Raw genomic sequence first — 57,671 nt, forward strand, 5'->3', positions numbered from 1 at the left:
AACACTTCAACACTTCAACATCGGGATAAAAGTTTTTATCAAAGTGGGATAATAAACTAAAGGATCAGGTAATTATCAGATATGGAAGTCAAAGAAAGTAGAGATTCGTTTTCTTCACAGCTACAGAAAAATTGATGAGTTACCTTTTAGCTGTGTTAGTTGGAAGTTATCAATTTTTGTGTAGAAACCACAGAAAAACTACCAATTGATTCTCAAAGGTATAGCAAAAAGGATGTGATCTGTTTGCTGCCATGTGTAGAAAAAAGGAGTAGCTATTCCTTTCACTGAAGAAAGTCGTAACAATATCATGTAATTGATTAGCTGTTATAACGAACAAGGTTTCAGGGTGTTAATCTTAGCAATACATGAATTAAATCTTGATGACGTGAAATATTTACTTTCTGTTACTAACTAAAAAGAGTGAATATTTCGGTTACGGTGTTTGCCGAAGATAATTCTGTCATTACCGTTAAAATTTTTCATGATATGGAGTTAGATATTGAGAATATTCTTAGTTGCCTTGATATTGAATGTATGAGTGATGAAAACCTTTCAAAAGAAGTGGAATTAAGATCTCTTAATTCTTCGGAAAAAATCATGCATTTTAAAGACACTACAAAATAATAAGCATGCAATAGATCTTTCTGATGATGGAATAAATGATATACCGATATTGCAGTATGTCGGAGTATTTGTGTGGAGATTGGGATGGATATCGCAAAGGAATTTGCAGGTATCATTTTGCTTGATAAAAATCAGATGGTATTAGGAGAAGGCGTAAAAAGAGAAGGAAAACGTTTGGTAATATTATGTGGTATTTAAATATGACGGTCAGATCGAATTTGGGAATGTATTTTCTGTATTGGTAGCCAGTGCATTTATTCTATTTTTACCTATGTTAACCATTTATTAACTTGTACAAAACCTAATGTACGATATTTCACATTAAGTCTTTGTCATGGGATAAAATGGATAAAAGTTTCTTGAGAAAACCTCTCAAATAGGATGTGAAAAATATTGGGTATTTTATGCTCTGACACTTTCTATTTTCTATATTACAACATATTTTATGTGGTATTTATCTGAACTAATAGTGTATAACATTAAGCCGTATTTCAATCTGGAGAGTAGTGTAACAGGTGTTATCATGAAAATCAGGTGTACATATGTTGCGCAAAAAACTGATTGTATAAAGTACCGTCGTTTTACCTGTATTATTGATGGCATTAATAACAATGGCATTAGGTAGTTACATATCATGATCATCATTTACTACTTTCATAAGGGTTAAAACTGTTACCTTGGGAATATTTTCCTTGATTAATTGAGGAAACTTATAAGCTACTGTATTGTCATTCATGTGATAAAATGATTTTATATTCATAGTATTGGTGAATGATTGTGAGTAATTCCCATTAATTAATGTCTTCTTCTATCTTGATTAAGAAAATAGCCATCACAATTTTCGTATCAATAACTCTGTCTATTGATGATTTTTGGCAGATATTTTGAATAGGTATTGATGTTATTCTTTAACTACGAACCTGCTATCATAATAATTATAAACTTAACGGAGTAATAGAATTATCTTTGTATGCTATTTTTTTTATTTGAATTGTATTATTACATTACTTGTTATTATTTATATTTCAAATTAAGAAAAATAAGACACTATCTGTTTTTATTCCAACTATTGTTTTTTCTCATTCTACTTAAACTGTAAATTACTTTTTAAATTTAGTTTTGTTTTATATAATAATTTATTGGGTAATTTACCTTTTGGAATTATTTTGTTTCTGGATTTATCCTATTTAAGGAAATTAATATTAGGGAAATAGGTTATTTTGTACTTTATATGTTAGTTTATAAACTGGTCAGATGAGTGTCATAAACATCGATTATTCTTAACATTTGTGAGGGCGTGGAGGATGTGTGTTATAATTTTTTCTTATGTTTTTGGCTTGTGGAGTGCTCCGTGGCTGTAAACAACTGACAATGAGGTTTTCGTTAAAATAATGTCAAAAGCTATCCTTCTGTGGGCTATTTTTGATAAGTAAAATTTATAAATTGTGATGATTTGGTAAAGTGGTACTGGCATTGTTATGTGGTGGGATTTGTTGGGGGATTGGAGACTCGTTGATTGCTATTGCTCTGGGGTAAAGATGCAGATGTTTTTTTATTTCAACATCATACTGTATTTTATCTTATTTTTGTGATCTGTGCGATACTTGTACTCTAAGTGATGTCGATGTCGCCTCGGTCATTGTGTGAAAATAGTACAATCGTAAATTAAAAATGATCAGAGTGGTATCTTTTTAATAACTAGTATTCACATATGATTAATAAATTTGGCATAACTATGATCTAAATCAACTAATAGTGGAAGATGAGTGCTTACCCACATTATCAGGAAACAATTTTTAATAATATTTTGATAATTTAGCTAAAGAAAGGATTTTTTATCGTTATTTTAAATTTATAAGTTTAATAGATCGTATAAAACAAAAAATGGTCTCTAATATTTTTATTTAAATAATTTAACTTATTAATTATAGACTATTTTTTGTTTTCTTTTGCTTGAATAGTTAATGAGCTAGAATCATAATAAAAAAAGGTAGTTTTGTGATGTATGTCACATAGTATTTAAAATGACATATATTCTCCGTTGTATAAATTGATGATTCAGGAGTAAAGTTAATTAGTATTAAGAATATTCTTAATCAATTGTGGCAAGTTCATTATCCAGATGACGCAATAATACTTTTACAATCCATTACCGAAATATTTTAGAAATTGGGCGATCCCAAGAGTAATACAAAGGACAGTTACTGCTCTGGCTAAAGATGTATATTTCAGTTATGTCGGAGATTATTGAATCTCATGCTACTGGTAATTTTGTCGTGAGTGATTCTTTGATCACTTAATTGATTTTTTCATGTAATCGGACGGGATATATAGAAATGAGTACGGTTGAATTGCTCAAACATATTTATGACATAAATTTATCGTATTTGCTTTTAGCACAACGGCTAATTAACCATGAGAAAGCGTCTGCGATGTTCCGTTTAGGTATTAGTGAATCTATGGCTGATACGTTGGCCGAGCTGACATTGCCTCAGTTAGTAAAATTAGCTGAAACAAACCAACTGATTTGCCATTTTCGGTTTGAAGATCACGAAACTGTACAGCAGTTGACGAAGGAATCACGGGTAGATGATTTGCAACAAATCCATACAGGGATCTTGCTATCTACCCATCTTTTTCAACAGTTATCCACTCAGGATGACGCTTCAATCAAGAAAAGAGCATAAAGATGGTTGAGAAAAGTATTGTCCAGGAAGCTAAAGATATTCAGTTGGCAATGGAGCTCATCACTTTAGGCGCACGGCTGCAGATGCTTGAGAGTGAAACGCAATTAAGCCGGGGAAGGTTGATCAAACTGTATAAAGAATTGCGGGGAAGCCCTCCGCCTAAAGGGATGCTCCCCTTTTCGACGGATTGGTTTATGACTTGGGAACAGAATATTCATTCTTCCATGTTCTACAATGCTTACCGTTTCCTGTTGAAAAGTGGACATTGTGCTGGTGTTGAAGCTGTAGTAAAGGCTTATAGATTATATCTTGAGCAATGCCCTCCGGCGAGTGAAGATGGGCCAGTTTTGGCTCTAACCAGAGCCTGGACTCTCATTCGTTTTGTCGACAGTGGGATGTTGCAGCCAACCGAGTGTCGCTGTTGTGGTGGAACTTTTATCACACATGCTCACCAACCGGTAAATAGCTTTGTTTGTAGTCTTTGCCAGCCGCCTTCAAGAGCAGTAAAAAAACGTAAACTTTCCACGCAACCTGCCGATACTAATTCACAACTGCTGGATGGATTTGCTCAGCAAGCTATGTGAATTTAAATGGGAAAGTGAAAACTAGGTTACAGGTTTTGGTTACTCTGGCCTGTAATCTACAGCCATCCTCTTCCTCATTGACTAATTTGCCCTGTTCAAATCCCATCTGCTCACCAACTTAGCTAAAGGATATCGCGTGTTAGTACTTTTAGGATATATCATGGTTTTTGGTGCGGTAATTGGTGGCTATCTGCTTGTCGGTGGCCACATGGGCGCACTTTATCAGCCAGCGGAATTTTTGATTATTACAGGTGCGGGCATTGGTGCTTTTATCGTGGGCAACAATGGCAAGGCGATAAAGGCTACATTGCGTGTTTTACCAAAAGTATTGCGTAGATCAAAATACAATAAAGCGATGTACATGGATCTGATGGCTTTACAGTTTCGTCTGCTATCCAAATCCCGCCAGCATGGGCTTTTGGCTCTGGAGCGTGATATTGAGAATCCGCAACAGAGTGATATCTTCACACAGTATCCCCGCTTACTAAAAGATCCTTATCTGATGAACTTCATCACGGATTATATGCGCTTGATCATTAGCGGTAATATGAATCCACATGAAATCGAAGCCCTCATGGATGAAGAAATCGAGACTTATGAGCAGGAAAGTGAAGTTCCTGCAACCAGTCTGACAATGGTGGGAGATTCATTGCCAGCATTTGGGATTGTTGCGGCTGTAATGGGGGTAGTTCATGCGTTAGGTTCGGCAGATCGGCCAGCAGGAGAACTCGGAGTATTGATTGCTCACGCAATGGTAGGAACATTTCTGGGAATTTTACTGGCTTACGGTTTTGTTTCGCCTTTAGCGACTTTGTTGCGTCAGCGCAGTAGTGAGCAGGTAAAAATGATGCAATGTATTAAAGTTACTCTGCTTTCCAGCATGAATGGTTATGCCCCACAAATTGCGGTTGAATTTGGTCGTAAAACATTATTTCTCACAGATCGTCCTTCATTTACAGAACTTGAAGAGCATGTTCGTAGGGTTAAGGCTCCTGTACAACAAGAAGCTGAAGACTAATTATGAGAGCGAATAATGTTTCTGTTATCAGAATAAAAAAGCGCAAAAAACATGGTCATAGTCATAGTGGCGGCTCATGGAAAATTGCGTATGCCGACTTCATGACTGCAATGATGGCTTTCTTTCTGGTTATGTGGCTAGTATCTATCGCCAGCCCACAAGAATTGACTAGCATTGCAGAGTATTTTCGTACCCCTTTGCAGGTTGCAATCAATAAGGGGAAACAGAGTAGTGATAGTACAAACCCAATCCCTGGGGGAGGGGATGATGTTTTCCAGCAGGATGGCGAAGTTTTCCGTCAGAACAAGCAAGTTGAGGCTAGTGAGGAGACCCGTCGTTTGGATCGGTTGCGTCAACAACTGGATCAACTGATTATCACTGATCCTCGTCTCAAAGAACTGCGTCCGCACTTATTGATTGACATGATGGATGAAGGTTTACGCATTCAAATCATCGACAGGGAAAATCGTCCAATGTTCATGATTGGTAGTGCGAAAGTTGAAAACTATATGAGCGATATTTTGCGGGCAATTGCTCCAATTCTGAATAGCATTCCAAATAAGATCAGCCTGTCTGGGCACACTGATAATTTGCAATATATCAATGGACAACGTGGTTACAGTAACTGGGAACTCTCTTCAGATCGTGCAAATGCATCAAGACGAGAGTTGTTAATTGGTGGCTTGGATGAATCCAAAGTCCTGCGGGTTGTTGGCATGGCATCCACCGTCAGTATGCAGAAAGATATTGCTCCCGATGCTCCTGTTAATCGCCGTATCAGCATTATTGTTTTGAATAAGGAAGCAGAAAAACGGATTGAGCAGGAAAACAGTGGCGGTAACGCCATGACTGCTAGCAGTAGTATGGACATGCAAGACGTCATCAGAATGGATTCGAATGAGGGAACGCCTTCTCAGCAACCCACCAGACAATCCAATGAAATCACAACGCCCGGACAGCCAAAAGTAGAATCGGCAAGTGATACTAATAAGGTGACAGAGTAAGTAACGATGGATATTACCGCGTTTTATCAGACTTTTTTTGATGAAGCAGATGAACTATTGGCGGATATGGAGCAACATTTATTGCTGCTTAATGCCGATGAACCTGATCATGAACAGCTAAATGCCATCTTTCGCAGCGCCCACTCCATTAAGGGGGGCGCTGCGACATTTGGTTTTACCAAGCTACAACAAACTACACATGTATTGGAGAATCTGCTGGATAGTGCCAGACGTGACGAAATACGCCTGACAACTGACATTATCAACCTGTTTTTAGAAGCGAAAGATATTATGCAGCAACAATTGGATGCCTATAAAAGTTCTCAGGAGCCAGATGAAGATACATTCAATTATATCTGCGAGACATTGCGTCAGCTTGCATTAGAGTTACAGGAAGATCAGCAGCGGGAAAAACGGCAAAATATGGAAGTTCTTACTGCAATATCTGAAGCTGAACCTGTAATGGAAGAGACTATCCAACATGCGACAGAAAGTCAGGAAGAGAAGGAAGTACAAGCAGTAACAACAGATCAACCTGGGCAATCTGAAGAAAAAAGCGCTCCGGCTGTGGCAATAGATCAAGGCAGGATCCGTGTTCATCTGTCTGGTTTGAAAGAACGTGAAGTTGCTTTGATGAAAGATGAACTCGGACATCTTGGAGAGGTTTATGACGTTGAACAAACCACAGATAGTCTTGAAGCTTCACTAATTACATCTGCAACAGAAGATGATATTACTGCGGTATTGTGTTTTGTGGTTGAACCTGAGCAGATAACTTTTTTGTCTGTATCGGATCTCCAACCGACAGAATCAAAGACTGAAGAAAGTACGACATCATCCGATACTACAACACCAAATACTGACATAAATAATGTGGCATCTGACAATATAGATATACCACAGTCTGTTAATGCGAATAATGTAAATAGTACAAATAACGCAAAGAAAAAAGCAGATGTACATGAAGTTGGCCGTCCGGCACCGCGTCCGGTAGCAGGATCACCGCGTCAACGTGTGGAATCTTCCAGTATTCGTGTGGCTGTTGAGAAAGTGGATCAACTCATCAATCTGGTAGGTGAGCTGGTGATCACTCAATCTATGCTGGCGCAGCATTGTGATGCATTAGAGCCGACAAAACACAGTGAATTGTTGAGTTGTATGGCTCAATTGCAGCGCAATTCTCGTGATTTACAAGAGTCTGTCATGTCGATCCGCATGATGCCGATGGAATATGTTTTCAGCCGTTATCCGCGTTTAGTGCGGGATTTGGCAGGAAAATTGAATAAAAAAGTAGAATTGACATTGATCGGCAGCTCAACAGAGTTGGATAAGAGTTTGATTGAGCGAATTATCGATCCGCTCACGCACTTGGTTCGCAATAGTCTTGACCACGGTATCGAAATCCCGGAAAAACGTCTTGCAGCAGGTAAACCGGAAACGGGTAATTTAACTCTTGCTGCGGAGCATCAGGGCGGCAATATCTGTATTGAAGTGATTGATGATGGTGCAGGGCTGAATCGAGAGAAGATCTTAGCCAAAGCTCAGTCTCAGGGGCTGATGGTGAGTGAAAACATGAGTAATGAAGAAGTGGCTATGTTGATTTTTGCTCCCGGATTTTCTACCGCAGAAGTGGTCACAGATGTTTCCGGCCGTGGAGTGGGGATGGATGTGGTTAAACGTAACATTCAGGATATGGGAGGACAGATCCAGATCAACTTCCAGGAAGGGAAGGGGACAGTCATTCGTATTTTGTTGCCGCTGACATTGGCAATATTGGATGGTATGTCTGTCAAAGTTAACGATGAAGTCTTCATTTTACCGCTGAGTGCTGTTGTCAGTTCTTTACAGCCACAAGAAGCAGATATTTATCCATTGGCGGGAGATGAAAAACTGTTGCAGGTACGTGGTGAATATCTGCCATTACTTGAACTGTACCGGATATTTGACATTCCAAATACAGAAACAGCTCCAACGAAAGGTATTGCCGTGATCGTACAAAGTGCGGGGCGTCGTTACGCACTGTTGGTAGATAAACTGGTAGGGCAGCATCAGGTTGTTGTTAAAAATATTGAAAGCAACTACCGCAAAGTACCGGGCATTTCGGCTGCCACTATTATGGGGGATGGCAGTGTTGCCTTAATTATTGATATTCCTGCTTTGCAGAAACTGAATCATGAGCAGTTGGCCGTGCGTAAGGCTGAACTTGCGAACAAAAATAATCATTTAAGTTAAGCCCAATTTTAAGTCACAGTAAAAGGTAACATCATGCCAGCCATAGATGAATTTAGTAAATTATCGGGGGAAACAGCCGGAAAGGAATATCTGGTTTTCACCTTAGGTGACGAAGAGTATGGAATTGAAATCCTGAAGGTACAAGAAATACGTGGTTATGATCAGGTTACCCGGATTGCCAACACTCCAGCTTTTATAAAAGGTATAACTAACCTGCGTGGAGTGATTGTTCCCATTATTGACCTGCGGATCAAATTTTCACAAGAAGATGTTACTTACAACGATAACACCGTGGTCATCATTTTGAATCTGCTTAATCGCATCGTGGGGATTGTGGTTGATGGTGTATCTGATGTGTTGTCTCTGAAAGAAGAGCAGATTTGTCCTGCGCCAGAATTCGCTGTCACTTTGTCAACTGAATATCTGACCGGGCTTGGCTCCATTGAAGAGCGTATGCTGATCCTAGTAGACATTGAAAAATTGCTCAACAGTGAGGAAATGGCATTGGTGGATTCTGTCGCCAGAGATTGATATTTCAGGGCTGTCATAATTCTCGCTCTTTTTGCCAAGAGTCTGGTGCAAAGTAGAAGTATGCAAAAGGCAGCCCGGTTTGTTGTAGATCAAAAAAACACAGCAAAAACTCAATTTTTTGTATTACGCGTAAAGTTCCCTTTAAGGATGCCGATAACACAGGCATAGCAATTTATTACACAAGGGAAGTCATGTTTAACCGAATGAAAATAGTGACGGGACTTATCTCGGTCATCATATTATTTGGTGCTCTGCAATTTATCTCAGGGGGATTGTTCTTTAAGGCATTAAAGAATGATACCAAAGCCTTTGATACACTGGATGAAATGCGGCAGCGTCAGAAATTATTGGATGAGAGTTGGATCAACCTGCTACAAGCGCGTAATAACCTGAATCGTATTGGCATCATCTATATCCTGAAAGAGCATGGTGGAGAGAGCGAATACAAAATTGAGGATGTTTTAGCAGAAGCTAAGGTTAACTTAGCGCGTGCAGAGCGTCGTTTCCAGCAATTTGAACAATTGCCAAGCCTAGTTATACGCGAGCCAGAGCGTATGCAGAGCTTAAAACAAACCCACCAAGACTATCTCAATGCACTGAAAGAACTAGATGTGTTGCTGGTAAAAAAACAGTTTAAAGAATTTTTTGCCCAACCAACCACTACGTATCAAAATGCATTTGATGCTGAATACGCCTTTTATTTGGATCAAAATGAAAAACTGTATCAGCAGTTGTCAGATGAAGCTGATGCCGCCTACCACAATATTATCATTAGCCTGATTTTTGTATTTGTATTGCTGATTGTCGTCATGGCAGCAAGTTGGGTTGGGTTGCGCAAGTCATTGATCGATCCGCTGCACAAATTGTTGGATGCCATTAAAGCTTTCTCGAAAGGTGATTTGACTAAGACTGTTGATGTCTCTGGCAACAATGAAATGGGAATGTTGGCGGTTGGCCTGAAAAATATGCAAGACGAGCTGATCCATACCGTCAGAAGTGTGCATCACAGTACTGAAACCATCTATACCGGCACCAGCGAAATCGCTGCGGGTAACAATGATCTCTCTGCCCGTACTGAGCAGCAAGTGGCTTCATTGGAGGAAACTGCGGCCAGTATGGAACAGTTGACGGCAACAGTAAAACAAAATGCCGACAATGCTCGCCAGGCCAGTAATCTGGCGGATAACGCCTCAGATATCGCCCGTCAGGGGGGCAAAGTAGTAGCAAATGTAGTGCAAACTATGCACGAAATTGCTGATAGTTCACGCAAAATTTCAGATATCACGGGTGTGATTGATGCCATCGCTTTCCAGACGAATATCCTGGCTCTTAATGCTGCGGTAGAAGCGGCTCGTGCAGGTGAACACGGTCGTGGTTTTGCTGTCGTTGCCGGTGAAGTCCGCAATCTGGCACAGCGCAGTGCAGAAGCAGCGAAAGAGATTAAGTCACTGATTGAAGACTCGGTCAGCCGTACTGACACAGGCTCTGTGCTGGTGGAAAGTGCTGGTGAAACAATGAACCAAATTGTCGATTCTGTTACCCGTGTGACTGACATCATGGGAGAAATAGCATCAGCTTCTGATGAACAAAGTCGGGGAATTACACAAGTTGGTGTTGCTATCTCTGAAATGGACAGGGTTACACAACAGAATGCATCATTGGTTGAACAGTCTGCGGCCGCAGCAGCAGCGTTGGAAGAGCAGGCCATGATCTTGACCAAAGCAGTATCATTATTTCAGTTACCGGAGCAGGCAGAAAGGAAGCAGCCTGAGAAAAGAAAACATGAAGTTTTAACGACGATAAAATCGCCGACTCCTCCAGCTAATAAAACAAATCCTCCCGTGCTGAAAAAAAGCAGCGATGCGGAAGACCCATCTAATTGGGAAACATTCTAAAAAAATAATAGCGATAACTACGGCTGCATTATGCAGCCGTTAAACGAGGTGATTACATGTTAGGCAGGTTTCGCATATCAACCAGTTTGTATCTATTACTGATGATGTTTTGTGTTATGCAGATTATTTCCAGTGGCTTATCTTTGGGGATAATTCATACAGACCAGTCATATATAGAAAAAATTGATTTGGGAACTCAACGGAGAGATACCCTTGGGTTGAGTTGGGCGGCGTTGCTGCAAACGCGTAATACCTTGAATAAGATCGCGATTGCTCATAAAGTCGGGCAACCGAGAGAGCAAATAGATGAAATGGAAGCATTACTCAAAAGTTCACTGAATGAAGCCGAAAGGAGTTTCGCACATTTTAGTGCATTACCTCTGATAGAGCAGAGTGATAATGGAGCCGAATTATTGTCAGCTGTTGAGCATTCATATCAAGAATACATTAATGCCTTGAAGGAATTAAAAACCTTCCTTTACGAAGGGCACTTTCAGGAATTCCTCGATCAACCAACAGAAAGTTATCAGAGTAAATTTGAGGTTGCATACAATAACTATATGCATTATCTCGGTGCTCATATTAGTAAAGCAGTTTCTGATGGTGCATTTTATTATAAAGTCTCCATTGCCATGTTCTTTGGCGCTATCCTGATGGTGTTTGTTGTTTCCCTGTCAGCTCATTGGTGGCTGAAACGTAACCTTCTAAAACCCTTTGCAAATATGAGAGCTTGTTTTCAGGATGTGGCTGAAGGGCGGCTAAATAAAGAAGTGGCAGTCACCACCGATGACGAAATTGGTAATATATTCAGAAAACTGCGTGATATGCAGAATTCACTGATTAAATCCATTTCTTCGGTGCGGGATAATACCAACCAGATGTATGCCGGTATCCAGGAAATCACGCAAGGTAATACTGATTTATCCTCACGCACTGAGGAACAGGCGGCATCACTGGAAGAAACTGCGGCCAGTATGGAGCAGTTAACGGTTACTGTTAAGCAAAACGCAGAACATGCCCGTCAGGCCAGCGCACTTGCGGTAGCCGCTTCTCAAACAGCAATGAAAGGCGGCGAACAGACCAGCAGTGTTGTTGCGACGATGGACGAAATTGCCAATAGTTCGAAGAAAATCAGCGCGATTATCAGCGTGATTGATGGTATCGCCTTCCAGACCAACATCTTGGCCTTGAATGCAGCGGTTGAAGCTGCCCGTGCGGGTGAGCAGGGTCGAGGATTTTCTGTAGTCGCGGGAGAAGTTCGTGATCTGGCGCAACGCAGTGCTGATGCTGCAAAAGAAATCAAAATGTTGATCGATGAATCCGTTCATCGTGTTAACCAGGGCTCTGATTTGGTAAATAATGCCGGACGAACAATGGATGAATTGGTCAAATCAGTAAACCAGGTCACTGATCTTATGTCTGAAATTGCTGCGGCTTCTGACGAACAAAGCCGTGGTATTCATCAGATAGCCCAAGCTGTCAGTCAGATGGATCAAGTCACACAGCAAAATGCGGCATTGGTGGAACAGTCCGCTGCCGCTGCATCCGCGCTTGAAGATAAGGCAGATATATTGGTGAAAACGGTTGCTCAATTTGAATTACCGACAGGTTTGGAACATGATCATGACCATCAGGAATATCCTGCGTCAAAAATGACCGATGAGTATGTTGTAAATCAAGTACGCTGAGGTCAGATGAAATCCAATTTAACAGCTTCAGATGCTGAAGCTACTGCACCGCTGAACTTTATGTTTCAGCGGTATACGTTGTCGGATGCGCAATTTCAGCGCATCTGTCAGTTTATTTACCAACGAGCTGGCATTGTCTTGGCAAAAAATAAACGCGAGATGGTTTACAACCGCCTGGTCAGGCGCTTGCGTGTTCTGGGACTTAATGATTTTGGTCAATATCTGTCGATTCTGGAACAGGATAGTTATAGTAAGGAGTGGGAACTATTTATCAATGCATTAACGACCAATCTCACCGCATTTTTTAGGGAAGCCCACCATTTTCCTATTCTGGCGGCACATGCCGGCAGAAAAAACGGGGGAACATACCGTGTCTGGAGTGCGGCCGCATCAACGGGAGAAGAGCCGTATTCCATTGCGATGACGCTGTATGACACTTTATGTGGTAAGGACACTTTGTATGGCAAATCGTGTGATGTATTGGGGCACCGTTCAAACCGGATAAAAATCATTGGCAGTGATATTGATACCCAGGTGTTGGAAAAAGCTCGCCAAGGTGTTTATCGATTGGATGAATTACAACATCTGAGTGACAGCCAAAAGAAAAAATATTTTTTCAAAGGCGTTGGTTATTTTGAAGGGTACGCCAGAGTTCGTCCGGTGCTTACTGAACTGGTTAGCTTTCAGCACCTGAATTTACTTGATTCTGAGTGGGCACTGGAAGGTAAATTTGATGCAATTTTTTGTCGTAATGTCATGATTTATTTTGATAAAAAAACGCAGGAAAGAATTTTGCGTCGCTTTGTCAATTTCTTAAAGCCAGATGGTCTGCTCTTTGCAGGGCATTCCGAAAACGTCACTCAAATTAGCCGAGAGTTCTACTTGCAAGGACAGACCGTTTACGGTGTAGGCCGGGCAAGGAGGGGTCATGAATAAAATAACCGTTCTTTGTGTGGATGATTCGGCGCTGATGCGTCAAATCATGCGGGAAATCATCAATAGCCACCCAGACATGGAAGTGGTGGATTGTGCGCCTGATCCATATGTTGCCCGCGATTTAATCAAAAAATATAACCCGCAGGTATTGACATTGGATGTTGAGATGCCACGGATGGATGGCATTGATTTTCTTGAGAAATTAATGCGTTTACGGCCTATGCCTGTTGTGATGGTTTCGTCTCTGACGGCAAAAGGTTCGGAAATTACATTGAAAGCACTGGAATTAGGCGCTGTAGACTTTGTAACCAAGCCGCAATTAGGTATTCGTGAAGGTATGCTGGCTTATAGTGAGCTGATTGCGGAGAAAATCCGTGCGGCAGCACAGGCAAAAATCAGCACAGTAAGACCAACACAAGAAATTGCAGCTCCGCTAAATTTTAAACCACTTTTGTCCAGTGAGAAATTGATCGCGGTTGGGGCTTCAACCGGAGGAACTGAGGCAATCAAGAATCTGTTACAGCCTTTACCTGTTACCAGCCCGGCGTTACTTATTACACAGCACATGCCATCCGGCTTTACCCGCTCATTTGCAGAACGACTCAATAAATTGAGCCAGATTACGGTTAAAGAAGCAGAAGATGGTGAGCGTGTCTTACCGGGACATGCCTATATCGCACCGGGAGATCGCCATATGGAACTGTGCCGTAGCGGAGCTAACTACCAAATTATGACCAGCAGTGCTCCTCCGGTTAATCGTCACCGTCCTTCTGTCGATGTTCTGTTTCGTTCTGTTGCTAAATATGCAGGGCGTAACGCGGTAGGCGTCATATTAACGGGTATGGGCAGTGATGGGGCGGCGGGTTTATTGGAAATGAAACAAGCGGGAGCCTACACATTAGCACAAAGTGAATCAAGTTGTGTGGTCTTTGGTATGCCGCGTGCCGCGATCCAGTTGGGTGCTGTCGATGAAGTGATGGATCTGCAAAAGCTGAGTAAAACTATGCTGGCTAAAATCAGTACCGGGCAATCGATTCGAATTTAGTCGTTGTTATACCTGATATATTTCAAGTTGCAGCACAGTCAGCAAAGCCGCACCTTGAAAGATAAAGGGAATATTGTGGTTAACTTTTACAGCACGATGTTGCTGGATGAATAAAATTTCAAGGAGTTTTTATGGCAAGTAAGGATCTAAGATTTCTGGTGGTTGATGACTTTTCAACCATGCGTCGAATTGTGCGTAATTTGCTGAAAGAACTGGGTTTTAACAATGTTGATGAAGCACTGGATGGAGCAGAAGCGCTGGCAAAACTTCGTACAGCCGAATTTGATTTTGTTATTTCTGACTGGAACATGCCTAATATTGATGGTCTCGAATTGTTGAAAACAATTCGCAGTGACGAAAAATTGGCTGCTTTACCAGTTCTGATGGTGACAGCAGAAGCAAAAAAAGAAAACATCATTGCCGCCGCACAGGCTGGAGCCAGTGGTTATGTTGTGAAACCATTTACTGCGGCAATTTTGGAAGAAAAGCTCAATAAAATATTTGAAAAATTGGGGCTTTAAGGAGACAAAATGAGTGAAAATCCAGTCATGCCGAGAGATGAGGCGGTAACAACCAGTGAAATAATCAGTCGTATCGGGCAGTTAACAAGAATGCTGCGCGATAGTCTGCGTGAACTGGGATTGGATCGAACCATTGCTCAGGCGGCTGAGGCGATCCCTGATGCGAGGGAGCGATTGAATTACGTTGTCCAGATGACCGCACAGGCGGCTGAAAGAGTGCTGAACTGCGTTGAAGTAGCTCAACCTTGCCAGAATGAATTGGAAACCTCTGCAAAATCCTTAACCCTGCGTTGGGATGAATGGTTTGCGAACCCAACTAATTTCGAGCTGGCTGATGCACGCTCTTTGGTAACGGACACGAGAGATTATCTCAAACTCGTGCCAGAACATGCTGCCTTCACCAATGCTCAATTGCTTGAGATCATGATGGCTCAAGATTTTCAGGATCTCACCGGGCAGGTCATTAAACGGATGATGGAAGTCATTCAGGAACTGGAAAAACAACTGGTCATGGTATTAATGGAAAATATGCCTTCTGATCAGGTGGCCAAAACTAAAAAAGAGAACGAAAGTCTTCTTAATGGCCCTCAGGTTAACCAGAATGGGATTGGCGTCATTGCCAACCAGGAACAGGTTGATGATTTACTGGATAGTTTAGGTTTTTGATAACGAGTGATAATACGTTAACGAACAATATTTATTCTTAAATATATTTGATGTTTGGGCGAGTCAGGCGGCTGCCCAAACGTTATTTTCAATGTTTCCAAATATGCAAAAATGCCAGATTTTCGGTTAGAGCACAGTGTTACTGGTTGATTTAATGTATAAAACGACATCATTAGTCAGATCCTATAAAAGGAAAACACAGTGCAGTCGATTGAAAAAGTCATCTATTTGGCAGATTCATTTGTTTCTTACCGTAAAGATTTTAATGAGAATCACCAAAATCCGGTGATGTTTCTCCATGGTACGAATAGCAATGGTAATAGTAGCTTTGGAGGGATAAGAACGGCATTTAATGGTGACCGGACAGTTATTATTCCTGATTATGCTGGGTGTGGGAATTCCGGGTTGCCATCAGAGATATTGACTGTCGAGTACCTTGTGGAACAGGTAGCAGCAGCCATTAATGACAGCAATGATACCCCTGTTGATTTAGTGGGTATATCCTTAGGGGCGGTTGTTGCCTCAGTGGTTGCAGCGACTCATCCTCAGTTGGTGAATAGACTGGTATTAACTGCACCGTGGGCCACAAATGATGATCCCTATTTCCAGTTGATGTTTACGACCTGGTTAAAACTGGAAAACAGCGATCAAACTTTAGCAACTGCTTTTGGACTTTCCCATGTTCTCAGTCCTGAATTTATTTCATCTTTGGGGAAGGAAACGCTCCGTCAAATTTGTGCCAGGCCGTCAGAAAAAGGGGCGAACAGACGGATAGCTTTAGGATTATCGATAAACATCAAAAATTACCTTTCCCGGATAAATAAAGACGCATTAATTATTGGGTTAAGTCACGATACACTAATTCCGCCCTATCTGGCACGTGAAGTCCATAAAAGTATAAAAAACAGCTTGTACACGGAAGTGAAGAGTGGCCATGCGGTACAGATGGAAAACCCGGCAGAGTGGGTAAAGGTTATCAAAGATTTTTTGCAAAAATAGGTAATTGGGAACAGCGTGTTACTCTGAAGAGGCAAGGCTAACGGTTAAATTCGCAGGTAAATATTTATAAATGGTTGACAGCGACACATTATAAATAATTGAGAGTTGTTTTCTGCTGTGGCCTTTAATTAGCAATCTGGCGGCTTGTTGCTGGTCTTCTGCGGTAAATCTGACAGGCCGTCCGCCAATTCGCCCCTGTTCCCGTGCCGCGGCTAAACCTGCGTTAGTTCTTTCAACAATCAATTCACGTTCCATTTCCGCCAATGCACTCATGACATGAAAGAAAAATCTTCCCATAGCTGTGCTGGTATCGATACTGTCAGTCAGACTTTGAAAATGAATTCCTCGTTCATGTAATTCTGAAATGAGTGTCACCAGATTTTTTACACTGCGCCCCAGGCGATCCAGCTTCCATACAACGAGTGTATCACCAGATTTAAGGTGTTTTAACGCACGTTTTAATCCTGGGCGATTGGCGGTTTTCCCACTGATTTTGTCTTCAAAAATCATTTCGCAGTTAATGCTGATCAATGCATTTCTTTGTAAATCACTATTTTGGTCATTTGTTGACACTCGGATATAACCAATTCTTGCCACGGATAATCCTTTAATTACATCAGAAACTATTTGTCAGGGAATAATACCTATTTTTTTGTTATAAAAAACCCCAAATTTGCCAAATCACACGATAAAAATTTGCTTAATGGCCTTTGTTTTTTAATTTTTTGATTTATGAAGATTTGCTATAAACAAAATTATTTAAGATATTATTAGAGTTAGTGATCATACTCACAGTATTAAGTTTTCTTACCAACAAGCCCTAATTAGTTCTCGCTTATTTCCTCAAAATCATCTTTTATTTAATTGAAACATTTTTGTTACCGGTTTGTTACGTGTAATTCCGAGGGTATATATGGAACTGATCACACAATGGTTAGGTGCAATAAACGGGGTTGTATGGGGAGTACCCATGCTTATTGGCCTTCTGGGTATAGGTATTTTCATGCAGGTACGCCTGTCTTTCTTGCCGATACGCAAGTTAGGCACAGGGTTCAAATTACTCTTTCAAAAAAATACACAACGTGGTGAAGGGCAAATTTCCCCTTTTAATGCATTAATGACCGCATTGTCCGCAACGATAGGTACAGGGAATATAGCAGGGGTCGCAACGGCGATTGTTATGGGGGGACCGGGTGCATTGTTCTGGATGTGGATGACTGCGTTGGTGGGAATGGCAACTAAATATTCCGAAGCTGTGCTGGCAGTTCGTTACCGTGAAACAGATAAGAACGGTAACTATGTTGGTGGCCCCATGTACTATATTAAAAATGGATTGGGGAAAAAATGGGTATGGTTGGGAACATTATTTGCTTTCTTCGGAAGTATAGCTGGCTTTGGTATTGGTAATACGGTACAAGCCAACTCAGTTTCTGAAGTACTGCAAAGTAGCTTTGGTGTTGATAAAACCATAACGGCGGCGGCACTGGTTCTTCTGGTTGGTGCGGTATTGATTGGTGGTATCAAACGGATTTCTGATGTTGCAGGTAAACTGGTGCCTGTTATGACTGTAGGTTATCTGGGCGCAGGTATGGTCGTTTTAGGACTCAATGTGAGTGCTATTCCAGATGCGTTTGCCTTGATTATCACATCTGCTTTCACTCCAGTTGCAGCACAAGGGGGATTTGCTGGAGCAGCCGTCTGGGCTGCAATTCGTTTTGGTATTGCCAGAGGTGTATTTTCTAACGAAGCAGGTATGGGAAGTGCTCCTATTGCTCATGCCACAGCGAAAACCCAAAACCCGATCCGTCAGGGCTTAATTGCCATGTTGGGGACGTTCATTGACACCATTGTGGTATGTTCTATTACCGGGTTGACTATCGTTATTACTGGCGGTTGGTTGACAGGTCAGACAGGAGCAACATTAACAGCGACTGCTTTCTCGTCCGTTATTCCGGGGGGGCACTACGTTGTTGCAATCGCACTGGCAATCTTTGCTTTTACCACCATCTTAGGATGGAGCTTCTATGGTGAAAAATGTATTCAGTATTTACTGGGCACAAAAGCCATTATTCCTTTCCGTATTATTTGGATCATTGCGTTACCGATTGGCGCAACTCAATCACTGAACTTTGTCTGGTTACTCGCAGATACACTTAATGCCATGATGGCTATTCCTAACTTAATTGCGATTGCGCTGTTAAGTCCGGTTGTATACCGCCTGACGAAAGATCATATCCATGATGTTAATGCGGATAGTATTGAGATTAAGGCAAGTCGTGTTGAGATCAAAACTGCAATGAAAACAGATTAATAATTATCAAACCAATATAAATTGGAATAGTTTCCATATCTCAAGCAGGGCGTTATCAGCCTGAACGCACGGATTGGGATATGGGAACATGCTATTTTATGAGGGAGATATACAGTTTATGCTGTTAGTAAAATAATAACTATTAAGGAACGACAATGAATACTAGCAATGTAGTACCTCATTTACAGCAGATTCTGGCTGATCCTACGGAAAATTGGGCTGATTGGCGTTGGCAGCAAAAAAATGCTGTACGTGATGAAGTTGTTTTACGTTCTGCTTGTGGTGGATGGAGTGAAGAGATAACTCAGCGCATCCAACGAAATTTACAGGGGCAGAAGATGCAGATTACGCCTTACTATCTGCGTCTAATTTTAGCAACCAACCAATCTGAGGATACCACGGCAAATCCACTCTGGCGGCAGGTTGTACCATTCTGGAGTGAAGAAGAGTTGAATGGTTATGATGGCGAATCAGAAAACTGGGAACTTCATGAAGATATGAAGACGCCCATTTGTCAGCATAAATATGATAATCGTGTCATTTTACGTATGGTCAATACCTGTAACACCTACTGTCAATTTTGCTTTGAAGCATTGCGGACATTGAAAGTTGATTCAGATAAATCCAATGCAGGCCGCAGTTCTTTCCAACAATCTCTTGAATATATAAGAAATACACCTTCAATCGAAGAAGTTATCCTGAGTGGTGGTGACCCCCTCATGCTGACGGATAACAAGTTATCTGAGACACTCGCTGCAATCCGAGAAATCAGGGATGATTTGCTGATCCGTATTCATTCCCGTGCTCTTACATTCAATCCTTATCGTATTACCGATACTTTGATAGAAATTTTGGAAAGATATGGTGTTAACGCCTTTGGTGTGCATGTTTGCCACCCATTGGAGTTAAGTGAAGAATTCCAGTCTGCTGTACGTCGTATCCAACGTGTTGTACCGATTGTTTTTTCCAATATGCCTTTCTTGCGTGGAATTAATGATGATGAAGCAACACTCCACACGTTGTTTCTCGCACTCTATCGGATGGGAGTGAAACCTTACTATCTCTATCATTTTATGCCTTTCTCGCCGGGATCCTCAGAATATAAAGCCTCAATTAATGACGCTATTACTATTATGAAAAAACTTAAACGTCGGGTTTCGAATATTGCCTTGCCGGAATATGTTCTGCCCCATATGCAGGGAAAATTTACCGTACCCCTGTTCACTGATCCTGATGAAGTACCATATTTCGAAACTCGTGGTAGTCAACGTTATTACCGTTTTATCAATTGGAAGAATGAACAATGTGAATGGTTAGATAATTAATTCTATTTATTGTATTTCAAGGACATCAAATGAAACCTAATGCAATTTTGTTTGTTGATATTGATGAAGCTGAGGTTACACACTATACCTACCGGGAACCTCATTTTGCAGCAGCAAAAAAGATGGGATTGTTTTGTCTGACTGTAGCTCGAAAAAAACGTCAGCATGCAGAACGGCTTTTTACGGATAGTGATGAAGTTTTCTTATTGGAATCATTATCGTTTGAATCTTTGCAAGATTGCGTTACCCGTTTGCAACAATCTTATCATTTGTGTGCTATTTTTTGTCACGCAGGGCATGCTTCTGCCAGCGGACAAATGGGTTGTATTGTTGCCGAAATATGTCAAAAAATTGGATTGCCTTATACTTCTCCCGCCTCCATTGCTACCTGCAACAACAAATTCCTTATGCGTCAGGCACTGCAAAAGCATGGAATTAGAACAATACGCCATGCACTATGTAACAGTGAAAAGGAGTTATATAAGCAAGGCAATAGGATTGGTTATCCGGTGATGGCAAAACCGCCTTTTGGGGCAGGCTCAGCTTTTATTAAAAAGTGTTATAACTGGTTTGAATTGCAAGCTCATTACCAAACATTCACAGCTTACTATAAGCACTCAGCCTTAGTAGATTTTCTTGGAAATACTCAAACATATTCTACTCCTGACGGTACAGAATACCTGAACCAGCCGGGGCAAAGTATGTTACTGGAAGAATATATCCAAGGTATTGAAGGTACTGTCGAATGCGTTATTACCCAGGATACTGTCCATCCGGTTTTAATAAACGAAAAACTTATTCTGACAGAAAAAGATAATACGGTATTAGAAAATCTGCTCATTGCTCCTCCGGTTTCATTTACTGCCTCAGAGCAAGAACAAATCAAAAATTATGCTATCGATTGTATAAAAGCAGTTGGATTGCATCATGCCATTGCTCATCTTGAATTTCGTATGACTGTTGATGGCCCGATGGTCATTGAGATTAATCCTCGCCTTGGCGGCTTGTTTGTGAACTCTGCATTCCGTGATCTGGCCGGGTTAGATCCTTATCAGCTTTATCTCTCTATTCTTTTACAAGAAAAAGATATTGATACGCAGATCGTACAAGGGCAAAAGCGGGCAGCAACTGCTGAACAGCACTACTCTATGATAGCTATGTACCCAGAAAATAGTGGTCATTTTTTGGGAATAAAAAATATTGAGTACATTAAAAATAATCCACATGTTATCGAATGCTTGTCTCAACCCGCTGGTTACGACATCAATGCGGAAACAGAAGAACATTACCTGCTCAGGTGTTGGGCAAAAGTTAATGATGCTTCTCATGCTCATACACTACACAACGAAATGATAGAGCATGTAAAACCGATCATTATTCCATTTTCATAAGGGTGTTATTCTATGCGAATTGCAGAGATTTCGGCACGTTTAATGAATAATCATTATTGCCATATTCCACATTTTGATGAACTGATTTCATATCAGGAAGAAGAAGCCAATACATTTAAAAACCAGTGGGATAATTTGGTATTAGATCAGAATTTCAAAAATTACACTCATCGGGAAAGACGTATTCTACGCTATTGTTATCACCCTGGCACAGAAAACCCACTGCAACTTAATCGGAGTAGTGAATATCAATCACCAGTAACCTATGATATTGAATATAAAAAAGGCGCTAATCAACTGAGTTATTCGGAAGAAACTTTTATTACTCACCCTATTATGCAATATATTCTTGCTACAGATATTGCCATCTTAGGTGAACGTTTAATAAAAGGTTATCGCTATTCGATTGATATCCATCAATTCCGGGTAAAAGCTTTTTCTGGGAAAGAGAGCCCGACAACTTCTGGTATTCATCAGGATGGACAGGATTGGATCTTTATGCACTTTATTCAAAGCCATAATATTGCACCTGTTATTTCTGAAGTGCACTTAACAGAGAATGAAGCCCCACCTTTATTGCAAACAGCAATGCAACAATTTCTTGAAACGCTCGCAATTAATGATAGGCAACTTTATCATCGAGCCAGCCATGTTCGACAAGTATCTCCTGCAATTGTGGCATTTCGGGATCTATTGCTGGTGACTTTCCGGCAACTTCCTGAACAACAAGAGAACTAATAATAATGCCAAGCCAGGAAAATAGTCTGAATTTACGTTGCTCTGGTCGTAATGCCTTTTTTATCGTTAGTGCAAGATTTATATCCGATTTTGGCGCATTCCTGAATATGGTAGCGTTATCCACTTACGTTTATCTGCTCAGCAATAGCGTAATGCACGTCAGTATTTTTCTTGCTTGTCGTGTTGCGGGAGGTGTTATTGCCAGCTTAATGGGTACACCGTTTTTCCGGCGATATGCAGGGCGATGGCCTTTGATCTGTTTCGATTTATTGCGGGTCATGCTGCTGTCCTTGTTATTGGTATTCCCGGTTTCACAGCAGTTATTGATCTTACCGGTCATTGCTTTTGGGATCGGCTTGGGCAACTCAATGTTTGCGATTGGGTTGAACAGTCAACTTCCGCATTGGGTACATGCCTCACAACGTATATCGACGAATTCCTGGCTGACATCGGTCGCTGCTACAGGTGCAGTGTTCGGCAGTTTGGTATCCGGCTTGCTGGTTGCCAGTAGCGGCTATGAAATGGTTTTTATCGTTAATATCATCACCTATCTGTTGGCCGCAATATTGATTATGCCACTGCGTTTTCTCACTGAGCCTGAACAGCAGGGATTGCGGGTGTTGGGGAACGAATGGCGAGAATTACGCCTCGGATTACGCGGCACACCTATACTGGCCGGGATGTTGTTTCTGAGTCTGGCGGATACACTGGGCAGTGCTGCCCATAATGTCGGTTTTCCCATTATTTCTAAGCTCTTGAACCCCGATAATGCCAGTACCGTAATGGGGCTGTTACTGGCGACATGGGCGATAGGAAAATTCAGCGGTGCACGCCTGACCAGTTACCTGTTACGCAATCACGGCAGCTTGAAAATGGAAAAACTGTTCTTCCTCGGCATTGCATTGATGTCAACGGGCTTTATCCTTACCTTCCAGCAAACCAACCCGTTTTGGTTATTGTTGTTCGCAGTATGGGCAGGAATTGGTGATGGAATTGCGGAAGTTAGTCTGATATCCCGTGTGCAAAGTGAACCGGAAAGTCTGCGACTGCCTATTTTCAGCTTACTGACTCTATTACAGATGACGGGTTTTGGAATAGGCATGCTGTTGGTTGCCCCTTTTTACGTCTGGTTGCCGCCGTCCAGCGTTATCATTATCTTCCACGGCTTGCCGCTAACAGTATTGGTCATCATTCTGGTATGGGGGCGACGTTATATTTCCAGTAAGGCATAAATCTCATATGCCGTTGTTTTTCACGTTGCGGCATCTTGAAACCCATCAGGTATAATGCCGCAAATACCCCCGCAAATTTTGCAGTGTTCCTGCCATTGAATTTCCTGGCTTTTGTCATGCTTAGCACAATTTTATTTGCTCTTTGCTGAGATTTGTTGAGGGCAAATTTCCTGCATGTAATAACGAATGCTCACCAAGGAAAGCCGTGGCTGAAGATAGCGATCTCGAAAAAACCGAAGAACCCACGCCCCATAAACGGGAAAAAGCGCGTAAAGAGGGGCAGATAGCACGTTCAAAGGAACTCACTTCTATCCTGATGTTAGCAGGAGGCGTCAGTCTGCTTTGGATGAGCGGACAGTCGATCACTCATGAGCTTTCATTGATGGTATTCGAGGGATTCAACTTTGATCATAACATGGTCAGTAATGATAAGCAGATGGTACAGCAGGTTGGTCGCTTATTAAAACAGGCAGTTTGGGCACTGTTACCTGTGTTTGTCGGCCTGATCCTGATTGCCTTAAGTGCGCCGACATTGATGGGAGGGCTGATATTCAGCTCAAAATCTATCAAATTTGATCTGGCGAAACTGGATCCGGTTGCTGGTCTGAAGAAAATTTTCTCCATGAACGCATTGGCGGAACTGTTCAAGGCCATCTTGAAAGCATCAATGGTCGGAGGGGGAGCTGCCCTGTTTATCTGGGCGAATTGGCCTGCCATGTTAAACCTGACTACCCAAACACCCTTGGTGGCATTGAGTGATGCCATGCTGATGTTGATTTTTGCAGGCTACGTTGTTTTGTTTATGTTAATACCAATGGTGGCGTTTGATGTGTTTTATCAGATCCGCAGCCATCTGAAAAAACTGAAAATGACCCGTCAGGAGATCAAGGATGAATTTAAGGAACAAGAAGGGGATCCACATGTAAAGGCGCGAATTCGCCAACAACAACGTGCGGCTGCACGTAAACGGATGATGGCGGATGTGCCAAAAGCGGATGTTATTGTCACTAACCCGACCCACTATGCCGTTGCTTTACAGTATGACAGTAAAAAAATGAGTGCACCTAAGGTATTGGCGAAAGGAGCGGGACTCATCGCTTTGCGTATTAAAGAGATTGGCGCGGAAAATCGCATTCCACTATTGGAAGCCCCTCCATTAGCGCGAGCATTGTTTCGCCATGCTGAAGTGGGCGGTTTTATTCCGGCGGCACTCTATGCTGCCGTTGCTGAAGTGCTTGCCTGGGTTTACCAATTGAAACGTTGGAAACGGGAAGGTGGCCTGAAACCAAAAACACCTGAAAATCTGCCAGTGCCGCCAGCACTGGATTTTGCTGGAGAGAATAATCGTCATGGCTAATCTGGCCTCATTGTTCCGTTTATCGGGGAATCGTTTACCGGGAAATATAAAAGGCTCCCAATGGCAAATGCTTGCGGGGCCTGTACTCATCCTCATGATCTTGTCGATGATGGTACTGCCGTTACCCCCATTTCTGCTTGATTTACTGTTCACTTTTAATATCGCACTTTCCATCATGGTTTTGCTGGTAGCGATGTTTACGCGTCGGACGCTGGATTTTGCCGCTTTTCCGACGATTTTGCTGTTTTCAACATTGTTGCGTTTGTCACTGAATGTCGCATCGACGCGTATCATTCTGATGGAAGGGCATACAGGATCGGCAGCGGCAGGACAAGTCGTAGAAGCTTTCGGTCACTTCCTTGTCGGGGGTAATTTTGCCATTGGTATCGTTGTCTTTGTTATCTTGATCCTGATTAACTTTATGGTGATCACCAAAGGTGCAGGACGTATCGCTGAAGTTGGTGCCCGCTTTGTACTGGATGGGATGCCCGGTAAACAGATGGCAATTGATGCCGATTTGAATGCCGGATTGATAGGCGAAGATGAAGCCAAGAAACGGCGCGCTGAAGTCACACAAGAAGCAGACTTCTATGGTTCGATGGATGGTGCGAGTAAATTTGTGCGCGGCGATGCCATTGCCGGGTTGATGATCCTGGTGATCAACATCGTTGGAGGTTTGATCGTCGGTGTTGTCCAACATGGATTGAGTTTGGGGGATGCAGCAGAAGCTTATACATTGCTGACCATCGGTGATGGTTTGGTTGCTCAGTTACCGGCGTTGATTATCTCTACAGCAGCGGGTGTTATCGTGACCCGTGTTGCGACCGATGAAGATGTCGGCCAGCAAATGGTGACACAGCTTTTCAATAACCCCAAAGTGATGATGTTGAGTGCTGGTGTATTGGGGTTGCTTGGTTTAGTGCCGGGAATGCCTAATTTTGTTTTCCTGTTGTTTACCGCGGCATTGGCGGGAGTAGGATACTTCCTGCTTCGTAAGGATAAAGATCCGCTTATGGTACAACATGAAGAGATGAAAGCAGTAGAAGAACAACAGCAAACCGCAGAAGCTTCATGGTCTGATGTGCAACTAGAAGATCCATTGGGCATGGAAGTCGGTTATCGGTTAATCCCAATGGTAGATTTTCGCCAGAATGGTGAGCTGCTTGGGCGTATCAGTGGTATTCGTAAAAAGTTTGCGCAAGAAGTGGGCTATTTACCCCCTGTTGTTCATATTCGTGACAACCTTGAATTAGCACCAGCCAGCTACCGTATCATGATGAAAGGAGTAGAGATAGGCCGTGGTGAAGCCCATCCGGGACGTTGGCTGGCGATTAATCCGGGCGGTGCGGTAGGTGAATTGCAGGGTGACCTGACCAAAGATCCGGCTTTCGGACTGCCGGCTGTCTGGATTGATGACAGTTTAAGGGAACAGGCACAGGTACAGGGTTATACTGTTGTAGCGGCGAGTACCGTTGTGGCAACTCACCTGAACCATTTGTTGTCACAGCATTCCAGTGAACTGTTTGGCAGACAGGAAGCACAGCAACTGTTTGAGCGAGTCAGTCAGGAAATGCCGAAACTGACAGAAGACTTTATTCCTGGTGTCGTCAGCTTGACCACGTTGCATAAAGTTCTGCAAAACCTGTTGGCGGAGCAAGTGCCGATCCGTGATATGCGCACCATTATTGAAACACTGGCTGAACATGCACCGGTACAAACTGATCCTTATGAACTGACTGCTGTTATCCGTATTGCACTTGGCCGGGCGATTGCTCAACAATGGTTCCCCGGTGCGGATGAAATTAAAGTGATTGGCTTAGATGCGAACCTTGAACGTATTCTGCTTCAGGCATTGCAGGGTGGCGGTGGACTGGAGCCGGGACTGGCTGAAAGTCTGGAACGTCAGGCGGCAGAAGCATTGGAGCGTCAGGAAATGCTCGGTGCACCGCCTGTGTTGTTGGTCAACCACGCACTGCGTCCATTATTGTCTCGTTTTCTGCGCCGTGTATTGCCCCGATTGGTTGTACTTTCCAATCTTGAAATTACCGATAACCGTCAGATAAGAATGACAGCGACGATTGGTGGTGCAAGATAGTACTGGCAGTGAAGTCTTCTGAATAATAATAAATATAAGGCGATCACTACGGTGATCACCTTATCATAAAAATAATCAATCCTCTGGTTCTTGCCATTGCAATTGTTTTCCATTTCATCTGTAACTAACTCAAAATAGCATTTTAATGCTCTCTTTAATGAAATAGCGCATTCGGACATAGCCCGTTATTAGTGTTCTATAAATAATATCTGGTCTGATTATTTTTAAAATATATCTCTTCAGAGCTGAATCTGATTGAAATCGTCTGGAGGCAGGCTAAATACCACTGGCGACGTTTTATCACTTGGACTCAGAATTTTCGTTATTATGATAATTGTAATTCTGTCATGCATTTCTATTGCTTTGAAAAATCTATGGTTGCCCTCCTTTTTGCAACACTCATTTTGATGAGTTTGGGGCTTGCTTAAATCTATCCGGCGTCACTGTAGGCAAGGATGCCTGCGCCTCGATGAGTTCCGCGTCTGATGAACCTTAAAAAGACAACGGCTTCAAAGAGCCATTTTTTTAATTAGGTTTCTCATCAGGCCGGCAGGCCGTTCATGTCATCAATTATTAGTCTTCGCAAAACCAGTGGGGTAACAGTTAAATAGCTTCACAATGACGCCTGCTTTAGGCGACAAATACCGTGTGTTGTGTCGTAATAGCCCACGCTATCCGGGCGAGTTTGTTAGCCAGTGCACAGGCCACTACATTGGAATGCTTTCGTTCAAGTTGCTGCTTAACCCAGTCAGCCAGTTTTCCCTGCCCATGCTCGATATGCTGCATGAACGACCGGGCACAGAGCATCAACAGTTGCCGGAGTGTCTTGTTACCCCGTTTACTGATCCCCAATAAGGTCGTCTTTCCTTCGGTACTGTACTGGCGGGGAACCCATCCCGTCGAGGCCGCAAAATTCCGGCTACAGGCGTATTGTTTCCCATCGCCCAGTTGTGAGGAAAGCACACTCGCCGTGATGGGGCCAATGCCGGGGATCGTCATCAGCCGCTGCCCGGTATCATCCTGAGCAATCTCCTGTGACAAGGCGGTTTCAATCTCGGTGATTTGTTCAACCAAATAGTGATAATGCGCCTGTAAACGCAGTAATACCTGCACCAGATAAGGGGGAAGGGGAAGTTCGGCCAGCACAGTGGAGAGCCGTTTTATCACGGCAATGCCCTTGGGCATACTGATGCTAAACTCAAGCAGGAAAGCCTGCATCTGATTGGTGGTTTTGACTTTATCCCGAATCAGCGATCCGCCTTGCCATGAAGTGCGCGCCCGCACAGGCTCCCATCACAACCGTTGCCGGAGAACAGTCGGCTAAGAATTCCATCAACTTAGTACGGGTGAATTTTTTACGCATCAGGGCTTTCCCCGATGGATCCTGACAATGGATATGAAAGGAATGCTTGCCGAGATCGATGCCAATCAGTGCGATGGTGTTCATGATGGTAGCCTCTTATCAAAGATAATCACCCTGTTAATATACTGCCGCTAGGGTGAGGGCGGCCATCTCATTAAGATAGGGGGATTTTGAAAAAGATAGGGTTTTAATACAACGACACAGAAACAGACCTCTTATTATTACGGATATACCAAGAGGTCTGTAAAGATTGCTGCTTAAGCAGCATGAGAATAATCAAACACTGATCTTATGGCCCGATAAGGCAGAATTGTGACGGGCCTGACCATCAGCACCATAAAGAGAAGGACTGTGATGGCTTTTCAAAAAAGCAATTGCCTGACTATTTAACTCAATATGTTGATCCAACAAAAATCCATTATGCGCATTTAAATCACGAATTCGTTCAACCGACTGACTGATTTGATCCCACAACACCGCCAATATTTCATGGTCAGCATAAGGAGCATTCACTTTCAGCGTTTCATTTAGTTGCTGACGCTTTCTTTCCGCATGATCGAGTGCCGAAAGCAAAAATGTTTTTTGCTCTGTGACACGATGCAGTTGATTCGCTTCAATAAAGCCTTCGCTCAGGATACGTTGTTCTTCTGCCATCGTTGTCGAAAGCGAATGTAAGTGTGCACTTTGCTGCTCAAGCAAGAGTTGAAGTTCTTCCATTTATGGCCTTTATGATTTTGCTGGTTTATTGCTTATATTCCTTGTTATTAAGGTAATAAGTTTTAATTAATCAGTTTTCAAGGGCTTCTCTGAGCAGGGCATCAGCAATTTTACCGCTGTCCATGGTCAGGGTTCCCTTTGCAATCGCTTCTTTCAGTTGTTGTACTTTTTGAATATTAATGTCTTGACTACTTGGCTGAACCAGTTTTTTCTGCGCCTCACTCAGTCTAACTTGCGTATCGGCGCTTTTTTCTGCAACAGCCACAATCCTGCGAGTGCTCTGGGCAGTTTCATTGGCATTGCGTTGCTGTAAAGCAGCAATAGCCAGTAGAGGTTGAGTGCGTTCAATACTCATAATCGTAATCCTTTAATCAGGCATTATTTATTTGTCTTAACTCTATTGGGTAGAGGTAGCAGGCGATATACCGCTGGCATGCCTGTAAATCATGGTCTGATGGTTATATCGGCGTAGAAACATAAAACTTTAGCCATTCATAACATCATTTTTACACTACCATTTTCCTGAGCTTCTCCGGTAATAACCTGTCCAGAAACCAAGCGGACACGAATATTATCAAAACTTGCAGCATTGTTAATTGCTTTTCCTTCATAACGTACCCGGAAATTTTGCCCATCTACGGTGATGACAACATTTTGTCCGGCTTTAATCACCCATGGACGCCGGAGCATATTACGTGTGATGAATTGCCCGGCAGGTATGTTGCGAATGGCAATACCATTAAGTGTAACCTTTTTGTTATGAATGATGTCGTTTGGCAATTTGTCTAAAGCGCCTGTTTTGACCTGAAAATCTTTTTCTCTCAGTACCGAATTACGTTGAATTGCACGATTTGAAACTAAGTATGGGCCGATAACACGGACGTAGATTTGCATAAAACGACGTTGCTGACCACAGTTAACCGGCAGCGAAATATTTCCCCAATTTTTATTGCCCATTGGTGGATGTATTTCAGGAGATTCACATGTTGGCCATTGTTGTTCCGGTGTTTTAATGTCTACGGAAACTTTATAGTTCGTGCCGTGATGAATTTGCTTGAAATAATCATTGATTGAACGGGGTAAATCATTCCCCCATGCCAAAGAACCAGCAAAAAACAGGTTAAGAAAAAAGGTAAGGAAGCCGATAAATTTTAATGCAGGCATTTTAATCATCTTTATCTCTCTTATTCTTACCTTACTCTTCTATTACCTGACACCAGTGAGGTAAACCATGATGCCAAAAATATTCAGTATCTGCTGGAGGTTAATAGTGTAACGCGCTTGATTATTAGTTAATGGGATAAATAGCAAATCAATTTGTGTCTATTCTTCGAATCGGCTTTTTCTTCTGCGTTTATGCTGTTAGCGCTCTTAATGCGTTACGGGGCTTGGTTCTGCGGGACTTACCCTAAACTGGCCTATAAAGCTGGCTATAAAACAGGCGAGGGAGGAATATGCTCGATAAATTAGATACCGCCTTTCATTTTCGACAAGAAGCCCTGGTACTCCGCAACCAGCGGCAGGAAATTCTGTCGGCAAACATTGCCAATGCGGATACCCCTGGCTATCAGGCTCGCGATATCGATTTTGCCGCCCAATTAAGAAAGGTGATGGAACATGGTCGTGTGACGGGGAATGGAATTGGGCTGACTCTGACTTCCAATCGACATATTCCCATTCAGCCTCAGAAACGTCTGGAGATGGATCTGTTGTACCGGGTGCCTCACCAGACGGCGATGGATGGAAATACCGTTGACATGGATATGGAACGCAGCAATTTTGCAGATAACAGTCTGAAATATCAGGCTGAACTGACCATGACGAATGCTCAGATCAAAAGCATGATGTCAGTTCTACAGTCACAAGGATAATGGGAATGTCTCTACTCAGTATTTTTGATATTGCCGGCTCCGCGCTTTCTGCTCAGTCTCAGCGGCTGAATGTCAGTGCCAGCAATATGGCGAATGCCGATAGTATCGTTGGGCCGAATGGCGAGCCTTATCGTGCCAAACAAGTCGTATTTCGTGTCGCTGCACCAGCAGGACAGGAGATCGGCGGTGTGCGCGTCAGTGAAGTGGTGGATGATCCCACACCTTTTCGTCTTGAATATCAGCCGGGTAACCCGTTGGCTGATGAAAAAGGTTATGTACGTATGCCGAATGTGGATGTCGTCGGGGAAATGGTCAATACCATCTCGGCTTCCCGCAGCTATCAGGCGAACGTTGAAGTACTTAATACCACCAAATCCATCATGCTGAAAACGCTGACGCTGGGCCAGTAACAGGAATATCGTTATGGGAATTACCGCTCCAATTAATGAATCATTGGATAATTCAGCAGTCAGTGAACTGTCTAAATTGGGCAACCAAAAACCGCAAAATAGTGGTGATATCAAAGACAGTTTCTTGAATATTCTGGTTGCCCAGCTTAAAAACCAAGATCCAACCAACCCAATGCAAAACAGTGAATTGGCTTCACAGATTGCGCAGATCAGTACCGTTGAGGGGATTGAGAAACTCAATAAGACGTTGGGTTCCATTGTCGGACAAATGGACAGTAACCACACGATGCAAACGGTAGCACTGATTGGCCGAGATGTCATGGTTCCTGGCAATGAGATTTTGCTGGGGGCTGGTGAAAACAGTGCAACCCCAATTGGCTTTGAACTAAACCGACCCGCCGATACCGTCAAAGTGACCATCAGAAATAAAAGTGGCGTAGTTGTTCGGGAGATGGAATTCAATAAATTAGATCCCAGCTCATCCGAATTTTTGGGTGCCGGTGTACACAGCTTCGGATGGGATGGTAAAGACGCAGACGGCAATGCAGTGGAACAAGGCGCTTACAACTTCACCGTTTCCGCAAGCCAGCAGGATCAAGCGTTGATGGTCAATTCCCTGCGATCTGCCAAGGTTGAAGGCGTTGTGCGGCAAGAGAATGGCACTAAATTGGATTTAGGGCTGGTAGGTACGGTAAACATGGACGAAGTTCGTCAGATTCTTTAATTAAACGGAGGACATATGTCTTTTTCACAAGCGGTCAGTGGCTTGAATGCTGCAGCGAGCAATCTGGATGTTATTGGTAATAACATCTCAAACTCAGCGACATTTGGCTTTAAATCTAGCTCTGCCGCGTTTGCGGATGTTTTCAGTGGTTCAGACGTGGGTTTGGGGGTTAAGGTTTCTGGTATGTTTCAGAACTTTAAAGATGGCTCAACCGCTAAGACTAATCGCCAATTAGATATGGCAATTACCCAGGGTGGTTTTTTCCGCATGCAGGATCCCAGCGGTAATATTTTTTATTCCCGTAACGGTCAGTTCCAAATGGACAAAGAGCGTAATCTGATCAATATGCAGGGCATGAAGTTGACGGGTTATCCGGCGGTAAACGGAGAAATTCAGGAAGGCGGAGCTGTAGTACCACTTTCAATTCCAACGGATATGTTGAATGCGAAAGCGAGTACAGAAGTTAAGTTGAAAGCTACCCTAAATTCAATGCACAAAGCAATTGATCAGGGAAAAAATCCCTTTGATCCGAATAATAAAGATAGCTTTAACTACAGCACAACTCTGCAATTCTATGACAGTTTAGGGAATCAACATGACCTCAATATATTCTTCGTGAAAACAGCCAACAATACGTGGGAGTTTCATGCTAAGGATATTTCTGTCGCAGGCTCTGCCGCTCATAAATTGGGTAATGTGGCATTTGACGGTAATGGTCAAATGGACGGCATCAATAATACATTTAAATTCGATGTAGAATCTTTGAATGGTTCAATTGCTGCGCCAATCACCATCGATTTTTCGGGGAGTAAACAGCAGAACATTGCACAAGATTTTACCTCTAATCCAACACAAAATGGCTATGCTGCGGGTAGTTTCATTGATTACCGTGTGGATAATGACGGCAAGATTTACGCTACCTATTCCAATAACCAGAAACAAGTATTAGGTCAGGTAATACTGGCAAACTTTTCTAATCCTGAAGGCTTGACTGCGCAAGGCGATAACGTTTGGGTAGAATCCGGTGCATCCGGTAGTCCGGTAGTGGGTATTGCGGGTTCCGGTAACTTCGGCAAGCTGATTAGCAGTGCGCTGGAATCATCAAACGTTGATATGAGCCAGGAGCTGGTCAGCATGATTGTCGCCCAGCGTAACTACCAATCTAACGCCCAGACCATCAAAACGCAGGACCAAATTCTGCAAACGCTGGTCAGCATGCGTTAATAGGCTCAGGCGGATAGCTTTATGGATCACGTCATTTATACCGCTATGGGCGCTGCACGCCAGACGCTGGAGCACCAGGCTGTGACCACCAACAATCTGGCCAATGCGTCAACACCGGGCTTTAAAGCCCAGCTTGCTGCCTTGCGTGCTGTGCCAATTGAAGGTGAAACACTACCTACCCGTACTTTAGTTGTTGCCTCCACTCCCGGCATGGATAGCCGTCAGGGACCCATGAATTACACTTCCCGTCCGTTAGATGTGGCGGTTGGACAAGGTGGCTATCTGGCTGTTCAGCTTGAAGACGGGACAGAAGCCTATACCCGCAACGGCAGCATCCAGATTTCACCCGAAGGGCAACTGATGGTGCAGGGGCGCATGTTGATGGGCGAAAACGGGCCGATTGATGTTCCGCCGCAGGCTGAATTGACCATTGCGACAGACGGTGTCATCACTGCCCTGATTGCCAGCGATCCACCCACGTTATTGGGGCAGATTGGCAAGCTGAAAATCGTCAAACCGGAAGCCAACCAAGTGGTGCGGGGCGACGATGGTTTGTTTCATTTAACGCCACAGGCGCGGGAACAGCAGGGCAATGAATTGGCGGCCAGCACCGAAGTGAAACTGATGCCAGGTGTCCTGGAAGGCAGCAATGTTAATCCAGTGGAAAGTATGGTGAACATGATCGCCAACGCGCGTCGCTTTGAGATGCAGATGAAAGTCATACACAGTTCCGATGAAAATGCGCAGCGGGCTAACCAAATTCTCGCTATGAGCTAATCGGGGGGATAAATTCATGATCCGATCTTTATGGATTGCCAAGACTGGGCTGGATGCTCAGCAAACCAATATGGATGTTGTTGCCAATAACCTGGCAAACGTCAACACTAACGGCTTTAAACGCCAGCGTGCAGTGTTTGAAGATTTGCTCTACCAGACTGAACGTCAACCAGGTGCCATGTCATCTGAACAGACCAATCTGCCATCCGGTTTGCAGATTGGTACGGGGGTTCGTCCAGTCGCGACGGAACGGCTGCATAGCCAGGGTAATATAGTGAAAGCCAGTACTAATGATGTGGCAATTTCAGGACGCGGCTTTTTCCAGATCCAGATGCCTGATGGAACCACTGCTTATACCCGTGATGGTTCATTTCAGAAAGATCAGAACGGCCAGTTGGTCACTGCCGGGGGTTTTCAGGTCGTGCCAGCCATCATCATTCCAGACAACACCACTAAGCTCAGTATTGCCGATGATGGGATTGTCAGTGTCAAGGTACAGGGACAAGCCGCTCTGCAACAGGTCGGGCAGCTCACCCTGACTACGTTCATCAACGAAAGTGGCTTAGAAAGCATTGGTGAGAACCTGTATCTGGAAACCAACAGTTCTGGTGTACCGGTGGAAAACACGCCAGGTCTCAATGGGGCTGGAACGCTTCGTCAAGGTTTTGTCGAAACGTCTAACGTCAATGTGGCAGAAGAGTTGGTCAATATGATTCAGGTGCAGCGAGCCTATGAAATCAACAGCAAGGCAGTATCAACTTCTGATCAAATGCTGCAAAAACTGGCCCAGCTATAACCTAACCATTGATGGTGGGGGAACACGTTCCTCCACTATTTCTACGATAAACTTAAGAGCATAGAAGATGGATACAATGCCCGTTGCCGAAAGCCATGCTAAAAACCATGTAGCTTATGGCTCCACTGGTTTACGGAAAAACCAGAGAAATAAGTGGCGTATCAGCATACCTGTGGCGGCACTCGCATTGTCGGCACTGACATTGGGGGGCTGTGCTTATATGCCACACAAGCCACTGGTGAAAGGACAAACAACCGCAAACCCCGCTGAAACACCTGCCCCAGTGCCGAATGGTTCTATTTTTCAGACTGTCCAGCCAGTCTATTACGGTTATCAGCCACTGTTTGAAGACCGTCGTCCACGCAATATCGGCGATACGCTGACGATTATCCTGCAAGAAAATGTCAGTGCCAGTAAAAACTCCTCAGCCAATGCCAGCCGTAATGGTAAAACCAGTTTCGCTGCTGCCCTGACTCCCCGTTTTTTACAGGGATTGATGGGCGGTGATAAAACTGATTTGGGCATGGAAGGTAATAATGAATTTGGCGGTAAAGGCGGGGCGAATGCGAACAATACTTTCAGGGGCACAATTACGGTGACCGTGGATCAATTGTTGGCAAACGGTAACCTGCATGTTGTCGGGGAAAAACAGATTGCTATCAATCAGGGAACGGAATTTATCCGCTTCTCTGGCGTTGTTAACCCGCGCACCATCACTGGCAACAATACAGTCAGCTCTAATCAGGTTGCAGATGCCCGCATTGAGTATGTTGGCGATGGTTATATCAATGAAGCGCAGCACATGGGGTGGTTACAGCGTTTCTTTATGAATATCTCACCGTTTTAAAAGAGGATGGTCAGAATGAAAAAATTAGTCGCCAGCCTTTTTACGTTTTTGCTGGTACTGTTCAACACATTTGCGCCGAACAACGCTTTTGCTGAACGCATTCGTGATTTGACGACCATTGAGGGGGTCAGGGATAACGCGCTGATTGGTTATGGTTTAGTGGTCGGGCTGGATGGCACGGGTGACCAGACCATGCAAACGCCTTTCACCACCCAAAGTTTAAGTAATATGTTATCGCAGTTGGGGATCACTGTGCCGCCCGGTACAAATATGCAACTTAAGAACGTTGCTGCCGTTATGGTGACAGCCAAGCTGCCACCATTCGCGCGTTCAGGGCAAAGCATTGACGTGGTCGTTTCCTCACTGGGGAATGCCAAAAGTCTGCGTGGCGGTACATTGCTGATGACCCCACTGAAAGGTGTTGATAATCAGGTATATGCACTGGCACAGGGCAATATTCTGGTCGGTGGTGCGGGAGTGAGTGCAGGTGGCAACAGCCTTAAAATCAATCAACTTGCCGGTGGGCGAATTTCCAATGGTGCTGTTATTGAACGGGAATTGCCAACGAAATTTGGTCAGAAAGGTATTCTGAATCTGCAATTGAATGAAGATGATTTTAGTCTGGCTCAGCAAATCAGTGATGCTGTCAACCGTCTGAAAGGTGTAGGCACAGCGACAGCGCTGGATTCCCGCACGGTACAGTTACGTTTGCCGATAGAGAACAGCGAACAGGTGAAATTCCTGTCACAGGTTCAGAACCTGAATATTCGTGTCGATGCCGGCGACGCCAAAGTGATTTTCAACTCCCGTACAGGATCGGTGGTGATGAACCGCAATGTCACATTGGATAGCTGTGCAATTGCTCATGGCAGCCTGTCTGTGATTGTTGAGCGTCAGACGGTAGTCAATCAGCCAAATGCACCACTGGCAGGGGGAAATACGGTTGTGACCCGCAATACCGGGGTTGGTATTCAAGAGCAGGGCGGTGTGCTACAGAAAGTTAATGCCAGTGCAAACCTGACTCAGGTTATTCGTGCGTTGAACGCTTTGGGAGCAACACCGACAGACTTAATGTCTATTTTGCAGGCGATGGAAAGTGCAGGTTGCTTGCGGGCGAAGCTGGAGATTATCTGATGAATGATTTTCTGACGATGCCGAATGTTGCTTACGATGTGAATTCACTCCATTCACTGAAAGCCAAATTGTCACAGGAACCACAACAGGGGCTACGGCAGGTAGCCCAACAACTGGAAGGCGTATTTGTTCAGATGATGCTGAAAAGTATGCGTTCCTCATTGCCACAGGATGGCATGTTGAGTAGTGATCAGACGCGTTTTTATACTTCGATGTACGATCAGCAGATTGCCCAGGATCTTTCTCAAAAAGGACTGGGATTTGCCGATATGATCGTCAAACAGTTTTCCAACGCTATTCCTAACACCACTATTCCTAACACCACTATTCCTAACATCACTATTCCTAATACTAACAGCGCTCCCAGTGAACTGGCCGGAACTGTACCGATGCCATTGGATAATGAAATCCTGCATACCCTGCCAAAACAAGCTTTGGAACAGTTTCTACGTCGGACAATGCCTGATCAATCACCCAACCGTGCAGCACAGTCGAAAACTCTGCCAATGACCAGGTCTTTACCAATAAACAGTGCCCGCTTTGTTTCTATGCTTTCTGTGCCTGCGCAGATAGCCAGTCAGCAAAGTGGTATCCCCCATTTACTGATCATTGCACAAGCAGCACTGGAATCTGGTTGGGGGCAACGGGAAATTCTGACCGAAGAGGGTAAGCCGAGTCATAACCTGTTTGGCATCAAAGCAGGCAAAAGCTGGCAAGGGCCTGTCACTCAAATCACGACAACCGAATACATTGAGGGTGAACCGAAGATAATACGTGACAGTTTCCGGGTTTATGACTCTTATCTGGAAGCCGTCACGGATTACGTCAAATTACTGGCGGAAAACCCGCGCTATGCCAAAGTTGCCCGGTCAACGACCGCAGAACAGGGAGCATACTCCTTGCAAGATGCAGGGTACGCCACAGATCCTGGTTATGCCGAGAAACTGGTATCACTGATCCAACAATTAAAGAATAGCGGTCATCAAATGGTAAAAGCCTATAACTATGATTTCGATAACTTGTTCTGACCGAACAGTCCAAATCATTTTTGTTCAAGGATCAGAATATCCTGCCGATAACTTTTACAGATAATTTATCCCTTTCGTCTTTCAAGTTGCCTCTTGAAATCCATTGGGTATATACCGATAACGACAGCAGTTGGCCTCCCATGATGGAGGCATAACGAAAACGTAAAAGGATCTACAATGTCCAACAGCCTTATGAATACTGCCATGAGTGGTATTAATGCCGCACAGGTGGCAATGAGTGTAGTGGGTAATAATATTGCTAACTCCAGAAGCGAAGGTTATAACCGACAGACCACCGTAATGACACAAAATAATGGGGCCCTGTCACCCGCTGGTTTTGTGGGTAACGGTGTGACGGTGACTACCATTAACCGTGAATATAGCGAGTTTATCGATCAGCAATATAGCTCTGCGCAAACCAAACAATCTGCCTTAAAGGCTTATAACGAGCAGAGTAACAAAATCAACAACTTGTTAGCAGATAAAGACACTAGCTTATCGAATTCCATTGAAGACTTTTTCAAAAGCCTGGGGACGGTTGAAAGCAATGCAGAAGACAGCGCGGCAAGAACCACGGTGTTAGGCAAAGCGGAAGGTTTAGTCAGCCGATTTAAAGAAGCAGACGAATTTTTGCGTCAGGTTGATAGCAGCATCAATTCTCAGATTGAGAAAAATGTTATAGAAATCAACAAATACTCAGAAGAAATTGCCAAGCTGAATAATGAAATCACTCGTATGCGTGGTGTGGGTACAGGTGAACCGTTGGCATTGCTGGATAAACGAGATCTGGCGGTCAGTAAATTAAATGATCTGGTGGAAGTGAGTGTCACTCAACAGGATGGTGGAGTTTATAACGTCTCATTCGGTGGTGGTATGTCACTGGTATCGGGTGATAAATCCTACCGGATGGAAGCTATTCCATCCAGTACTGACAGTAGCCGTATTACGCTAGGTTATAACAATGGCACAGTGGGTACGAGAGAAATTGATGAGCGTTTCATTTCAGGTGGCAAGTTGGGCGGTGCATTGCGCGTGCGTAGCGAAGTTATCGATTCAACCCGTAATGAACTAAACCAACTGGCGCTGGTCATGGCTGACCAATTTAACCAGGTACAACATGCTGGCTTTGACCTGAAAGGTAAAGCGGGCATTGATTTCTTCAACTTTAGCAAACCGGAAGTTGTTTCTAACAGTGATAACAAAGGTACGGCTGACATCAAGGTGGAATATAGCGATACCACCAAAGTGAAAGCCAGTGATTACAGTCTCAAATATGAAAGTGGAGATTGGAAAGTACAACGTCTTTCTGATCGTGAAATGGTTGCTGTGACCAAAAACGGCAATACGCTGGAATTTGATGGGCTGAAAGTAGAAATTGATACTACTCGCGTACAGGATCACGATAAATACACTCTGAAAACGGTCAGTAACGTCGTGGCTACGTTAGAATTGAATCTTAAGGATTCATCCCAATTGGCGGCAGCGGGAGACAACAAAACTGGTCAAAGTGATAACCGCAACGCGAAGAAATTCCTTGAATTACAGGATAAACGTTTGGTCGATGGCAAGGCTTCCTTTGCCGGAGCATACGCCTCACTGGTAAGTACAGTGGGCAGCAAAGCTAATAGCGCAAATATCAGCGTTGAAAGACAAGGCCACATCGTTGATAAATGGAAATCGACCCGTGAATCAATTTCCGGCGTTAATATGGACGAAGAATACGGCGAGCTGCAACGTATGCAGCAGTACTATCTGGCAAACGCCCGTGTGATCCAGACGGCGACAACTTTGTTTGATGCTATTTTGGGCATTCGCTGATCACTGTTTTTGATAGTAACTATTCTTTCTGGTAGCTATTCTTGCTAGTCGCTATTCGCCGGTAACAAAAAGGAAATGATATTGTGCGTGTAAGTACGAATCTATTATACAGCCAAAAAATGAATGGGATTTTGGGCGCCCAATCCAAGTGGATGAAATATGGTGAACAACTGTCCAGCGGTCGCCGGGTAATTAATCCATCCGATGATCCTTTAGCTGCATCACAAAACATCATGGTTTCTCAATCTGAATCGAAAAACCAGCAGTTTATGACTGCCCGTATTTTTGCCAAAAATGCCATGTCATCCCAATTGAGCATTACTTCTGATGCCGTTAAGGTGGTAGCTAACGTGTTTGAGACTTTAGTTGCGGCTGCGGATGAACAGAGTGAGCAAGATCGTGAATCCTATGCGCAGAAATTGGAAGGTTTTAAACAAGCCCTGTTGAATCTCGGTAATAAAACTGATGGTAATGGCCGTTATATTTTTGCTGGTTATAAAACGGATAAGCCTCCTTTTGTAGCAGATAAAGATGGCAAAGTCAGTTACGTTGGAGGTGGCGAAGCAATCACCCAGAAAGTGGATGATAACCGCACAATGGTGTTTGCTCATACCGGACATCAGGTTTTTTTATCAGAGACATCCAGCCCGGTTAAAGAGCCTGATGGCAGTTCGAGTGAATCTGATGTTTTTGCCTCCATTGATATGGCAATCAAAGCGTTGAGAACACCATACAGTTTGGCGACTGAAGAGCAGAAAAACGAAGCTAATGAGTTGATGAATAAAGCTAACCGTGGGATCCGTAACAGCCAGAATAACTTCTCTTCTGTGGAAGCCGTACTTGGTTTACAACTTCAGGAATTGGATCAACTGGATGCTTTGGGTAGTGAACGTAGTATTGCCAATAAAGTTCGCTCTGGGGAATTGGTCGATGTGGATTGGACTGCGGCTATTTCCAGCTATTACCAACAACAGGCTGCTTTGCAGGCTTCTTTTAAAGCGTTTACAGACTTAAAAGGAATGTCTCTGTTTGAGATGTATCGATAATTAAGTCTAATGTGAGTTTGTGACTTTCAGGCCTCTGGCTCTTATCTGTTTGTTAATTAAACGGATAAGGGCTTATTCCTTTCCCCTGTATTTTTATCACGCATTTTTTATCACGTATTGTTATTAATAGCCTGAATTTATTATACCTCTTAGGGTGTATTAAATTTTTCGCCTCTGACAAATCCTGGTTTTTCTATTCATCATATTATCTTATCTTGTGATCAAGATCTGATCTTTGGCAGGCCGAGAGAATGCCGTATTAAGTTTTTTGATATAAACGTTTCAGATTTAATTTAATGAGCTTAAGAAAGGATTAAATCTCGTCTTATGCCTTATAAATAGATGAGAAAAATAAATGAGCATGAAAATTATAAATATACTCGCCTGTATCACCTTTATTTTGTTCAGTACTACATTGATAGGATGTTTGTCAACGGTTGATTTTGAGTGGACGATCGGGGAAGAAGGGATCAATACCGTTTGTGATGTGGTCAGTTCTTTTGTTATCAATGATGACAGGATATTGACAGCACCATTATGTCTTTTTTTTCTATTGCCATTTATGCTGGTATTTGCAGTGAAAGGTATCAAAGCATTTTCATTGTGTAAGTTAAAATCGATCAGTTATGTACTGGTTACAGGATTTTCAATGGGATATTGGTATTGGATGTTCTTTGGTCGATTTATTGGGTGTTCATTCGCGACATACTAATCTTTGATATGCCCTTTAATCAGTCTAATTACCTAAAAATGGTTATTTATTGGGAGATGACGGGAATTTATCTCCCAATAAATAACAACCAAAATACTTTTTAATCTTCTTTTAGTTTTCCTCCCGTTCATGCATTCCATAGTGACGAATAATGGCTGTAACGCTTAATCGATAATCTGCAAATATACCGTTGCGCCCTGACGTTTGTGCTTCCCGGTGTTGGTCAGTATTTTGCCACTGTTTAATGGACTCTTTATTATGCCAATATGATAATGAAAGCTATTTATACCCTTTGTCTTTCAAGTTGCCTCTTTGTTGACTGCACTCACTCACCCCGGTCACATAGTTATCTATGCTTCCAGGGATTCGTTCCCTTGCCGCCGCGATGCAGCTTGAAATCCATTGGGTCTTTTCTTATTGTTGAGGCTTTGGAAACGTTCTACGGAAATAAACCCCGGAATGGTATTTAATAGTGGCCTGAGTGTGGCTGCGGCATCAAAGTAACGTTCACTTTGGTTTTCTGCGATTTCGACTTCAAATATGACAGCTAACATGATTGCTCCTCTGAAGGATAGAAAATGCCATGATACCTTACAGATTTTGTGGCCACTTCGGTGATCATCGAAATATGATAGGGTAGTTTTACTCTGTCTTTAACCCTGCTTTAGCCATAGCTCATCAATAAATGTTTTAACATTCGGCATAGACAACATGGTCATATGATTGCCGGGGGCCAGCATTGTGTTTAACTGAGTGACATGAGTTTTCCAGCGGGTGATATGGCCTTGTGTTTCTTGCATATCTTCTGCAGCTTTATTGGCAGATCGCACTCGTATCCGAATATTATTTTAAAATTCACAGTGAAGACGTCGCTGTATTACTGGAAAACATGATGTGTTTTGCTAATAGCGAAGATATAGGCACTATCAAAATTTCCACACCAAAATCACTGCGCTTTTTCCGAACTTGTTATGACCATATGGCAGGAGAGGTGGCAGTAAAAATTCACAATAGTTTGCTTTCTAATCTTTGGATAACTGATGACTATAAATTGACACTGCAAGGAAAAGTGTTTTTATTTTCTCTTGGTGTGTGCTGCGATATGGAAACAGTTTCAAGGCGAAAATTTGCCTGTGCTTGTCTGGATTGGAGTGAACGGTATTTTCATCTGAGTGGTTTTCTGGGTGCTTCTTTGCTTAAAACTTTTCTGCAAAAAAAGTGGGCTGTCAGACAATTAGATAGCCGTGAGCTGAAATTGACAGAGCAGGGAAAAAGAGTCGTTCAGCAGAAGTTTGGTGTTGACATATAGGCGGTATATACCCTATGGATTTCAAGAGATTCCATATACTTCACAATTCAATACCCTGATAACCAGCTAAAATTCGTTCCCATTCCTGCTGAGCAAACCATTTCTGGGTTTCTCCGTTGTAATGCATATCATCGGAGGTAAATACGCCAAATTGAGTGGCTATGCCATTGTAGTTTGGGGCATTTCTGGTGGAAAAATTAACGCTATAAACTTCTGGCAGGGATAAGGTAAATACGTTTTCTAAACCCTGAATAATTGCTTCATCTGATGTTAATTCAGTACCATGACCCTAACTGTTTGATTGACCAAGGACGATTAATAATGGAGCGTTATTATTTCCCCACAGAGGATATATTTTTTCAGAAAGAGATAATTTTTTATCTATCATTAAGATCTCCTTTAGTGTTTTTTCCCTATAGCCTAATTTATATAAGAGCGGTATTTTTCACACATAATAGAAACTAACTTTTTTGTTAAAAAGATCAATAGATAATATGCTTTAAATATCTTATTTAATAAGATACTCAGTATGAGTGTTGAATTTTAAAAGGATGATTTATTAATTGTTATAACTTGCATTCTTACATATTTATAGATGTGATTTTTCCCCACTTGTACCCCCACACACAAAGGTAATAAATTCATTCAATCATTATCACTCGTTGATATATTCGTTCTGTTTATCAGCGAGAGTATATTAACCACCTCAATAGCCTGTCGATTTTTGAGTTACATTTATCACAGGGGATTATTTATACTAAAGCGGATAGGTGAATAGCTTATATGATATAGCAGTTATCATTTTAGAATTCCATTAATGATGAGTAATAGTAATGCTTATTTTGAATGATTTCATTAAAAGGGGGAAATATGAAAATTTTATTTAGTATCGTTTTAATGGCCTTATCTTTAATAACAAAGCCAGCTATGGCTAGCCACAAGGCTGATATAGATTTTATAAACGAATCATCCAGTACATCTAATAATATTTATATTGTGAAAAAGAATAATTGGTGCATGTCTAATGCTGGCTCAGATCAAATAATCATTTTTCCACCTGTACATTCAAATATATCAAAAGTCTCTATGCCTATTGAAACACAAGCTTGTACAGTGTTTCAATGGAGGGAAATAGATTGGAAAGTAAATTATGGAGTTAGAGCAAGCCCTGACAGTCCCGGAGCTTGCGATTTGAAATGGATTCTTTGGCCGAAATGGGTATGGAACAACATTGGTTGGTATTGGCAAATTGAGAGTAATTGCCCCATAAAAAGTGCAAAGTGTAGTAAAGACAATGGCGTAGGCCATCTTTATATGTTCGATTGTTTAAACAAGGAAGTCGCGTTCAGCGTTGCCAATGGAGACAAGGGAAGGGTAGAAATAGTTTTTAATTTTGAAGGATAATTAGAGTTTAATTATTTCTAAGTCTTAAATTTCTATTTTTATGCCTAATTTCCTGTATAGCGCAGATTTTGGGTTCGAGATAATCCCGTATATTAAAAGGGCAGATTTCTGCCCTATGGTGATAGTAGTTCCTTTTTATCCTTACCCGTGACCCTAAACTTTACCTATCTAACGAGCATAAAGTCCATTGCTATGTGTTATATTGAATGGTATTTCCCCTGGAAGTGTTCAGGTAGATAGGTGTGCTGAGGTTATTCGGTTAACAATATATTATAATTTATTGATTTGTTTATGATCAATGAACTCATTTTCACGCTTTGCTCTGGCTGAACGTTTCTCTAGTTCAAGTTTTTTCATCTCTATATCAAGTTTACGTAGCTCATCTTCATAAGCCTGCTCCCGTTTCTTATCTGCTGTTGCTTCAGCCAGTACTCTTTGTTTTTCAGCTTCTCGGGTCGCTTCTTGCTTTCTGATTTTCTCTGCTCTGGCAGCCGCTTCTCTTTGCTTTCTTTCTCTTTCCACTCTGGCTGCTCTTTCTAATTGAGCTTTTTTTTCGGCCTGTTGTTTTTGTTCTTCTGCTTTACCTTCACTTTCTGCCTGAGCAATGGCAGAAAGCTGGCTTTGAAGAGATGAAGCAAATACAGGAGTGGATAGTGTGATCAGTAAAGATGCGATAAGAATTTTTTTAATCATGATTCACCTGCTTATTTTTTATCTTGGCACGTAGCATTAGGCTGAACGCGTGTTTCATTTGTTTTGGTTGAAATGACTACGGCTAGCCCTGGTGTGAATTGGCATGTGCGCCCAACTTGAGTTGAGGTGTAAATTTTAGTGTTTTCTTTATAGGTAAGAGAGACACCTTCAACGATAACTTTATCATCTACCATTGATCCTGCTGCTGCACCAAGCGCGCCACCCCCGATTGCACCTGCGGCAATACCTGCTCTGGAACCGGGACCTGCGTTATAACCCACAACACCGCCAGCCACAGCACCAAGAATGGCACCAAATGTTTGAGCTGCTTGTTTATTCGTGTTGTTTTCTACAACGATTTTGGCAGGAAGAACAGAAATGATATTGATTGTCTTTGTTTCTTGTTTTTCGTTTAATTGAGTTGTGTCATAAACATCTGCTGCAAAGGAATCCGCATTGGATTGGCATCCACTGATGATAATTGCAAAGGCTGTGATTGCGGAGATGCATAATGATTTCATTTTCACTTTTTATTACCTACTAAACTACAAAACTAGGATAATGCATTATTTTATTAGAAAAAACAAGATGATATATGACTTATGTTTAATTGGCTCAGATTTAGTTGTGGGAAGAATGATGCTTGTAATATCGTTGTCCAATTTCACTGAAAAAATATTGATGAATCTTTTGTTGAATAATTAATAGTCAATCAGGCATAAAAAAGGAAATAGTAAGGTAATTAACAAATTATATTCTGGAGGATATGATAGTTAATCATTTCTTGTTTTTTATAAATTTTAAAATACATTTTCTGGCGATAAGATAATATCTATCTTGAATAAATCAGTTTCCATATCTCAATCAATATCTGAAATACGCAATGCTCACTGGCAAATAAATTCCAGTCAGGAAGAATGGGATCAAGAATATTGCTATCTCTGGATCTATAACGAGCGTTGAAATTACATCAATGAGGGTAATAACATGGTTCGGTTTGAGGATAAGGTTGTCATTATTACTGGCGCAGGAAGTGGTATGGGGGAGGCTACAGCGAAACGTTTTTCGCAAGAGGGTGCCATTGTTGTATTAGCAGGACGGGATACTGATAAACTTCATCGTGTTTTCAGTGAACTATCATCAAAAAAAGCGTTGGTGGTCCAGACTGATGTTACAGATCGGGAATCAGTCAGAAATATGGTTGATGAAACGGTCAGGCATTTTGGCCGGATCGATATTCTGGTGAACAATGCAGGGTTGTATGCAGTCGGCGATTTATTGAATATCTCAGAAGAAGAGAGTAATGCGGTATTAGCGACGAATTTCAATGGCGTGCTTAATTGTAGCTATTTTGCTTTACCTCATTTGCTGAAAAGTAAAGGATGTATTGTTAATAATGCATCCATATCTGGCTTAGGAGGTGATTGGGGTAGCGTTCACTATTGTGCGTCAAAAGGCGCTGTCGTTAATCTCACCCGTGCTATGGCGCTGGATTATGGTTCACAAGGTGTTCGTGTCAATGCTGTTTGCCCAGGTTTAGTATTAACCCCGATGGTCGAGGGTCTTGACGAGGAAACTCTTAGGTCTTTCGATAGCCGTATTTCGTTGAAACGGCCAGGGCAGCCGCATGAAGTAGCCGCCGCCATTGCGTTTTTGGCGAGTGAAGATGCCAGTTTCATCAATGGTGTGAACTTGCCAGTGGATGGTGGGGTAACAGCGTCCAATGGTCAACCTAATTTTCATTAGAGGTCGCTGTTAGATAACGAATTGAGAAGTGGCTCCACAGTTTATAGACAGATTTTATAGACAGATTGTGGAGCCGATGAATTTTTATTTCAGTTAATGATTACAGTTTGAACTATTAAATTCGGTTGAGTGATTTTGGTTTATGGCCTTAGCCAGTTCACATAATGTGGGATGAGTAAACAACGTTGCTAGTGGGATCTCCATGTTTTGTTCACGTATACGGGCTAACACTTGTATCGCTATCAATGAGTGGCCTCCCAACGTGAAGAAATTATCATGGCGGCCTACCTGTTCCAGTTTCAGCAACTTTTGCCATATTTCAGCCAGTGCAATTTCTACCTCACCGATCGGCGCTTTATAGTCGGAATAGCCGGAAGTTGCAATGGTAGATTGATCTGGTATCAGTAAATCTTGTGCTAAGCCAGCCTGAACAGTATTAAAATCCGCCAGTAATTGTTGGCGTTCTTTATCAGACGAAATAGAAATATCCATGATTGGTTTATGAGGTTCATTTTCCAATACTTTTACCAGATCTGTTAGGGCCGTTGTCATGCAGGCAATCAAGTGCGCCGGATCGATTCCCGATACAGTCTGGGCCGTCAACAGGAAACTTCTACCCAAATCATCTATTGCTAAATAGAGAGGGTAATTAGTTCTTTCCTGCCCTGTCACTAGACGTATGCCTTCCCATAGGGTGTTGGTAAGGTTTGATTGGCTATGGCGATAGTTAAGCAGTGTATTAAACAGTGGCAGAGGCGGTGTTATACCACTACAGCGCTGAGCCAGCGCCAGTGGTGCCTGTTCGTGCTCAAGTAACTGCGTCAGACTGTGGTAAGCCGCTTGCACAGTTTCCTGTGCGTTGTTGCCTGCAAGTCGGATGCGTACAGGCAGGGTATTGATAAACAGCCCCAGGATCTGATCAATATCAGCATTTCCTTGCATGCGTCCGAGCAAGACTGTCCCGAAAATGACATCATCTCGCCCGCTTATTTTTGCCAGAACTTGTGCTAGCGCGACATGGAACAATACTCCGGGACTGACTCCCTGACGACGCGCCTGTTTGCGGATAGCTCTGGATAGGGTGGCGTTAAGTGGCTTGATGACTTCGGTTATCTGCCTATTTTCACGGTAGATATCCACTATTCCGAAAGGCACAGTGGGTGTATCCACATCGGCGAGCATTTCACGGAAAAAGGTTTCGTGATCTGATATCGGTACGCATAAAGACTGAGCGATAAAGTGACGATAAGGCAGTGCAGGAGGTAACAATTTGGTACGCGGGTGCAGAAGTTCTTTGATTTCAGCGACGATAATATCCAGCGACATATGATCATTAAGGATATGGTGGCAGCAGAAAGCCAGTAACCATTCACCCTGATGCGGATCATAGACAATATCGGCAGAGAATAGCGGTGCCTGGCTTATATCAAGACGGCGCTGGCGTGGGGCGGTATGCGCCAGCAATTGGGAAGAAATATCTTTATCACCGTCTGGCACAAAAGTGTTGATAGGCAGGGAAGCCTGACGCCAGACAACTTGTACGGGTTGTGTTAAACCCTCCCAACAGATAGCTGTGCGCAGAATATCGTGGCGGTTAATGAGCTGTTGCAAGGCCGCCAGAAAAGCATCAAGGCGTTCGCGGGTGTCGAATGCAAACAAAGTCTGTAACAGATAAACGTCTCCTTGTGTTTGCATCAGATGGTGGAACAACATACCTTCCTGTAATGGTGCGAGTGGGTAGATATCCTGAATATTGGTGATGCCAGCGGGAATGGCGGCGGCGATAGTATCAATTTCGGGTTGTGTCAGAGAAACCAGTGGCAGCATTTCAGGAGTAATGGCGGTGCAGTTATCAGGGATCAGATTAGGTGGTATAGCGGGCGTAGAGGATGTGGCTGCATTATTTTTAATATCCTGCATGACTTTTGCCATTTCAGCCAATATCGGAGTGACAAACACAGTGCGCATATCAAGGCTCCAGCCCCGGCTGCGCAGTCGTTCGATCAGATTGATAATCATCAGAGAATGACCGCCCAGTTCAAAGAAATGGTCATAACGACCAACTTTTTCCACCCCTAATAATGTTTGCCAGACCTCCACCAGAACTTTTTCTTTTTCACCGAGCGGTGTTTCATAAGCATGAGTCACGATTGATGACTGATCCGGCATCGGCAGGGCCTGACGGTTGAGTTTGCCATTGGGAGCCAACGGAAAAGCATCCAGTATCACAAATGCACTGGGCAGCATATAATCAGCAAGATATTGTGCAAGTTGCTGGCGCAGTTCTGCGGGCACAAGTTTTGTATTGGGTTCGGCGATCAGATAAGCAACAAGGCGTTTATCACCACCTGTTTTTGTATAAGACGCATCTTCGCGGGCAAGTACAACAGCTTCCCGTACGCCCTGACATTGTAGCAATCTGGTTTCGATTTCTCCCAGTTCAATACGAAATCCGCGGATCTTGACTTGAAAATCATTACGACCGAGGTATTCGATATTGCCGTCAGATCGCCAGCGAGCCAGATCACCGGTTTTATACATGCGTGCGTTGGGGTGTTCACTAAAAGGGTCAACAACAAATTTCTCTGCTGTCAGCGCTGGTTGATTTGAATAACCCCTGGCGACTCCCATGCCTCCGATATAAATTTCTCCACTGACGCCGATAGGAACTGGCTGACCAAGTACATCCAGAATATAGACACGAGTATTAGCCAATGGGCGCCCAATCGGAATGTTGTTGGTGATTTTGTCTGTTGCTATGTCCTTGTTTATTAGCATATGGTTTATCGGCATAGTCGTTGCAGTAACGGTTATTTCGGTGGGGCCATAGGCATTGATCCAACGGCAGAATTGTGTTTCCGGGTACGATAGCCAGTCCATTAAATAGCGGTGCTCTACTTTGTCACCTCCAACAATAATGATGCGCAGGTAGGGGCTGAAACCACTGCGTCTGACTATCATTTCTTGTACCCAATGGTGCCAGAAGGCGGTCGGGATATTGATGATGGTTATTTTCTGTTCGCACAAGAAATCGACAAAGGTGACATCCGGTATTTTGATATAGGGTGGGCGCAGAACCAGTGTGGCACCTGAGGCCAAAGTAGGAAAAATATCTGACACTGAAATGTCAAACGCGAAGGTCACAAACTGCAAGACTCGATCGCCCAAGTGAGGCTCACTCACCTGACATTGAGCATGGATAAGGCTAACAACATTGTGATGTTCCAACATAACACCTTTTGGATTTCCGGTTGAACCAGAGGTGTAAATGATATAAGCCAAGTGGTGCGGCTTGATCCCCATTTGCTGGCTATCAGGATCATAGGCAGGCAGTTTTTGCATGTTGTCTTGGTGAATCTTGTCGTCCAGCAGCCAGATGGGGATATCCTGTATTGGCAAACGTGTCTGTAATTGCTTCTGGGTCAACAATATTACTGGCTTGCAGTCCGATAACTGATAAACCAGCCGTTCGGTGGGGTATTCTGGATCAAGTGGAATATAACCGGCACCGGCTTTTAAAATCCCGAATAGGCCGATAATCATGTCTAAACCCCGTTCAACATGAATGGCGACACGATCATCGGGGCGAATACCAAGAGCAATCAGCCCATGTGCCAGTTGATTGGCGCGGCAGTTAAGTTCATGATAACTCAAAGATTGGCCTTCAAAGATCACTGCTGTTGCGTTTGGTGTGTGTTGTACTTGTGCTTCGAATAGTTGATGAATCAACGTATTATCCGGCAAGTTGACCCTGGCATCTTGACAGGTTTGAGGAGTATTGAAATCCACCAGTAATTGTTGGCGCTCCTCAGCAGATAACATCGGCAGGCGGTCAATGGCTTGTGTTTCATCGCTTGCCATAGCCGCTAGTACATTGATGAGATAACCGACCATGCGTTCAGCGGTCGTGTGCTCGAACAAATCCGAAGCGTATTCCAGATAACCACTGAGGCCATCCAATGTTTCGGACAATGACAATGTCAGGTCAAAATACGCACTGCGATGTGGCTGTTCTATTGGTGAAACAGATAAACCTGGTAATTCAAGAGACTGAGTGGAAATATTGTTCAGGGCCAACATAACCTGAAAAATTGGGTTGTAGCTCAGGCTGCGTTCAGGTTGCAGAATTTCCACTAATTGTTCAAAAGGCAAGTCTTGATGTGCATAAGCTGCCAGTGCACGTTCACGGACGTGGGTGAGCAGATTGGCCACAGAATCGCACGATTTCAACTCAACGCGCAAAGGCAGGGTATTGACAAAAAAGCCAATCAATCCTTCAAGTTCACTCTGCGAACGGTTAGCGACAGGTGTGCCGATGACAATATCATCCTGTCCGCTTAAACGGGCAAGTACGATCCCCCAGGCCGCAAGCAGCGTCATAAATAACGTCGTGTTTTGACGCTGTCCGAGCGCTTTGAGAGCAGACAGTAAGTCAGCATTCAGATGAACAGGGACGTGACTGCCAGTGTATCGTTGTTCCGGCGGGCGTGGATAATCTGTAGGAAGATCAAGCAATGCCGGTGCATCCTGAAGTTGTTTTTGCCAGAAATCCCGTTGTGTGGTGAAGACCACACCTTGTAACCATTTCTGTTGCCAGACGGCATAGTCCGGGTATTGGATGGGGAGGTGAGGTAAAGGAGCGCTATATTTTCCCAGTGCGGAACGGTAAAGAGTGCTGAGTTCCCGAAGCAGTATCCCTACCGACCAGCCATCGGTAATGATGTGATGTTGCGTCAGAAGCAATACATGTTCTTCATCAGATAGTTGCAGTAATTGGCTTCGGATCATTGGCTCATTAGCAAAGTCAAACGGCGTTTGAGTTTCGAGTTCTGCCAATTGGTTAATACGGATCATGCGAGATGTTTCGTCTAAGCTGCGCAGATCTTGATAGGCCAGGGAAAAACCAATATCTGCACTATCAATATATTGGTAAGGCTGTTCATTAATCAGGACAAAACGGGTACGTAAACTTTCATGTCGGCTGACGAGATGATCAAGCGCAGTCTTAAGCGCAGCCTGATCGAGATGTCCGCTGAGATGCAGAGCCAGCGGGATGTGATAGGCCAGATTGGTTTTGGTATTGAGATGGGTGATGAACCATAAGCGTTGTTGAGAGAAAGAGAGCGGTAAAGGTTGACTACGATCAGTCACAGGAATAATGACTTGGTTTGTCACCGGGGTGTCGATAAGCACGGTTGCTAAATCGGCCAGAACCGGGTGGGAAAAGAGTTGTTGTAAATGCAATTCCCGCGCCAGTTTCTGGCGTATTCGTGCAGCAAGTTGGATAGCTAGCAGGGAGTGACCACCGAGTTCAAAGAAATGGTCATGACGACTAACTTGTTCCAATTTCAGCAGTTCTTGCCAAATTTCGGCCAATTCCGTTTCCATACTTCCGATGGGCGCTGCATAATTACGGGTCACCCGTGCCATCTGCGTTGGTATTGGCAGTGCCTGACGATTGAGTTTGCCATTAGGTGTTAACGGAAAGGCATCAAGCGTCACAAAAGCGCAGGGTAGCATATATTCGGCAAGGTATTGCGCAAGTTGCCGGCGTAGTTCTGCCGGCACCAGTATCGCATTTGGTTTAGCGAGTAGATAAGCAACCAGACTTTTTTCACTTCCTGTTTTTTCACCCCCTGTTTTTTCATAAGAAGTATCTTCTTGAGCAAGTACAACGGCTTCGCGCACATCGTGACATTGCGCTAGTCTGGCCTCAATTTCGCCAAGTTCGACACGGAAACCGCGTATTTTGACCTGAAAATCATTCCGGCCAAGGTATTCAATATTACCGTCAGGTAACCAGCGAGCCAGATCACCACTTTTGTATAGGCGGGCATCAGGGGCTGAAGAAAAAGGATCAGCAATAAAGTGTTCAGTTGTCAGTTCTGGGCGGTTCAGATAACCGCGGGCAACACCGACTCCACCGATATAAATTTCACCGGTAACACCAATTGGAACCGGCTCCCCATGACGATCAAGAAGATAGATTTGGATATTGGTAATCGGCTGCCCAATGGGGACTCGTCCGATATAACCATCTGGCACACACTGCCAGGCGGTGACATGAATCGCAGCTTCGGTCGGGCCATATAAGTTATGTAATTGACAATGGGTAAAGTAAGACAAACATTTCTGTTGCAAGGTATAAGGAAACGCTTCACCACTACAGAAAATATGACGTAGAGAAAGACAACGTCCGATGGGAATAGCATAGAGAAATTGTTGTAGCATGGTAGGTACAAAGTGGATGATAGTAATCCTGTTCCTTTCTATCTCAGACAATAAATAGAGCGGATCTTTGTGACCATCAGGACATGCCAGGATTAATTGAGCACCAAACATCAGGGGCGGAAATAGCTCCCAAACGGAAACATCAAAACTGAACGGTGTTTTCTGCAAGACACGATCCTGCGAGGTGAATTGATAAGTCTCCTGTGCCCAGAGTAAACAATTCACAACCCCGCGATGCTCATTCATTACCCCTTTTGGCAAACCCGTCGAACCAGAAGTATAAATCACATAAGCCAGATGGTGTGGGGTCAGACCAAGGAGCAGAGGATCAGGGTTACTGGCTGGCATATCCGTAATGAGGAATGCAAGATTGCAGAGGTCAATAATAGGCACAGTGCTGACCAGCCGGTTAATTAACGGTGTTTGGGTGAGTAAGACAACGGGAGCCGCATCCTCAAGTATATAGGTCAGCCTTTCGGCTGGATAGCTTGGATCGAGGGGAACATAAGCACCGCCAGCTTTAAGGATAGCGAGTAATCCCACGATCATTTCCAGACTGCGTTCAGCACAAATTGCCACCCGATCATCAGGACGGACACCTAAGGCAATCAGACGATGTGCTAAGCGATTGGCCTGACGGTTCAATTCAGCATAACTTAACGACTGTTCTTCAAAAATAACAGCAATTGCATCAGGATTGCGTTGTGCCTGTTTTTCAAATAATTCGTGAATAAGTGCATCATATTGTGGGAAATCCGCCGCTGTATCTTGAGACAATGAAAAGTCTTGACGGGATTGAACTGTGTTGAAATCCATCAGTAACTGTTGACGCTCGCGAGCGGGCAAAATCGAAATCTCTAAAATTGGCTGTTGGGGTGAGGTTTCCAGCACTTTGACCAAGCCTGCCAGGGCCGTGGTCATATAGCCAATCAGACGAACCGAATCGATGTTCGGTACAGTTTGGGCAACCAGGCTAAACTCATCACCCCAGTCATCGACAAACAAACCGATGGGATAATTAATCCTCTCTTCTTGCATCAACAGACGTGTGCCTTCTAATTTAGCAAAAGTGGCATCCGATTGACTATGACGATAGTTAAGCAGGGTGTTGAAAAGTGGTAAAGGTGGTATAACGCCGCTACAGCGTTGGGCCAGCGTCAGTGTTGCCTGTTCGTGTTCTAACAATCTCATCAGGCTGAGGTAGGTCTCTTGAAGGGTTGTCTGTACGCTATTCTCTGTAAGCCTAATCCGAATGGGTAAGGTATTAATAAGCAATCCCATGACTTGATCGATGCCAGAACTGCCCTGCATACGCCCCAACAATACCGTACCAAAGACTACGTCATCACGCCCACTGGTTTTTGCCAGCACCAAAGCTAAGGCAACATGAAATAAGATACTGGGACTGACCCCCTGACGTCGGGCTTGTGTGCGAATCGCTCTGGACAATGCAGTATCAAGTGACTGTTTAGTTTCCGATATTTGCTGCTTACTGCTATTTTTCTGCTCACCGCTATGAAGATCCAATATTTCGAAAGAGGCTGTTGGTGCATCGACATCAGAAAGTACTTTGTGGAAATAGGCTTCGTGAGTTGAAGTCGATACATGCAGGGATTGCGCAACAAAGTTACGATAAGGTAATACTGGGGGCAATGTTTCAGAATGACGGCTGTCAAGATACCCGCTTTCGGTGTGATTGGGCAATTCGGAATGACCACGTAATAATACACCGATTTCATCAATAATACGCTCCAGTGTTATATGGTCACAGATTAAATGATGGATGCACAGTGTCAGTAACCACGCATTCTGAGCTGGATCATAGGCAATGTCGGCAGAGACTAACGGAGCCTGACTTATATCAACACGGTGCTGGTGGGGATCTGAGTGTGCCAGTAGTTGAGAAGAGATCTCCTGCTCGCTATTTGCTGAAAACGTATTAATGTGTAAAGAGACCTGCCGCCAAACGATCTGCACTGGTTGCGCTAATTCCTGCCAATAGATTGAAGTGCGCAGAATATCATGACGGTTAATGACCCGTTGTAAGGCTGCCAGAAAGGTATCAAGCCGTTCGCGGGAATTAAAGGACAGTAAATTGCGTAACAGATAAATATCCCCCTGTTTCTGCAACAGATAATGGAAAAAAATGCCTTCCTGTAATGGTGTGAGTGGATAGATATCTTGAATATTGGCAGCCCCTCCGGGAATAGCTGCGGCGATGGCATCAATTTCATGTTGAGACAGGGAAACTAAAGTTAGCATGTCGGGTGTAATAGTAGTACAGCCGTCAGGGATGAGATTAGGCGGAACAGTGAATACCACTGCTTTTTCTTGCCCTATATTTCCCTGAATGGCCTCTTGCTGAGACGACAGTATTGCGTTTGCCATCTCGTGTAATACTGGTCTGGTAAATATGATCTGGATATCAAGAACCCATCCCAGATTGCGCAGTTGTTCTATCAGGCTAACGGCTATCAAAGAGTGGCCACCAAGCTCAAAAAAGTGGTCGTAGCGGCTGACATGTTTCACTCCGAGCAGTGTTTGCCAAATTTGGCTCAGGGTGATTTCGATTTCTCCTATAGGTGCTTGGTAACTGCGGGCGACGATTGCGGTGTGATCTGGTTTCGGAAGAGCTTGACGGTTGAGTTTGCCATTGGGGGTCAGAGGAAAAGCATCGAGTGTCACAAAGGCACTGGGTATCATGTATTCGGCAAGATGTTGTGAAAGCTGTTGCCGCAATGCCATGGGTTCTAATTCAATACCTGTTTCAGGTAGTAAGTAAGCGACCAGATGTTTTGAAGCTGGCCTATTCTCATCAGGCGTATTCTGATGAGAAAGATCCTCATGGGAAAAATTTTCATAGGGTAGCACTACAGCTTCATGTACACCGTGGCATTGCCGTAATCTTGCTTCGATCTCTCCCAGTTCAATGCGTAAGCCACGTAGTTTGATTTGAAAATCATTGCGGCCTAAATATTCAATCTTGCCATCGGGTAGCCAACGCCCCAGATCGCCGGTTTTGTACATCCGGGCGTCAGGCTCAGAAGAGAACGGATTGGAGAGGAAACGTTCAACAGTGAGTTCGGGACGGTTTAGATAGCCGCGGGCAACGCCGACACCTGCGATATGAATCTCTCCGGCAATCCCTATCGGAACGGGGTGACCATAAATATCAAGGATATAGATTTGGGTATTAGCAATGGGATAACCAATCGGTGGTGCTTTGTCTTCTTGACTGTCACATTGGTAAAAAGTGGCACAAATGGTGGTTTCTGTCGGGCCATATGCATTGAACATCCGTCGCCCTTGTGCCCAGCGTTTGACCAGCGTAGGCGGGCACGCTTCCCCTCCCAGGATTAAAGTTTGCAGGGTTGCCGGAACAGTGTTCATTGTTGCCAGAACCGTGGGGGATAAGATGGCGAGAGTAATCGCATGTGCCTCTAAATAGTCAGACAGCGCTGTACCCGGCAGAAGGTTGTCCCGTTTGGCAAGATAAAGGCGAGCGCCTGCCATGAGTGCCATAAAACATTCCCACATACAGGCATCGAAACTGTTGGAGGCAAATTGCAGGATACGATGATCTGGTGTGATGGTGAGTACGTCTTTCCGGGTAATAATATAATTACACAAACTGCGATGTTCTATCATGACGCCTTTGGGTTGCCCTGTAGAGCCGGAGGTATAAATGACATAAGCCAGATGGCGGGAAGTCAGCCCCAGTGACCGGGCTTCTGGGTTTTTTTCTAATTCTTCATCCAAAACAGAATGTTCTGGTGTATCAAGTAATAGAGTTGGCAGGTTACTGTTCCACGTTTCTGCCACTGTTTTCTGAGTAAATTCTGTCTGAGTAAATTCTGTCTGGGTAAAAATTGTCTGGATAAATGCTTTCTGAGTAACCAGCGCTACGGGGTCTGAATTATTGAACATATATGCCAGTCGTTTGGCTGGATAAGTTGGATCGAGGGGGACAAAGGCGCCACCAGCCTTGAGAATACCTAATAAACCCACCACCATTTCCAGGCTGCGTTCAACACAAATCGCCACCCGATCATCAGGACGCACACCGAGCACAATCAGATGATGTGCCAGACGATTGGCGCGTTTATTCAGCTCTTCGTAGCTCAATGATTGCTCTTCAAAGAGCACAGCGGTGGCATCTGGTGTGCGCTGCACTTGTGCTTCGAACAGTTGATGAATCAGTGCCTCCTGTGGAAATTCGGTTTGGGTGGCGTTGAAATCCACCAAAACTTGTTGGCGTTCAATGTCGGGCAGGATAGGCAGATTGACTATTTTCGTATTTGTAAGGGAGGGTGTTTCCAGAGAAGTGAGAGCGGCATCAAGCAAAACGGCAAGGCGGGACTGAAGCGTTATAACTTCCTTCGTATTCAGGTAATCAGGCGAAAAATAGAACTCAACAGAAAGTGGGAAATCAGCATCTTCATGACGGGCGGTGTTTGTGTATTGTTTGATTCTGATAGAGAGAGGATAAGGGACACCAGAATGTAGGTCGAAGAGTTTGACGTTGGTACTTTCTCCTTCCATATGCAGATTAGCGCTGAACGGTTCAAGAGATAAGGTTACATCAAATAATTGAGGAGACGAGACTTTTTGTCGGGTATGTTGTATTTGTCGGTTTAGCTCTACGATGGGAAAGCTTCGGTGCTTATAGCAAAGATTTAATTCGGCTGCGGCTTTGCGTATGACATCGCGAAATGTATCTTCTGGTGAAAGGGTGATGCGTATGGGGAGTACGGAGGCGAACATGCCTATTGTGTGCTTCTGTTGTATATTTTTACGATTGTGTAAGGGAATACCGATAACAATTTCATCCACATCTACTGTTCGAGCGAAGTAGCAGGCCAGAAGGGCATACATGAAATGCAGAAGGGGTAATCCCTGTTTACCGCCGGCCTTTTTAATACGTTTAAACAGTGTCTGGTCA

At 43.5% G+C, this 57,671-nt stretch carries 44 protein-coding genes and 2 pseudogenes (1 of these 46 running past the window's edge); 36 read left to right on the forward strand and 10 right to left on the reverse strand.

From position 1 onward, the window contains the following. Nucleotides 1–438: 438 nt before the first annotated feature. From AAC147_RS11300 to AAC147_RS11365, 14 genes are all read left to right on the forward strand, one after another. Nucleotides 439–624, forward strand: coding sequence for a hypothetical protein (locus tag AAC147_RS11300; RefSeq protein WP_156115351.1), 186 nt, complete (start codon nt 439–441; stop codon nt 622–624). Between the two features lie 2,336 nt (nt 625–2,960). Further along, nucleotides 2,961–3,311 (forward strand): flagellar transcriptional regulator FlhD, encoded by a 351-nt coding sequence (gene flhD / locus AAC147_RS11305; RefSeq protein ID WP_047681063.1) that lies wholly within the window; start codon nt 2,961–2,963, stop codon nt 3,309–3,311. Between the two features lie 2 nt (nt 3,312–3,313). Beyond that, on the forward strand, nt 3,314–3,895 hold the full coding sequence (gene flhC / locus AAC147_RS11310) for a flagellar transcriptional regulator FlhC (RefSeq protein ID WP_047681066.1): 582 nt from the start codon (nt 3,314–3,316) through the stop codon (nt 3,893–3,895). Nucleotides 3,896–4,031: 136 nt separating this feature from the next. Beyond that, nucleotides 4,032–4,913 carry a flagellar motor stator protein MotA gene (motA, locus tag AAC147_RS11315; protein WP_047681069.1) on the forward strand — a complete coding sequence of 294 codons (882 nt, stop codon included), beginning with the start codon at nt 4,032–4,034 and terminating at the stop codon, nt 4,911–4,913. Nucleotides 4,914–4,915: 2 nt separating this feature from the next. Further along, nucleotides 4,916–5,917: a flagellar motor protein MotB gene (gene motB / locus AAC147_RS11320; RefSeq protein WP_047681072.1), complete on the forward strand. Its 1,002-nt coding sequence runs from the start codon at nt 4,916–4,918 to the stop codon at nt 5,915–5,917. Nucleotides 5,918–5,983: 66 nt separating this feature from the next. Beyond that, entirely contained in the window at nt 5,984–8,149 is a 2,166-nt protein-coding gene (gene cheA, locus AAC147_RS11325; RefSeq protein WP_420856067.1) for a chemotaxis protein CheA, read from the forward strand. Nucleotides 8,150–8,182: 33 nt separating this feature from the next. Next, nucleotides 8,183–8,680 carry a chemotaxis protein CheW gene (cheW, locus tag AAC147_RS11330; protein WP_047681078.1) on the forward strand — a complete coding sequence of 166 codons (498 nt, stop codon included), beginning with the start codon at nt 8,183–8,185 and terminating at the stop codon, nt 8,678–8,680. Between the two features lie 191 nt (nt 8,681–8,871). Then, nucleotides 8,872–10,575 carry a methyl-accepting chemotaxis protein gene (locus tag AAC147_RS11335; RefSeq protein ID WP_047681081.1) on the forward strand — a complete coding sequence of 568 codons (1,704 nt, stop codon included), beginning with the start codon at nt 8,872–8,874 and terminating at the stop codon, nt 10,573–10,575. 56 nt (nt 10,576–10,631) lie between these two features. Continuing rightward, a complete protein-coding gene (locus AAC147_RS11340; RefSeq protein ID WP_047681083.1) occupies nt 10,632–12,263 on the forward strand; it encodes a methyl-accepting chemotaxis protein in 1,632 nt (543 codons plus the stop codon). Between the two features lie 6 nt (nt 12,264–12,269). Continuing rightward, a complete protein-coding gene (cheR, locus tag AAC147_RS11345; protein ID WP_047681086.1) occupies nt 12,270–13,199 on the forward strand; it encodes a protein-glutamate O-methyltransferase CheR in 930 nt (309 codons plus the stop codon). Next, the gene (locus AAC147_RS11350; RefSeq protein WP_047681089.1) at nt 13,192–14,244 is read left to right on the forward strand and encodes a protein-glutamate methylesterase/protein-glutamine glutaminase; all 1,053 of its coding nucleotides are present in this window, start codon (nt 13,192–13,194) and stop codon (nt 14,242–14,244) included. The genes cheR and AAC147_RS11350 overlap by 8 nt, the downstream gene beginning before the upstream one ends. A 131-nt stretch (nt 14,245–14,375) precedes the next feature. Then, nucleotides 14,376–14,765 carry a chemotaxis response regulator CheY gene (gene cheY, locus AAC147_RS11355; protein ID WP_047681092.1) on the forward strand — a complete coding sequence of 130 codons (390 nt, stop codon included), beginning with the start codon at nt 14,376–14,378 and terminating at the stop codon, nt 14,763–14,765. 9 nt (nt 14,766–14,774) lie between these two features. Next, a complete protein-coding gene (cheZ, locus tag AAC147_RS11360) occupies nt 14,775–15,431 on the forward strand; it encodes a protein phosphatase CheZ (RefSeq protein ID WP_047681095.1) in 657 nt (218 codons plus the stop codon). A gap of 201 nt (nt 15,432–15,632) precedes the next feature. Then, on the forward strand, nt 15,633–16,430 hold the full coding sequence (locus tag AAC147_RS11365) for an alpha/beta fold hydrolase (protein WP_052189503.1): 798 nt from the start codon (nt 15,633–15,635) through the stop codon (nt 16,428–16,430). An 18-nt stretch (nt 16,431–16,448) separates the two neighbouring features. Here AAC147_RS11365 and AAC147_RS11370 read toward each other — a convergent pair whose 3' ends face one another. Next, nucleotides 16,449–17,027, reverse strand: a complete 579-nt coding sequence (locus tag AAC147_RS11370; RefSeq protein WP_047681098.1) for a recombinase family protein — start codon at nt 17,025–17,027, stop codon at nt 16,449–16,451. 316 nt (nt 17,028–17,343) lie between these two features. Here AAC147_RS11370 and AAC147_RS11375 point away from each other — a divergent pair, with 316 nt between their 5' ends. From AAC147_RS11375 to flhA, 7 genes are all read left to right on the forward strand, one after another. Continuing rightward, nucleotides 17,344–18,741, forward strand: coding sequence for an alanine/glycine:cation symporter family protein (locus AAC147_RS11375; protein ID WP_047681101.1), 1,398 nt, complete (start codon nt 17,344–17,346; stop codon nt 18,739–18,741). A 155-nt stretch (nt 18,742–18,896) separates the two neighbouring features. After that, the gene (locus AAC147_RS11380) at nt 18,897–20,066 is read left to right on the forward strand and encodes a KamA family radical SAM protein (protein ID WP_047681104.1); all 1,170 of its coding nucleotides are present in this window, start codon (nt 18,897–18,899) and stop codon (nt 20,064–20,066) included. A 29-nt stretch (nt 20,067–20,095) separates the two neighbouring features. Then, on the forward strand, nt 20,096–21,457 hold the full coding sequence (locus AAC147_RS11385; protein ID WP_047681107.1) for an ATP-grasp domain-containing protein: 1,362 nt from the start codon (nt 20,096–20,098) through the stop codon (nt 21,455–21,457). 12 nt (nt 21,458–21,469) lie between these two features. After that, on the forward strand, nt 21,470–22,195 hold the full coding sequence (locus tag AAC147_RS11390) for a 2OG-Fe dioxygenase family protein (RefSeq protein WP_047681110.1): 726 nt from the start codon (nt 21,470–21,472) through the stop codon (nt 22,193–22,195). 5 nt (nt 22,196–22,200) lie between these two features. After that, nucleotides 22,201–23,427, forward strand: a complete 1,227-nt coding sequence (locus tag AAC147_RS11395) for an MFS transporter (RefSeq protein ID WP_047681112.1) — start codon at nt 22,201–22,203, stop codon at nt 23,425–23,427. 205 nt (nt 23,428–23,632) lie between these two features. Beyond that, nucleotides 23,633–24,784, forward strand: coding sequence for a flagellar biosynthesis protein FlhB (gene flhB, locus AAC147_RS11400; protein WP_047681115.1), 1,152 nt, complete (start codon nt 23,633–23,635; stop codon nt 24,782–24,784). Continuing rightward, nucleotides 24,777–26,879 carry a flagellar biosynthesis protein FlhA gene (gene flhA / locus AAC147_RS11405; RefSeq protein ID WP_047681118.1) on the forward strand — a complete coding sequence of 701 codons (2,103 nt, stop codon included), beginning with the start codon at nt 24,777–24,779 and terminating at the stop codon, nt 26,877–26,879. Before flhB ends, flhA begins: the two co-directional genes overlap by 8 nt. A 630-nt stretch (nt 26,880–27,509) precedes the next feature. On the opposite strand, the pseudogene AAC147_RS11410 reads toward flhA, so the two are convergent. The 4 genes and pseudogenes from AAC147_RS11410 to flgA form a co-directional block, all read right to left on the reverse strand. Beyond that, a pseudogene (locus AAC147_RS11410) lies at nt 27,510–28,326 on the reverse strand (IS110 family transposase). A 192-nt stretch (nt 28,327–28,518) separates the two neighbouring features. Beyond that, complete coding sequence (locus tag AAC147_RS11415; RefSeq protein WP_047681121.1) at nt 28,519–28,959, reverse strand: flagella synthesis protein FlgN; 441 nt, start codon at nt 28,957–28,959, stop codon at nt 28,519–28,521. A 70-nt stretch (nt 28,960–29,029) separates the two neighbouring features. Further along, on the reverse strand, nt 29,030–29,314 hold the full coding sequence (gene flgM, locus AAC147_RS11420; RefSeq protein ID WP_047681124.1) for a flagellar biosynthesis anti-sigma factor FlgM: 285 nt from the start codon (nt 29,312–29,314) through the stop codon (nt 29,030–29,032). A gap of 137 nt (nt 29,315–29,451) precedes the next feature. Beyond that, nucleotides 29,452–30,123, reverse strand: coding sequence for a flagellar basal body P-ring formation chaperone FlgA (gene flgA / locus AAC147_RS11425; protein ID WP_047681209.1), 672 nt, complete (start codon nt 30,121–30,123; stop codon nt 29,452–29,454). Between the two features lie 290 nt (nt 30,124–30,413). Between flgA and flgB the strand changes: the two genes are divergently transcribed. From flgB to AAC147_RS11485, 12 genes are all read left to right on the forward strand, one after another. After that, nucleotides 30,414–30,830: a flagellar basal body rod protein FlgB gene (gene flgB, locus AAC147_RS11430; RefSeq protein ID WP_047681127.1), complete on the forward strand. Its 417-nt coding sequence runs from the start codon at nt 30,414–30,416 to the stop codon at nt 30,828–30,830. A gap of 5 nt (nt 30,831–30,835) precedes the next feature. Continuing rightward, on the forward strand, nt 30,836–31,240 hold the full coding sequence (flgC, locus tag AAC147_RS11435; RefSeq protein WP_047681130.1) for a flagellar basal body rod protein FlgC: 405 nt from the start codon (nt 30,836–30,838) through the stop codon (nt 31,238–31,240). Between the two features lie 13 nt (nt 31,241–31,253). Beyond that, nucleotides 31,254–31,964: a flagellar hook assembly protein FlgD gene (locus tag AAC147_RS11440; RefSeq protein WP_047681133.1), complete on the forward strand. Its 711-nt coding sequence runs from the start codon at nt 31,254–31,256 to the stop codon at nt 31,962–31,964. 15 nt (nt 31,965–31,979) lie between these two features. Next, nucleotides 31,980–33,188, forward strand: a complete 1,209-nt coding sequence (flgE, locus tag AAC147_RS11445) for a flagellar hook protein FlgE (RefSeq protein ID WP_047681135.1) — start codon at nt 31,980–31,982, stop codon at nt 33,186–33,188. A 21-nt stretch (nt 33,189–33,209) separates the two neighbouring features. Next, nucleotides 33,210–33,965, forward strand: coding sequence for a flagellar basal body rod protein FlgF (locus tag AAC147_RS11450; RefSeq protein ID WP_047681138.1), 756 nt, complete (start codon nt 33,210–33,212; stop codon nt 33,963–33,965). A 16-nt stretch (nt 33,966–33,981) separates the two neighbouring features. Then, entirely contained in the window at nt 33,982–34,761 is a 780-nt protein-coding gene (gene flgG / locus AAC147_RS11455; protein ID WP_047681141.1) for a flagellar basal-body rod protein FlgG, read from the forward strand. 67 nt (nt 34,762–34,828) lie between these two features. Further along, nucleotides 34,829–35,608, forward strand: a complete 780-nt coding sequence (locus AAC147_RS11460) for a flagellar basal body L-ring protein FlgH (RefSeq protein ID WP_047681144.1) — start codon at nt 34,829–34,831, stop codon at nt 35,606–35,608. Between the two features lie 15 nt (nt 35,609–35,623). Then, nucleotides 35,624–36,742 (forward strand): flagellar basal body P-ring protein FlgI, encoded by a 1,119-nt coding sequence (locus AAC147_RS11465; protein ID WP_047681147.1) that lies wholly within the window; start codon nt 35,624–35,626, stop codon nt 36,740–36,742. Next, nucleotides 36,742–37,770, forward strand: a complete 1,029-nt coding sequence (gene flgJ, locus AAC147_RS11470; RefSeq protein ID WP_047681150.1) for a flagellar assembly peptidoglycan hydrolase FlgJ — start codon at nt 36,742–36,744, stop codon at nt 37,768–37,770. The genes AAC147_RS11465 and flgJ overlap by 1 nt, the downstream gene beginning before the upstream one ends. A gap of 177 nt (nt 37,771–37,947) precedes the next feature. Then, the gene (flgK, locus tag AAC147_RS11475; RefSeq protein WP_047681153.1) at nt 37,948–39,588 is read left to right on the forward strand and encodes a flagellar hook-associated protein FlgK; all 1,641 of its coding nucleotides are present in this window, start codon (nt 37,948–37,950) and stop codon (nt 39,586–39,588) included. 83 nt (nt 39,589–39,671) lie between these two features. Continuing rightward, complete coding sequence (gene flgL, locus AAC147_RS11480; RefSeq protein ID WP_047681156.1) at nt 39,672–40,634, forward strand: flagellar hook-associated protein FlgL; 963 nt, start codon at nt 39,672–39,674, stop codon at nt 40,632–40,634. A gap of 355 nt (nt 40,635–40,989) precedes the next feature. Further along, the gene (locus AAC147_RS11485; RefSeq protein ID WP_047681159.1) at nt 40,990–41,346 is read left to right on the forward strand and encodes a DUF2645 family protein; all 357 of its coding nucleotides are present in this window, start codon (nt 40,990–40,992) and stop codon (nt 41,344–41,346) included. A 350-nt stretch (nt 41,347–41,696) separates the two neighbouring features. On the opposite strand, the gene AAC147_RS11490 is transcribed toward AAC147_RS11485, so the two are convergent. Together AAC147_RS11490 and AAC147_RS11495 are read right to left on the reverse strand one after the other, a co-directional pair. Further along, the gene (locus AAC147_RS11490; RefSeq protein ID WP_187649876.1) at nt 41,697–41,900 is read right to left on the reverse strand and encodes an antibiotic biosynthesis monooxygenase family protein; all 204 of its coding nucleotides are present in this window, start codon (nt 41,898–41,900) and stop codon (nt 41,697–41,699) included. Between the two features lie 99 nt (nt 41,901–41,999). Then, on the reverse strand, nt 42,000–42,146 hold the full coding sequence (locus AAC147_RS11495) for a hypothetical protein (RefSeq protein WP_156115352.1): 147 nt from the start codon (nt 42,144–42,146) through the stop codon (nt 42,000–42,002). Between AAC147_RS11495 and AAC147_RS11500 the strand changes: the two genes are divergently transcribed. Further along, nucleotides 42,134–42,655: a transcriptional regulator gene (locus tag AAC147_RS11500; protein ID WP_197056374.1), complete on the forward strand. Its 522-nt coding sequence runs from the start codon at nt 42,134–42,136 to the stop codon at nt 42,653–42,655. The two genes, AAC147_RS11495 and AAC147_RS11500, sit on opposite strands and share 13 nt — an antisense overlap. An 870-nt stretch (nt 42,656–43,525) precedes the next feature. Then, entirely contained in the window at nt 43,526–44,059 is a 534-nt protein-coding gene (locus AAC147_RS11505; RefSeq protein WP_047681162.1) for a hypothetical protein, read from the forward strand. Nucleotides 44,060–44,335: 276 nt separating this feature from the next. Here the strand turns inward: AAC147_RS11505 and AAC147_RS11510 are convergent. Together AAC147_RS11510 and AAC147_RS11515 are read right to left on the reverse strand one after the other, a co-directional pair. Continuing rightward, nucleotides 44,336–44,752: pseudogene (locus tag AAC147_RS11510) on the reverse strand (DUF5384 family protein); the annotation flags it as partial. 11 nt (nt 44,753–44,763) lie between these two features. After that, nucleotides 44,764–45,273: a hypothetical protein gene (locus AAC147_RS11515; protein ID WP_052189511.1), complete on the reverse strand. Its 510-nt coding sequence runs from the start codon at nt 45,271–45,273 to the stop codon at nt 44,764–44,766. Between the two features lie 466 nt (nt 45,274–45,739). On the opposite strand from AAC147_RS11515, the gene AAC147_RS11520 reads away from it, so the two are divergent. Continuing rightward, complete coding sequence (locus AAC147_RS11520; protein WP_047681165.1) at nt 45,740–46,498, forward strand: SDR family NAD(P)-dependent oxidoreductase; 759 nt, start codon at nt 45,740–45,742, stop codon at nt 46,496–46,498. A 93-nt stretch (nt 46,499–46,591) separates the two neighbouring features. On the opposite strand, the gene AAC147_RS11525 is transcribed toward AAC147_RS11520, so the two are convergent. Beyond that, nucleotides 46,592–57,671 carry the 3' portion of a non-ribosomal peptide synthetase gene (locus AAC147_RS11525; RefSeq protein ID WP_052189507.1) on the reverse strand. Its footprint extends 764 nt past the window's final position, so only the last 11,080 of its 11,844 coding nucleotides appear in the window; its start codon lies beyond the right edge, outside the window; the stop codon is at nt 46,592–46,594.

This window comes from Xenorhabdus sp. NBAII XenSa04 (assembly GCF_963866145.1).
Classification (GTDB): Bacteria; Pseudomonadota; Gammaproteobacteria; order Enterobacterales; family Enterobacteriaceae; genus Xenorhabdus; species Xenorhabdus indica.

Excerpts from the sequence above, each read along its gene's own strand:
- AAC147_RS11385 (WP_047681107.1), top strand. The coding sequence starts at position 20,096 with ATGAAACCTAATGCAATTTTGTTTGTTGATATTGATGAAGCTGAGGTT.
- AAC147_RS11440 (WP_047681133.1), top strand. The coding sequence starts at position 31,254 with ATGGGAATTACCGCTCCAATTAATGAATCATTGGATAATTCAGCAGTC.
- AAC147_RS11515 (WP_052189511.1), bottom strand. The coding sequence starts at position 45,273 with ATGAAATCATTATGCATCTCCGCAATCACAGCCTTTGCAATTATCATC.
- cheR (WP_047681086.1), top strand. The coding sequence starts at position 12,270 with ATGAAATCCAATTTAACAGCTTCAGATGCTGAAGCTACTGCACCGCTG.
- AAC147_RS11375 (WP_047681101.1), top strand. The coding sequence starts at position 17,344 with ATGGAACTGATCACACAATGGTTAGGTGCAATAAACGGGGTTGTATGG.
- motB (WP_047681072.1), top strand. The coding sequence starts at position 4,916 with ATGAGAGCGAATAATGTTTCTGTTATCAGAATAAAAAAGCGCAAAAAA.
- flgE (WP_047681135.1), top strand. The coding sequence starts at position 31,980 with ATGTCTTTTTCACAAGCGGTCAGTGGCTTGAATGCTGCAGCGAGCAAT.
- flhC (WP_047681066.1), top strand. The coding sequence starts at position 3,314 with ATGGTTGAGAAAAGTATTGTCCAGGAAGCTAAAGATATTCAGTTGGCA.
- cheA (WP_420856067.1), top strand. The coding sequence starts at position 5,984 with ATGGAGCAACATTTATTGCTGCTTAATGCCGATGAACCTGATCATGAA.
- AAC147_RS11485 (WP_047681159.1), top strand. The coding sequence starts at position 40,990 with ATGAGCATGAAAATTATAAATATACTCGCCTGTATCACCTTTATTTTG.
- flgG (WP_047681141.1), top strand. The coding sequence starts at position 33,982 with ATGATCCGATCTTTATGGATTGCCAAGACTGGGCTGGATGCTCAGCAA.
- AAC147_RS11465 (WP_047681147.1), top strand. The coding sequence starts at position 35,624 with ATGAAAAAATTAGTCGCCAGCCTTTTTACGTTTTTGCTGGTACTGTTC.
- flgJ (WP_047681150.1), top strand. The coding sequence starts at position 36,742 with ATGAATGATTTTCTGACGATGCCGAATGTTGCTTACGATGTGAATTCA.
- AAC147_RS11490 (WP_187649876.1), bottom strand. The coding sequence starts at position 41,900 with ATGTTAGCTGTCATATTTGAAGTCGAAATCGCAGAAAACCAAAGTGAA.
- AAC147_RS11460 (WP_047681144.1), top strand. The coding sequence starts at position 34,829 with ATGGATACAATGCCCGTTGCCGAAAGCCATGCTAAAAACCATGTAGCT.
- AAC147_RS11415 (WP_047681121.1), bottom strand. The coding sequence starts at position 28,959 with ATGGAAGAACTTCAACTCTTGCTTGAGCAGCAAAGTGCACACTTACAT.
- AAC147_RS11395 (WP_047681112.1), top strand. The coding sequence starts at position 22,201 with ATGCCAAGCCAGGAAAATAGTCTGAATTTACGTTGCTCTGGTCGTAAT.
- flgA (WP_047681209.1), bottom strand. The coding sequence starts at position 30,123 with ATGCCTGCATTAAAATTTATCGGCTTCCTTACCTTTTTTCTTAACCTG.
- AAC147_RS11450 (WP_047681138.1), top strand. The coding sequence starts at position 33,210 with ATGGATCACGTCATTTATACCGCTATGGGCGCTGCACGCCAGACGCTG.
- flgB (WP_047681127.1), top strand. The coding sequence starts at position 30,414 with ATGCTCGATAAATTAGATACCGCCTTTCATTTTCGACAAGAAGCCCTG.
- flgM (WP_047681124.1), bottom strand. The coding sequence starts at position 29,314 with ATGAGTATTGAACGCACTCAACCTCTACTGGCTATTGCTGCTTTACAG.
- AAC147_RS11340 (WP_047681083.1), top strand. The coding sequence starts at position 10,632 with ATGTTAGGCAGGTTTCGCATATCAACCAGTTTGTATCTATTACTGATG.
- AAC147_RS11505 (WP_047681162.1), top strand. The coding sequence starts at position 43,526 with ATGAAAATTTTATTTAGTATCGTTTTAATGGCCTTATCTTTAATAACA.
- AAC147_RS11335 (WP_047681081.1), top strand. The coding sequence starts at position 8,872 with ATGTTTAACCGAATGAAAATAGTGACGGGACTTATCTCGGTCATCATA.
- AAC147_RS11350 (WP_047681089.1), top strand. The coding sequence starts at position 13,192 with ATGAATAAAATAACCGTTCTTTGTGTGGATGATTCGGCGCTGATGCGT.
- cheZ (WP_047681095.1), top strand. The coding sequence starts at position 14,775 with ATGAGTGAAAATCCAGTCATGCCGAGAGATGAGGCGGTAACAACCAGT.
- AAC147_RS11520 (WP_047681165.1), top strand. The coding sequence starts at position 45,740 with ATGGTTCGGTTTGAGGATAAGGTTGTCATTATTACTGGCGCAGGAAGT.
- AAC147_RS11390 (WP_047681110.1), top strand. The coding sequence starts at position 21,470 with ATGCGAATTGCAGAGATTTCGGCACGTTTAATGAATAATCATTATTGC.
- flgK (WP_047681153.1), top strand. The coding sequence starts at position 37,948 with ATGTCCAACAGCCTTATGAATACTGCCATGAGTGGTATTAATGCCGCA.
- flhA (WP_047681118.1), top strand. The coding sequence starts at position 24,777 with ATGGCTAATCTGGCCTCATTGTTCCGTTTATCGGGGAATCGTTTACCG.
- AAC147_RS11380 (WP_047681104.1), top strand. The coding sequence starts at position 18,897 with ATGAATACTAGCAATGTAGTACCTCATTTACAGCAGATTCTGGCTGAT.
- cheY (WP_047681092.1), top strand. The coding sequence starts at position 14,376 with ATGGCAAGTAAGGATCTAAGATTTCTGGTGGTTGATGACTTTTCAACC.
- flgC (WP_047681130.1), top strand. The coding sequence starts at position 30,836 with ATGTCTCTACTCAGTATTTTTGATATTGCCGGCTCCGCGCTTTCTGCT.
- AAC147_RS11495 (WP_156115352.1), bottom strand. The coding sequence starts at position 42,146 with ATGCAAGAAACACAAGGCCATATCACCCGCTGGAAAACTCATGTCACT.
- flhD (WP_047681063.1), top strand. The coding sequence starts at position 2,961 with ATGAGTACGGTTGAATTGCTCAAACATATTTATGACATAAATTTATCG.
- cheW (WP_047681078.1), top strand. The coding sequence starts at position 8,183 with ATGCCAGCCATAGATGAATTTAGTAAATTATCGGGGGAAACAGCCGGA.